General features: G+C 58.5%; 49 protein-coding genes (2 of these 49 cut by a window edge). 9 read left to right on the forward strand and 40 right to left on the reverse strand.

Translation table 11 applies throughout. The features are described 5' to 3' along the window. The 25 genes from AB1724_05410 to AB1724_05530 form a co-directional block, all read right to left on the reverse strand. Positions 1 to 929 carry the start of a hypothetical protein gene (locus AB1724_05410; protein MEW6077225.1) on the reverse strand. Its footprint begins 1,558 nt before the window's first position, so only the first 929 of its 2,487 coding nucleotides appear in the window; the start codon lies at positions 927 to 929; its stop codon lies off the left edge, out of view. 9 nt (positions 930 to 938) lie between these two features. Continuing rightward, positions 939 to 1,607, reverse strand: coding sequence for a hypothetical protein (locus tag AB1724_05415; protein MEW6077226.1), 669 nt, complete (start codon positions 1,605 to 1,607; stop codon positions 939 to 941). Between the two features lie 128 nt (positions 1,608 to 1,735). After that, positions 1,736 to 2,830, reverse strand: a complete 1,095-nt coding sequence (locus AB1724_05420) for a hypothetical protein (GenBank protein ID MEW6077227.1) — start codon at positions 2,828 to 2,830, stop codon at positions 1,736 to 1,738. Between the two features lie 238 nt (positions 2,831 to 3,068). Next, on the reverse strand, positions 3,069 to 4,247 hold the full coding sequence (locus AB1724_05425) for a CAP domain-containing protein (GenBank protein MEW6077228.1): 1,179 nt from the start codon (positions 4,245 to 4,247) through the stop codon (positions 3,069 to 3,071). Between the two features lie 495 nt (positions 4,248 to 4,742). Further along, the gene (locus AB1724_05430; protein MEW6077229.1) at positions 4,743 to 6,800 is read right to left on the reverse strand and encodes a TonB-dependent receptor plug domain-containing protein; all 2,058 of its coding nucleotides are present in this window, start codon (positions 6,798 to 6,800) and stop codon (positions 4,743 to 4,745) included. 85 nt (positions 6,801 to 6,885) lie between these two features. Beyond that, positions 6,886 to 8,238, reverse strand: coding sequence for a sigma-54 dependent transcriptional regulator (locus AB1724_05435; GenBank protein ID MEW6077230.1), 1,353 nt, complete (start codon positions 8,236 to 8,238; stop codon positions 6,886 to 6,888). 51 nt (positions 8,239 to 8,289) lie between these two features. After that, entirely contained in the window at positions 8,290 to 9,672 is a 1,383-nt protein-coding gene (locus tag AB1724_05440; protein MEW6077231.1) for a HAMP domain-containing sensor histidine kinase, read from the reverse strand. Further along, positions 9,669 to 10,643: an ABC transporter substrate binding protein gene (locus AB1724_05445; protein MEW6077232.1), complete on the reverse strand. Its 975-nt coding sequence runs from the start codon at positions 10,641 to 10,643 to the stop codon at positions 9,669 to 9,671. The genes AB1724_05440 and AB1724_05445 overlap by 4 nt, the downstream gene beginning before the upstream one ends. A gap of 303 nt (positions 10,644 to 10,946) precedes the next feature. Next, positions 10,947 to 13,412 (reverse strand): type II secretion system secretin GspD, encoded by a 2,466-nt coding sequence (gspD, locus tag AB1724_05450; GenBank protein MEW6077233.1) that lies wholly within the window; start codon positions 13,410 to 13,412, stop codon positions 10,947 to 10,949. A 5-nt stretch (positions 13,413 to 13,417) separates the two neighbouring features. After that, positions 13,418 to 14,179: a hypothetical protein gene (locus tag AB1724_05455; GenBank protein MEW6077234.1), complete on the reverse strand. Its 762-nt coding sequence runs from the start codon at positions 14,177 to 14,179 to the stop codon at positions 13,418 to 13,420. 9 nt (positions 14,180 to 14,188) lie between these two features. After that, complete coding sequence (gene gspM, locus AB1724_05460) at positions 14,189 to 14,842, reverse strand: type II secretion system protein GspM (GenBank protein MEW6077235.1); 654 nt, start codon at positions 14,840 to 14,842, stop codon at positions 14,189 to 14,191. Between the two features lie 2 nt (positions 14,843 to 14,844). Further along, a complete protein-coding gene (locus AB1724_05465; GenBank protein MEW6077236.1) occupies positions 14,845 to 16,215 on the reverse strand; it encodes a PilN domain-containing protein in 1,371 nt (456 codons plus the stop codon). Between the two features lie 82 nt (positions 16,216 to 16,297). After that, the gene (locus tag AB1724_05470; GenBank protein MEW6077237.1) at positions 16,298 to 17,314 is read right to left on the reverse strand and encodes a hypothetical protein; all 1,017 of its coding nucleotides are present in this window, start codon (positions 17,312 to 17,314) and stop codon (positions 16,298 to 16,300) included. A 28-nt stretch (positions 17,315 to 17,342) separates the two neighbouring features. Beyond that, the gene (locus AB1724_05475) at positions 17,343 to 18,029 is read right to left on the reverse strand and encodes a prepilin-type N-terminal cleavage/methylation domain-containing protein (GenBank protein MEW6077238.1); all 687 of its coding nucleotides are present in this window, start codon (positions 18,027 to 18,029) and stop codon (positions 17,343 to 17,345) included. Continuing rightward, on the reverse strand, positions 18,029 to 18,421 hold the full coding sequence (locus AB1724_05480; protein MEW6077239.1) for a type II secretion system protein: 393 nt from the start codon (positions 18,419 to 18,421) through the stop codon (positions 18,029 to 18,031). The genes AB1724_05475 and AB1724_05480 overlap by 1 nt, the downstream gene beginning before the upstream one ends. Continuing rightward, positions 18,421 to 19,005 carry a GspH/FimT family pseudopilin gene (locus tag AB1724_05485; GenBank protein ID MEW6077240.1) on the reverse strand — a complete coding sequence of 195 codons (585 nt, stop codon included), beginning with the start codon at positions 19,003 to 19,005 and terminating at the stop codon, positions 18,421 to 18,423. Before AB1724_05485 ends, AB1724_05480 begins: the two co-directional genes overlap by 1 nt. Further along, positions 18,983 to 19,405 (reverse strand): type II secretion system major pseudopilin GspG, encoded by a 423-nt coding sequence (gene gspG / locus AB1724_05490; protein MEW6077241.1) that lies wholly within the window; start codon positions 19,403 to 19,405, stop codon positions 18,983 to 18,985. The genes AB1724_05485 and gspG overlap by 23 nt, the downstream gene beginning before the upstream one ends. A gap of 14 nt (positions 19,406 to 19,419) precedes the next feature. Continuing rightward, the gene (locus AB1724_05495; protein ID MEW6077242.1) at positions 19,420 to 20,649 is read right to left on the reverse strand and encodes a type II secretion system F family protein; all 1,230 of its coding nucleotides are present in this window, start codon (positions 20,647 to 20,649) and stop codon (positions 19,420 to 19,422) included. 1 nt (position 20,650) lies between these two features. After that, positions 20,651 to 22,168, reverse strand: coding sequence for a type II secretion system ATPase GspE (gene gspE, locus AB1724_05500; protein ID MEW6077243.1), 1,518 nt, complete (start codon positions 22,166 to 22,168; stop codon positions 20,651 to 20,653). Positions 22,169 to 22,449: 281 nt separating this feature from the next. After that, a complete protein-coding gene (locus AB1724_05505; protein ID MEW6077244.1) occupies positions 22,450 to 23,412 on the reverse strand; it encodes a GDP-L-fucose synthase in 963 nt (320 codons plus the stop codon). Positions 23,413 to 23,454: 42 nt separating this feature from the next. Continuing rightward, positions 23,455 to 24,618: a GDP-mannose 4,6-dehydratase gene (gene gmd / locus AB1724_05510; GenBank protein ID MEW6077245.1), complete on the reverse strand. Its 1,164-nt coding sequence runs from the start codon at positions 24,616 to 24,618 to the stop codon at positions 23,455 to 23,457. A 51-nt stretch (positions 24,619 to 24,669) separates the two neighbouring features. Beyond that, positions 24,670 to 25,620 carry a UDP-glucuronic acid decarboxylase family protein gene (locus tag AB1724_05515; protein ID MEW6077246.1) on the reverse strand — a complete coding sequence of 317 codons (951 nt, stop codon included), beginning with the start codon at positions 25,618 to 25,620 and terminating at the stop codon, positions 24,670 to 24,672. A 189-nt stretch (positions 25,621 to 25,809) separates the two neighbouring features. After that, positions 25,810 to 27,192: a nucleotide sugar dehydrogenase gene (locus AB1724_05520; GenBank protein MEW6077247.1), complete on the reverse strand. Its 1,383-nt coding sequence runs from the start codon at positions 27,190 to 27,192 to the stop codon at positions 25,810 to 25,812. Positions 27,193 to 27,220: 28 nt separating this feature from the next. Next, positions 27,221 to 27,907, reverse strand: a complete 687-nt coding sequence (locus AB1724_05525; GenBank protein MEW6077248.1) for a hypothetical protein — start codon at positions 27,905 to 27,907, stop codon at positions 27,221 to 27,223. Positions 27,908 to 27,980: 73 nt separating this feature from the next. Then, the gene (locus tag AB1724_05530) at positions 27,981 to 28,739 is read right to left on the reverse strand and encodes a ParA family protein (protein ID MEW6077249.1); all 759 of its coding nucleotides are present in this window, start codon (positions 28,737 to 28,739) and stop codon (positions 27,981 to 27,983) included. Positions 28,740 to 28,920: 181 nt separating this feature from the next. On the opposite strand from AB1724_05530, the gene AB1724_05535 reads away from it, so the two are divergent. Together AB1724_05535 and AB1724_05540 are read left to right on the forward strand one after the other, a co-directional pair. Next, entirely contained in the window at positions 28,921 to 30,636 is a 1,716-nt protein-coding gene (locus AB1724_05535) for a glycosyltransferase family 39 protein (GenBank protein MEW6077250.1), read from the forward strand. A 196-nt stretch (positions 30,637 to 30,832) separates the two neighbouring features. Further along, positions 30,833 to 31,582: a response regulator gene (locus tag AB1724_05540; GenBank protein ID MEW6077251.1), complete on the forward strand. Its 750-nt coding sequence runs from the start codon at positions 30,833 to 30,835 to the stop codon at positions 31,580 to 31,582. A 59-nt stretch (positions 31,583 to 31,641) separates the two neighbouring features. Here AB1724_05540 and AB1724_05545 read toward each other — a convergent pair whose 3' ends face one another. Genes AB1724_05545 through AB1724_05580 form a run of 8 tightly spaced genes read right to left on the reverse strand, consistent with a single transcriptional unit; the run spans position 31,642 to position 39,168 of the window. Continuing rightward, complete coding sequence (locus AB1724_05545) at positions 31,642 to 32,481, reverse strand: prephenate dehydrogenase/arogenate dehydrogenase family protein (GenBank protein MEW6077252.1); 840 nt, start codon at positions 32,479 to 32,481, stop codon at positions 31,642 to 31,644. Continuing rightward, a complete protein-coding gene (gene aroC, locus AB1724_05550) occupies positions 32,469 to 33,530 on the reverse strand; it encodes a chorismate synthase (protein ID MEW6077253.1) in 1,062 nt (353 codons plus the stop codon). The genes AB1724_05545 and aroC overlap by 13 nt, the downstream gene beginning before the upstream one ends. Before the next feature lie 3 nt (positions 33,531 to 33,533). After that, positions 33,534 to 34,073 carry a shikimate kinase gene (locus tag AB1724_05555; GenBank protein ID MEW6077254.1) on the reverse strand — a complete coding sequence of 180 codons (540 nt, stop codon included), beginning with the start codon at positions 34,071 to 34,073 and terminating at the stop codon, positions 33,534 to 33,536. Beyond that, a complete protein-coding gene (gene aroA / locus AB1724_05560; protein ID MEW6077255.1) occupies positions 34,063 to 35,325 on the reverse strand; it encodes a 3-phosphoshikimate 1-carboxyvinyltransferase in 1,263 nt (420 codons plus the stop codon). The genes AB1724_05555 and aroA overlap by 11 nt, the downstream gene beginning before the upstream one ends. Before the next feature lie 35 nt (positions 35,326 to 35,360). After that, complete coding sequence (locus tag AB1724_05565; protein ID MEW6077256.1) at positions 35,361 to 36,185, reverse strand: shikimate dehydrogenase; 825 nt, start codon at positions 36,183 to 36,185, stop codon at positions 35,361 to 35,363. A gap of 5 nt (positions 36,186 to 36,190) precedes the next feature. Then, on the reverse strand, positions 36,191 to 37,294 hold the full coding sequence (pheA, locus tag AB1724_05570; GenBank protein MEW6077257.1) for a prephenate dehydratase: 1,104 nt from the start codon (positions 37,292 to 37,294) through the stop codon (positions 36,191 to 36,193). Positions 37,295 to 37,352: 58 nt separating this feature from the next. Further along, positions 37,353 to 38,345 carry a 3-dehydroquinate synthase II gene (locus AB1724_05575; protein MEW6077258.1) on the reverse strand — a complete coding sequence of 331 codons (993 nt, stop codon included), beginning with the start codon at positions 38,343 to 38,345 and terminating at the stop codon, positions 37,353 to 37,355. Between the two features lies 1 nt (position 38,346). Beyond that, positions 38,347 to 39,168, reverse strand: coding sequence for a 2-amino-3,7-dideoxy-D-threo-hept-6-ulosonate synthase (locus AB1724_05580; protein ID MEW6077259.1), 822 nt, complete (start codon positions 39,166 to 39,168; stop codon positions 38,347 to 38,349). 386 nt (positions 39,169 to 39,554) lie between these two features. On the opposite strand from AB1724_05580, the gene AB1724_05585 reads away from it, so the two are divergent. After that, positions 39,555 to 39,773, forward strand: coding sequence for a hypothetical protein (locus tag AB1724_05585; GenBank protein ID MEW6077260.1), 219 nt, complete (start codon positions 39,555 to 39,557; stop codon positions 39,771 to 39,773). A 10-nt stretch (positions 39,774 to 39,783) separates the two neighbouring features. Here the strand turns inward: AB1724_05585 and AB1724_05590 are convergent, their stop codons facing one another. From AB1724_05590 to AB1724_05600, 3 genes are all read right to left on the reverse strand, one after another. Beyond that, on the reverse strand, positions 39,784 to 41,637 hold the full coding sequence (locus AB1724_05590) for an AMP-binding protein (protein MEW6077261.1): 1,854 nt from the start codon (positions 41,635 to 41,637) through the stop codon (positions 39,784 to 39,786). Between the two features lie 521 nt (positions 41,638 to 42,158). After that, positions 42,159 to 43,247 (reverse strand): 4Fe-4S dicluster-binding protein, encoded by a 1,089-nt coding sequence (locus AB1724_05595; protein ID MEW6077262.1) that lies wholly within the window; start codon positions 43,245 to 43,247, stop codon positions 42,159 to 42,161. A 42-nt stretch (positions 43,248 to 43,289) separates the two neighbouring features. Continuing rightward, positions 43,290 to 45,392 carry a 6-phosphofructokinase gene (locus tag AB1724_05600; protein MEW6077263.1) on the reverse strand — a complete coding sequence of 701 codons (2,103 nt, stop codon included), beginning with the start codon at positions 45,390 to 45,392 and terminating at the stop codon, positions 43,290 to 43,292. Between the two features lie 232 nt (positions 45,393 to 45,624). On the opposite strand from AB1724_05600, the gene AB1724_05605 reads away from it, so the two are divergent. The 3 genes from AB1724_05605 to AB1724_05615 all read left to right on the forward strand — a co-directional run bounded on the left by AB1724_05605 (position 45,625) and on the right by AB1724_05615 (position 48,858). Then, positions 45,625 to 46,077 carry an Hsp20/alpha crystallin family protein gene (locus tag AB1724_05605; GenBank protein ID MEW6077264.1) on the forward strand — a complete coding sequence of 151 codons (453 nt, stop codon included), beginning with the start codon at positions 45,625 to 45,627 and terminating at the stop codon, positions 46,075 to 46,077. A gap of 39 nt (positions 46,078 to 46,116) precedes the next feature. Continuing rightward, complete coding sequence (gene lon, locus AB1724_05610) at positions 46,117 to 48,612, forward strand: endopeptidase La (protein MEW6077265.1); 2,496 nt, start codon at positions 46,117 to 46,119, stop codon at positions 48,610 to 48,612. Between the two features lie 123 nt (positions 48,613 to 48,735). Next, positions 48,736 to 48,858 (forward strand): hypothetical protein, encoded by a 123-nt coding sequence (locus AB1724_05615; GenBank protein ID MEW6077266.1) that lies wholly within the window; start codon positions 48,736 to 48,738, stop codon positions 48,856 to 48,858. Between the two features lie 28 nt (positions 48,859 to 48,886). On the opposite strand, the gene AB1724_05620 is transcribed toward AB1724_05615, so the two are convergent. After that, positions 48,887 to 49,450 (reverse strand): hypothetical protein, encoded by a 564-nt coding sequence (locus AB1724_05620; protein ID MEW6077267.1) that lies wholly within the window; start codon positions 49,448 to 49,450, stop codon positions 48,887 to 48,889. A gap of 425 nt (positions 49,451 to 49,875) precedes the next feature. Between AB1724_05620 and AB1724_05625 the strand changes: the two genes are divergently transcribed. From AB1724_05625 to AB1724_05635, 3 genes are all read left to right on the forward strand, one after another. Then, entirely contained in the window at positions 49,876 to 50,448 is a 573-nt protein-coding gene (locus tag AB1724_05625; protein MEW6077268.1) for an aminodeoxychorismate/anthranilate synthase component II, read from the forward strand. 7 nt (positions 50,449 to 50,455) lie between these two features. After that, a complete protein-coding gene (gene pabB / locus AB1724_05630; GenBank protein ID MEW6077269.1) occupies positions 50,456 to 52,681 on the forward strand; it encodes an aminodeoxychorismate synthase component I in 2,226 nt (741 codons plus the stop codon). A gap of 258 nt (positions 52,682 to 52,939) precedes the next feature. Further along, a complete protein-coding gene (locus tag AB1724_05635; GenBank protein ID MEW6077270.1) occupies positions 52,940 to 54,190 on the forward strand; it encodes an FAD-dependent oxidoreductase in 1,251 nt (416 codons plus the stop codon). A gap of 10 nt (positions 54,191 to 54,200) precedes the next feature. Here AB1724_05635 and amrB read toward each other — a convergent pair whose 3' ends face one another. From amrB to AB1724_05650, 3 genes are all read right to left on the reverse strand, one after another. Next, positions 54,201 to 55,799, reverse strand: a complete 1,599-nt coding sequence (gene amrB / locus AB1724_05640; GenBank protein MEW6077271.1) for an AmmeMemoRadiSam system protein B — start codon at positions 55,797 to 55,799, stop codon at positions 54,201 to 54,203. 84 nt (positions 55,800 to 55,883) lie between these two features. Next, positions 55,884 to 57,551, reverse strand: a complete 1,668-nt coding sequence (locus tag AB1724_05645) for a long-chain-fatty-acid--CoA ligase (GenBank protein ID MEW6077272.1) — start codon at positions 57,549 to 57,551, stop codon at positions 55,884 to 55,886. A gap of 91 nt (positions 57,552 to 57,642) precedes the next feature. Next, positions 57,643 to 57,671, reverse strand: partial view of a DUF362 domain-containing protein gene (locus AB1724_05650; protein ID MEW6077273.1) — the end only. 1,105 nt of this gene lie beyond the right edge of the window; only the last 29 of its 1,134 coding nucleotides appear in the window; the start codon falls outside the window, past its right edge — the gene reads right to left on this strand; the stop codon is at positions 57,643 to 57,645.

Raw genomic sequence — 57,671 nt, forward strand, 5'->3', positions numbered from 1 at the left:
TCATTCAGCAGAACCAGCTGGTAGGTGCCGGGAGCGATTTCCGCCGCTGCATTGCCCTGATTCTCAAGCGGGTCATCCATGGATCTGGCCAGCCGCACGATCTCCTGATAATTCAGACCCGGGAAACCGGAGCCGATGGCCATGGGATAATTGAGCAGTTCCGGATGATCGGCAACGCTGTTGCCCGTCCACTGGCCGCCGGTGATGGCCCCGGCGCCATTTAAAAACAGATCATAGGTATAAGCCGTGGATCTCACCTGGGTTCCCATGAAGTCCGGCGAGACAAAATCATCGGCGTAATACACCGTCGTCTCCACCGACTGGGTGCTGCCGCTGATACTGCTGCGCATCTCATAACGGTATACAGGATAGGACCACACCTCGGTGCCGGCCGCCAGATCGGCCACAAAGGCCTTCTGCAGATCGCCGATATAGTGCAGCAGCCAGTAGTGAAACACCTCGGGCCGGGAACCGTCGTCCGTCTCGACCAGATCGCCGTTGTGGATCAGGGTCAGCAGGCCTTTCTTGTCTCCCACCCGGAAGATGATATTCTGTTCGGAGGAGGGGAAAATATTGATATGTTCATAACAGGCCGCCCGGGCCCAGTAAGCGCAGAGCCCGTACCAGGCAGGCGCGTTGGGATCATAAAAGGCGTTCAGGTACTGGGTCAGGGCTTCGCCGCTGGTCACCCCGGTGGTCAGGAGATTGTATTTTTCAAGGGGCGCCGGCCGGCCCCGGTAATCGATGCCGGTACCGAGCCCGCCATACATGAAAGGCCACCAGTAACCGGACCAGGGCACGGATGTGGATTGAGCGGCCCCGGCGGAAACCGCGGAAAACAGGAGAATGGCTATCATCAATACCGGCGTCAGCGCAGCCCTGGCCGGGGATATTACACGTGAACCATCGCGGGACATATTCTTCATCATCTAACCACCCTAATTCAGAAGCCAGGAACGCCGTTGCGGCGTTTCTTCATAAATCCACCAGGAACCATTTGCCGGCCAGAGCTGCCGGACGGCCAGGCGGCCCCTGTCATCGTTAACCCTTACCATTACCAAATCCCCGGCAACATTCGGTGAGCCCGCTCTGATCCAGCCGTTGGTTCTGGCTTCATCAATACTGACGGTTTCAGAGGAAATCGTATAGGTACGGGTAAAAGCACTGTCTCCCGCCCGGATGATTTCCTGATACATCCGGCCGTCGTCTCTGGCATCGATCGGGATGATGTCGCAGGGAGCGGGAAATCCGGGGCAAAGCAGCAGGCCGGTGTCACTGGTCTTTTCGGCGTTCTGCGGACCCCGCCAGCGGATGAGGCCATCGGCGCCGGATGGCGGCAGAATGACTTCACAGACCGCTTGCGCTCCGGCCACGGCTTCCATGAAAAAACCAAGCGACATAGAGCCGTCCGCGGCCGATTCCGGCATCACTTTCCAGACCTGGGTCTGGGGGGGAGAAGCATCATTCATGGCCGTGTACTCGGAAGCGATACTCGCGGCGGTTCCAGTCCGGTAAAAATCCGCCGGACATTCAATCGCAATCATCGTCAGGATGACGGACAGCAAAAAGACAAATCCTGACCGCGGGAGGCTGTTGTGGTTTATCATGTCATCACCTTCATTCACATCCCCATGAAAAAAGTGGGGGGTCTGTTTCCAAACCCCCCACCATTTTTACTTAAAGACCCATCATGCGTTCCTGCTCACGCCGGAGCACACGATCGAGCGTTTACAACTTAGTCAACGACGTAACCCATGGCTTCGTCGCCATTGCCCATCATGGCAAAGCCTTCGGCAGCGCCGTAATTGCAGGCCGCGGTGATGTAGCTGCGACCGTCAACATCGGCAGAACCGGTCCAGGTGATGCTGTCGACAGAGTCAACAAACATTCCGCCGGCCGGAACGGAAACCGTGGCGGTGGCGGTATTGCCGGCCACATCATGCAGGGTCAGGACGGCGGTACCGGCGGTGGTGCCCGGGTTCACGATGGCCATGCCTCTCCAGAAGGAGGTGTTGGCGGCAAAGTAGGGGAAAGTCAGGTTGGTCGTCGGAGCCGCAGCAGCGCAGCAGACCGTGGCGACATCGATGATGCATTCGCAGATGGTGCAGCCGCCGCAGATGGTGACGCCGGTGTTGTCCAGCAGGTTGACCTTGACCTGAACCTTGGCGCCGGAAGCGACCAGGGCCGGATCGATTCTCATGGGCGGAATATCAATCCACCACCATTCGCCGGACAGCGGCGGAATGACAAAACCAATCACCGGAGCGGTCGATTCCAGAACGGTGGCCCGGGAAGCAGCAGCAACGGTGCAGGTGGGGTCAGACGGCAGAGCAGCCGGAGCAACCGGGGTGATCTCGTCGGACAGATAGTAGGTGTGAGCGCCGAAGGTGCCGAAGGTAACGCCGGTGCCATGGGCCAGCAGCGCGCAGGCGGCAGCCTGGGTAGCAGCGGTATCGACCTGGATGGCAGCCGGAGCGGAACCCAGGGTGTTGGAGAAATAAGCGCCTCTGTCACCAGCCACGCCGTTGACCAGGATGGTCATTTTGATACCCACATCCAGGCCGGCCACGAAAGCGGTCGGATCCGGCAGGCAGTCGCAGACATGCAGGATGGCTTTGCAGTTGTTGGCCGGGTTCCAGGAGCAGTATCCGTCCAGAGCGGTGTTCAGGTCATAGTCAAATTCGTTGCAGACCGCGGCAGTCTGACCGCCGGCGGGGCAGGGAACGTTTCTCAGCGGGCATTTGCAGGTAGAGCACGCATCGGCAAAAGCGCCGGTGGTGAAAACCAGAGCGGTCGCCAGCACTGCGAGTAACACAAGAATCTTCTTCATTTTTTTTCTCCTCATTGTAATTTTTTTTAACTGATGATAATCGTCAACGGTACCGACAAAACATTAACTACTTATACAATTTTCCGCTTATCCTCCTCCTTTCCCTTTACGTTTTTTTTGTTAGAATAAACTTTTTTTACGTCTATAACCAAAGATCCCCTCCTTGTCAAGCTTTTCATTTTTCAGCTTTTTTACAAGTTCGGGATCAGGTCCCCGCTGATCGTTGTTTTTGAGTCGTTTATTGCTCGTCTGCTTCTGTTTCGCTTCTTGATCCCAGGTTCAGCACCATGAGAAGAATTCGATCACCGCAGATCCCCTTCAATGCGGCTGATTCTCCATATGCAATACCTATGCCTATTTCTTTTACCGAACCGTTCAACAAGTTTCTTTCATTTTTATTGGACGGATTCAGTTCATAGGAAAACATGTTTTTAAAGACCTGCCCCATCAAATCCCGGATCCGGCCATAATCATTATTGTCCAGGTATTTCAGCCACTCGTCATCATCGCCCAGGCAGGCCCGCCAGAGCTGTTCTCTGGATTCGGCCGCCTCGTATCCGGCTTCGCGGATACGATCCTCAAAAGTCCGGCCATCCTGTGATTTATGGGAAAAGTACCCGTTTTCCATCATGTCTTCGGCATGAGACTCGGCCGCTTCCTGCAGATCCAGATTGACGGTCAGCGGGGGAAGGCCTTGATTTAACATATCTTTCCAATCCGGAAAGTCCTTCAGCACCTGAACCGGATCCAAGCCCAGGGCTTCGGCCGTGCCCAGCGGATTGACCCGGGCCTGATTGACCAGCCGCAGGAATTCGGACTGGGCGCAGGGCATGACCGCCCCGAAATCACAGGTGGCCACGTAAACATTTCTCCGGCCGCCGCCGACCCGCAACTTGCCGGTCTGGACGCTGATGCCCGCTTCCATAAGACAAGGGTCCAGAATATTACGCTTTTCCTTCCGATCCGGATTCAACTCATCCAGAAACATATACTCGAATATCAGCCGGACGGCTTCATCTGGATTGATAAAATTGGCAAAAACGATCATTCCCAGGGATTCACCCGATACGACAGCCGGATAACCGGCTTCCCGGATCCGTTCTTCATACCCCTGCCCGTCAGGAGATGTGCTGGAATAGTAGTTCCGGGAGAGCATGTCCCAGTCATGGGCGCAGGCGGTTTCCGCCAGGGCCTGGTTAAAGGTCAGTGGAGAAAGCCCATTTATCAGAACCGTTTCCAGTTCCGGGAAATCCGCCAGAACCTTGTCCGGATCCAGGCCCAGGGAGGCGGCCGTTTCCAGCGGATTCAGACGGGCCTGGTTGATCAGGGCCAGCAGAGCCTCATCCTGGGGAGTGGGCAGATCGGATTCGGCCAGAAGGCTGCCGACGGCGCATACCGCCAGAAGAGCGGTTAACATCAGAACCAGATATATTTTCTTTATCGTTGCCATAGCGTAACAACTAAAAGCAAAATCCATGCAAAGAGAAGGAATATCGCAAATCTTTTTCAGAAATTTATGGCCACCATGACGGATGTTTTATTTCAATAACTTGTTTTTATTAAACATATATTTTTTTTGTCCATACAGACAAACCGGATATGCATAATACTTTCAGATTAATGAAAAAGGCTTTTTTATCTGGATCACCCGGTCAAGCCGAGTGATAACGAGCATTTAAGCCTAATAACGATAAACCTTTATCCCGAACAATCAGATGAGGACGAAAATTAATTCAAGCAAGCCTGGCGATGAAGGATTCGCCTCCATCCAATATTGGCTAAATTTAACCAATCATGGCTATTTTCAGCCATCCACCTAAAACCATAACACCCTAAAGCCACTTAATCACTTAAAACTTAAAACTTAATCACTTAAAACTTAACCACTTAAAACTTAATCACTTCCCCCCAATCACCATCTTTTTCTCAACTCCACCCACAACGTGGCCGGTTCTCCCTCGATCAGGCTGTAGGTTCCCGGGGTGTCGTATTCCTTGTCAAACAGGTTGCGCACGGTAATTTCCAGGTCAAGCCCCGGCATACCGATATCCCGGATGGTGGTGCTGGCATCAACCAGCCAGACGCCGGGAACGGAGCGGATCTCCTGGCTACGGGGGAAAATCAGGTCGCGGGAATCAAAATACCCCAGCCGCACAAAAGCGGTCAGCCGCTCCAATGGCTTCCACGTGCCGGTCAGGTTGAAAAGAGAGTCCGGCCCGCTGTCAAAGGGATAGACCAGGTCGGTATAATGCTTTTCCACGGACCCGTCGGGACGGACAAAGGAGTAATCGTTCCAGTGATAGATTTCGTCCGGCCCGTCGTTATCCAGCAGGGTCAGGTTGGCCGCCAGGTCCAGGCTCCTGACAGGCGACACATGGCCCTCCAGCTCCACCCCCTGAATGTCCTGATGGTTGGGATCTGAAAGGCCCGCGTAGGGGTCTTCGTTGATGTGATTTTCTATCCGGCTGACGAAACCGCAGACGCTGAGCCCCGCCCGGGAAGAAGGCCGCCAGGAGAGCTGGAGATTCACGGTCTGGATTTCCTCGGTGTCGGGGCTGTCTTCCTCCAGCAACTGACGGGCAAAAGGCGTGCGGTAGGCCACCCCGTAAAGCAGTTTGGCCATCCACTGGGATTCCGGAGACCAGACGGCCCCGACGTTGTAACTCAGGCAGTCGTCGTACTCGCCATGGGCGTCGTTCCGCAGACCGGCCCAGAGGTCGAGATTGCCGAACTTCTGATTGTACTGACCGAAGAGGGACCAGAGGGCGTCGTTGTAGTCGTTTTCGGCCAGTCCCGGCACGAGATTAAAGTTGTCCTGTCCCAGGTAGTCCGGCAGATACCCGTCCCAGATCGGCGCGTCCTTGACCCGCTTGTTGCGGTAGGAAACGCCGCCGGTAAAAAGGCCCCGGCCGGACAGGAAGGAACGGTCATAGATCATCTCACCGTAGGCGGTCTGTTCCCGCTGTTCCAGGGTGTTGTCGATGATCTTGTTCTCCGGGGCAAGAGCGCTATACGAACCGGTAAAGCGAAGCGCCGAGGAGCAATCCAGGTCTTTTGTCGCCTCCATCTTGACAAAACCGAAGGGATTGCTTCGTTCCTCCTGCCAGGAGAGGTTTCCGTCCGGCTGGGATAAAACGAACTCTTTGGTGTAATCTCGGATCATGCTGGAAACGGTCAGCCAGTTTTCATAGGAAAAGTTGCCCGACGCCTCCAGGTAATGGGACTCTCCCGGCTCATTATCGCCGTACCGTTCATCCGGAGGGAAAGCCGTTGCCTCGTCCTGCCAGAAACGGATGACATTGTAATCGGTGTCGCTTTCCTTGCCCTGGCGGGCGGTGATCGACAGAAAGGCGTCCCAGGGTCCTTCGTCGTGCCCGATGTTGGCGTAAACGGCCCTCTGCCCCGAGGGGCTGCCGCCGATGAGACCGGTTTCGGCCCCTTCCAGATCCTTGCCGGTCATGGGCACCAGATTGACGATGCCGGCAAAGGCGTCCGGTCCCCAGAGCACCGAACCGGGGCCGCGGAGGATCTCGATGCGCTTGATGGGGGCCATGGATAGTTCATTATCCAGGGGGTGGATGGACTTGCTGGTATCCGATCCGGTGGGGACCGTGTCGTAAAGGAACAGGACCGAATCGGGGATTCCCCGCAGGTACGGCTGTGAACCCCACTCCTTTTGAGCCATGTAGAATCCCGGCTCCATCCCCAGGGCATGGCTCACGGTCTGGATCCCTTTTTCCGCCATCTCCTCGCGGGTGATGACGTTGGCCACGGCCGGCGCCTGCCAGGCGCTCTGCTGGCGCTTTGACGCAATGGAAAGGACCTCCAGATCCTCGCCGACAAACATCAGCAGGGTGTCATTCCGGCCGGCGCCCGGTTCTTCGTCGGCGGCCCGGGGCACACCCGGCAGCAGCAGGGCCGGCAGCAGGACAAGAATCATTACCGCCATGTTTAAAAATCGATGAATCATTGCCGTATCACACGCACCTTACCAAAATTATCGTTTCATCATACAACACATCCCGCCGGAACGGGCTATGAAATATTGGTGTTCCTCATCCTTCTTTTATCTGATTCAGCAGCACCCGGAATTTGGCCCGGGTCAGCCCGAGAAGCCGGGCCGCCGCAGTCTGGTTGTCATGGCAGACCGCCATGGCCTGCCGGACCATCTCCTTTTCAACCTCTTCCAAAGACAGTCCTTCCGGCGGAAGCCGGAATCCGGCCGGAGACGGGTTCTGTGACCGGGTGGCGTCAAGAAAGGAAAGGGTCTCGGAGGTGATCTTTTTCGTCCCCCGGGACAGGATCATGGCCCGCTCCATGGCGTTGGAAAGTTCCCGGACATTCCCCGGCCAGGAATACTCCTTGAGGACCCGCAGCGCCCCGCTGGACAATTCCGTCACGGCCTGCCCCCCTTCCAGGCGGGCCAGGAAATGCCGGGCCAGAAGAATGGCGTCATCCTTGCGTTCCCGCAGGGGCGGCAGATTGATCGGAAAGACATTGATGCGGAAAAACAGGTCCTCGCGAAATTTCCCTTTCTTGACGTTTTCCGCCAGACTCTGGTTGGTGGCGCAGACAAAACGGATATCCACCGGGATTTCCTCGTTGCCGCCCACCCGCTGGATCTTCTTCTCCTGCAGGGCGCGCAGGAGCCTGGCCTGGGCCTCCAGGGAGAGGTCGCCGATCTCATCCAGAAACAGAGTGCCCTTATGAGCGTACTCGAACTTGCCCAGGCTTTTCTGAATGGCGCCGGTAAACGACCCCTTTTCATGGCCGAACAGTTCGGACTCCACCAGGCTGGGGGAGATGGCGGCGCAGTTGAGGGTGACGAACCGTTCTTTCCGGCGCGGGCTGCAGGTATGAATGTACCGGGCCAGCAGTTCTTTGCCCGTGCCGGACTCCCCGCCGACCATGACGGCGGCGTCGGTTTCGGCCACCATCCGGGCCAGGTCCATGATCTCGCCCATCCGGGGAGAGGCGTAAACGATTTCATCGCTTCCCGCCGCCCGGCGGATTTCGTTTTTAAGATCGCGGTTCTCGGCCATGAGACGGGACAGACCGAGGGTCTTTTCCACGGTCAGCAGGATGCGCTCCTCTTCAAAGGGTTTGGTGATATAATCCACGGCTCCCTGACGCATGGCGTCCACGGCCGAATCCACCGTGGCAAAGGCGGTGATGAACACCACCGGGGGAGGAATCTCCATCTCCGTGATCTTTTTAAGCAGACTGATGCCGTCCAGCCGCGGCATCTTGATATCCGTGATGACCATGTCAAAAGGAGTGGCGGCGACCATCTCCAGCGCCTCCACGCCGTCCCCGGCCTCTTCCACATGATAACCGTATCGGCCCAGCATCATGGACAGCAGGTGACGCATCTTTTCTTCATCGTCCACAACCAGTATACGCGCCATATTTGTTTTTACCTCATTCAGTAATTTGATGATCTATTCCGCATGACTTTTTCATGAAATCACCGGGATCTCCACCCGGAACAGGGCGCCTCCCCCGGGCGGATTGTCGGCACTGATCATGCCGCCATGGGCCCTGACCGCCCGGGCGGTGTACGCCAGGCCCAGGCCGGCGCCCTTGGTCCGGGTGGTAAAAAAGGGGTTGAAAATCTTGTCGATATTTTCGGCAACGATTCCCTCCCCGTTGTCGGCGATCTCCGCCGTCCAGAGATTTCCCGCGCGGATTGCCTTCACCTCCACCCGGCAGTCGTTACCGTTGACATCATACGCATTCTTCAGAATATTGCTCACGGCCCTCATCAGCAGGTCCGAATCCGCCTGGGCAAAACAGGGCTCGGGCGGAATTTGCACGCTGATGTCGGGAACAGTGCCGGCGGCCTGAAGCTCGAACCGCTTGACGATCTCACGGAGCAGGGCGTTTAGGTCCGTGCGCTGGAAAGCGGGCGCCACCGGACGGGCAAACATCAAAAAATCTCCGATCAGTCGGTTCAACCGCGCGATCTCATCCTCAATGTAAAAAGCCAGTATATTATCCTTGGGGATGTCAAAATCTTTTCTCAACATATCCAGGGAGCTCTTGATGATGCCCAGCGGATTTTTCAGCTCGTGGGCGATCATCAGGGAAAACTCGCCCATTTCGGCCAGGGTCTTGTTCCGCCGGGCCTGCTCCGTGGCTTTTTCCAGGGACAATCGGTGCCGCTCCAGGGAATCCAGCATGACGTTGAAGGCCACCGCCAGTTCCCTGGCTTCGGGCAGATTGCCCGGCTCGGCCCGGGAATTGAAATTGCCCAGGGCCACCCTCCCGGCCGCCTTGGCCAGTTCCTTGACCGGCGCCACCAGGGAGCGGGAGATAAAATAGAAAACCAGCCCCGCCAGACAGGTCAGGCCGGCGGCGATCCAGATAAAATAGAGGACCATGGTTTCCCAGAGCTGATCGATACCGGCAGTGCTGTACCGGATCTGCACCTGGCCGATCCGTCGTTCCCGGGATTGCCCCTCGTACCCGAAAGCCCGGCTCTCCTCCCGCGTCTCCGCCAGCAATACCGGCGCTTCCATGACGGGAAATTTTTCGGAAAAAACACCGGGTGCCCGGATCATCTCCCGGCCGTTGGCGTCCAGGATCACCACGCCGACCACGTCCCTTTCCGACAGCAGGTTGACGGCCAGCCGCTCGAGCATGGCCCGGTCGTCGAGCAGGATACCCAGTTCGGCGTTGAGGGCCAGATACTTGGCCAGAAACGAAATGTGCTCCTCGAACCGTTTCTGGGCGAACTGGTGGGTGATGCTGACACCGATATAGCTTAACGTCGAGGTGGTCAGCCCGATGATCATCACGGTGGCCAGAAGGACCCTGACATGGATGCCCGGATTTTTCACGGTCCCTCCTCGATCGGCGGTGCAGCCGTTTCGGGAACGCCGAGCCCCAGTTTGTTGATCACCCGGCGGTTCCGCCAGACGCGGAAGACCGGAGACTCTTTTTCACAGGGTCTGCCGCCGAGTACGCCGGCCGCCAGCCGGCCGGTCTGCCGGCCCAGGTCTTTGTAGTCAAAGACAAAAGCCAGGGCGGCGCCGCTCTCGTAAAAAAACCGGTTATAACCGACCACCGGCACGCCCGCCAGCAGGGCCTCCTTGATAATGTACTGCACGATGCTTTCCGATATGACGGTCTGATCGGGAATCAGCCACAGGGCGTCGATATCCTGCCAGTGCTCTTTTAAAACAGCGGGGATATCCTTTTTGGACGAAACCGGCAGGGGAACAAGGCTCAAATGGAAAGAACCGGCTTCGCTGGCGGCGGTACCTGAAAAATCGCCGTTGCACTGGGGATCGAAGAGAAGACCCAGGCGTTTGACGGCGGGCAGCCCCCGGGCGATCATCTCGAGCTGCTGGCGCGCCGGTAGATCCAGGGAAACGCCGCAGGCCGTTTCCGCCTTCCGGCACACGCTGGGCGGATTGAGAATCATGGAATACATCCAGGGCGGCTTTCCCGGAGATTCCGCCTGAGACACGAGTTTCACGGCTTCCGGCCCGATAGCGATGGAAAGGGCGAATTCCGCGTCGGTCACCCGCTCCAGAAGAAGGTCGCGGCTTTTCCCCTCGATCTTGGCCAGGGAGAACACCTCAACATCCGCTTTCCCCTCCTCCGCCAGAGCCGCGTTTATGCCCTCCACGGCTTCAATATATGGCCGGATATCCTGGGAGACAAAGACCGCCGCCCTGGGCGCACCGGCATCGACCCCGCGCGGACCGATCGCCGCCGGGAAAGTCAGGCAGAGCAGAAATAAAAGCAGCCGCCCGCTGAAAACGCGCGGCGGGCAGGATTTACGGATAATAGCCGGTACTTTCAATTAAGTGGTTAAGTTTTAAGTGGTTAAGTTTTAAGTGGTTAAGTTTTAAGTGATTAAGTTTTAAGTGGTTAAGTGATTAAGTGGTTAAGTGATTTAGGTGGTTGTGTCTGTGGGGCGTAAATCAGATTTTTGGTTTGAGCTCAAGGCACATGAACAGAGATCGTAACACTCGAAAAGAGGTAATGTGAAAACACCCCGATGATGGAAAATAAGATCTAAATAAAATCCCATAATCCCATAACCACTTAATCACTTAATCACTTAAAACTTAACCACTTAATCACTTAACCACTTAAAACTTAATCACTTAAACACTGTTTTTATGTCGTCAATTTTATTTTTAAACTCGGCGCTGACGGCATCCACATCCTCCAGGCTGGTAATGACATGAGGGGTAATCATGACGATCAGTTCGGACTTCTTTTCTTCGTCCTCGGCCGTTCCCGTCAGCCAGCGGATGATCGGTATCTTGACCAGCCAGGGGACCCCGGAGGCCGCCTTTTTCTTCTGGTTGCTGATCAGCCCGCCGATGACAATGGACTGGCTGTGTCTGACCGTCAGGGTCGTCACGATCTTGCGCGTGTCAAAGGAGTAGTAGTCCTCGCCGGCCACTTTGATCAGAGAGCCCACGTTACTGACCTCCTGATTGATGTCCATGGTGACCAGACCGTATTCATTGATATGCGGGGTAACATCGAGGATAACCCCCGTATCCCGGTACTCGACACTGGTCTCCAGCACGTTGTCGCCGTCAGTCACGTAGGTGTAATTGGTACTGGGAATGGGCACCTCGGTGGTCACGTCGATTCTGGCCTGTTTGTTGTCCGAAGCCAGGACGCTGGGGGAGGAAATAATATTGAGCTTGCTGTCGTTGGCCATGGCGTTCAGCGCGGCCAGCCATTCGCTGGAAAAGCCGACGGCATACTGAAGACCGGAAGATCCGATCTTGGCCGCCAGGGAACCATTATCCGTCCAGTCGCCCTTCTTGAAGGTCCATTCGACGCCCATTTCCATCCCCTCCCCCAGGGTCACTTCGGCGATGATCACATCGATCAGGACCTGTCGCGACAGGACATCAAGTCGCTCCAGAATATTTTCGATGAGTTTGTAATCGCTGGGAATGGCTTCGATGACCAGGGCGTTTCGTATCTGGTCCTCGGTAATCCGGACATCGCCCCGCAAGGTGGACGAGGGGCCCTTTCCGGTTGAAGTCGTGGTAACCGTGGCCGCCGCCGGTTTGACCGACGTTTCCGGCCTGTCCGTGGTCTCCGCTTTTTCCGTTGTTTCCGTTTTCGACGTCTCTTTTGCCTTGCTTTTGTAACCTTTGGCAAAGGGATTGGTGGGCACGACTTCCCGCTGATCTTGTTTGATCTGCTCGCCGCTCACGCCGAATATGGCCCGCAGCGTTTCGCCCAGGTCCACGGCCATGCCGTTTTTCACCGGGTAAACATAAATCTGGGGTCTGGCCCCTTCACTGGGAATATCCAGTTGACGGATCAGGGCATCCACCCGGCCAAAGACGTCGGCACTCGAACTGACCACCAGCAGGGCATTCATCCATTCAATGGGAATGAACCGGACTTCGCCCTTGGCGCCATCGGGAGAAAGCGGTGCCACCTTGCCGAGGGTGTCGGCCATATCCGTCGCGTCAACGTTTTCCAGGGTGTAAAACCGGTATGTGGTTTTTTCAAAAATGCTGACGTCAAACACCTCCACCAGATTGAGGATTTTGTAAATATTGATCCCCTTATCCACCACCAGCAGGGTGTTGGATGCCCCTTCCGCGATAATCGCGCCATCCGGAGAGACAAAAGGAGTAATGACCTTGCTGATCTCCTCGGCGGATATGAACCGCAAGGGGATGATCTGGAGAATGATCCGTTCCTCGGGCGGGATGTCCGCGCTATCTCCCGTCGGCCTCGACGCAATCGGCATTCGCGAAGCATCCTTGAGTTTTACGATACGATAGACGTTTTGTTCCCGGACGGCCGTCAGACCGTTCACCTCCAGCATCTGGTAAAAAATGGGAAACACATCCGAAGCCTTGATATGACCGGCTGTATGAATGGTCACTTTGCCGGTGATGCCCGGATCGATAATATAGCTGATGTTCAAATGATCGGCCATGACCCGGACCACGGAAGCCAGGTCGGCGTCGTCAAAATCAAACCGGATCTGACCCGGTCGGTCGGAAGCGCCATGGCCATCCGCTGCTCCGGGCACGGTCAGGACCGGGATGTCGTCGTCCCCGGTCGCCGGCAACGCCGTTTCTGGCTGGCCGGTTCCCGGTTTGGAAACCGCCGGCTCCTGCGACGCGGGCAATGCGACAGAAGGCCGGGTAGACGCCGGCGTCGATAATTCAGCTGCCGGGGCCGTTTCAGGCGCGGGAGACTCGCCGGCCGCCTTGGCCGGGGAAGCGGTCGGTTCGGGATCTTTTCCCGTCGGCCGTTTCTTTCTTTTCACATAACCAAAGGGAGTGGATATGATCTCATACCCCTCCTCTGCCTGAAGGCCGCTCTGCTCCGCCGCGGCCGTCCTGGTTTTCTGGCGTTTCACCTCACCGAAGGCGGTGGGTATGGTTTCCGTCTCTCCCTCATCGCCGGCGGAAGTCTTCCCCGCCACGACGGTAACGGTTCCGGCCGTCTGGTCGGAAGCCGCCGGCAGCGGCGAAACAGAACTGTCCTGGCTCCGGGCAGCGGAGCCGGCGCAACCCGTGGAGGAAAAAATGAAAAAGAACATGCCACACAGAATCGCTGTCATCGGTTTCATATGCTTTATTCCACTCTTCGTTTAATGGGTCCAAACGGCGTATCGACAATTTTATATTCGCCGGGTTTTTCGCCGGATCCTGCCGGCGATCCGGGGGCGAACGCGGAAGAGGAAGAAGGTCCCTTTTCAGCCGCCGCCCGCTCGGCCGGTGCGGCCGGTGCGTCCGGTGCCGCTTCCGGCGCGGCCTTGTCCGATCCGGTCACGACCACCGTGGGCGTCGCCGGCGGCAATTCCTCGCTTTTCATGCTGACCGGTTTGTTCTCATCATACAGGAGCACGTCATACCGGTCGGCGCCGTCCTTCAGAACGATCCGGTCCCGGCCGATCTCCGCCACGCTGAAATTGCCGATGCGGTCGCCCACCCGGACCCATTTGTCTCCGGCTCTAGCGCCGGCGGCTCTGGTTCCGGATTCAGGGTCACTGACAAGGGCCTGGGTCCGGCCGTCAAGGATCACGATACCGTAAAGATAGATATTCTTCTCGGAAAGACGGGGCCGGCCCGGTCCGGCACCCGCCGCCAGGGGATCCGAACGGTCGGGTGAAAACAGGTTTTTTTCGACCACGATACTATAAGCCCCCTCCGGGGACGTCCCCCTTGCAGCCAGACTGACCTCGGGGGACGGGGCTGCCGTGTCCGCGACGGCCTCAATTTCAGGAATCATTTCGTCCGGTCCCGTCCACACCTCCAAGCTCATGATTCCCGTCAGCACAACGGCGACCGCCAGCGCGAGATTCACCAGCCATATTTTCGAAGATGCCGGAAACATTCGCCGTCCTCACTCCTTCACTTTTTTCATGATGCCGGCAACGGCCATGTCACACCGGATCATTCCGGGATCCCCGGCCCCGACGGTGTTGATCCGGATCCACTGTACGGTCAGAAAAAACCGGGGGAACGTCTCAATCCGGTACAGCATATCCTTCAGTTGCCTGGCGGTCAGCGTGGTACTGATTTGAACCGGCACGCTGATAAACACTTCCGATTCCGTTTTCCCTTCCGGGGACGGCAGCACCTGCATGCTCTTGATCTCGACGCCGCCGGCCTGGGCGATTTCACCGAGCGCGTTCTGAAGATCCGCCGCCGCCAGGGCCGGGGTCTGCCCGGTTAGCAGACCGGCTTCGGCCTGCTGCAACGATTTTTTCAGGGTAGACAGCCGGGCCTCCAGGGCGCTCCTGCCGTTGACCACCTGCCGGTACTTGGCGACCCTTTTCCTGGCGGCATCAAGCCCCCCGTCGCCGCCATCCATCCCGCCATCGGAAGGATACAGCCGGTACACCAGGCCCAGCAGAAGCAACCCCGCCCCGGCGGCAAGGATATACCGCCTTCGCCTGTCGGCCATGATCTGCGCCCAGACAGCCGCCGCCCTTTTGACGGCGGGCGATTGCAGGCCGGCCATATACCCTTTTACAACGCTGAGCGGTTTTAACATGATTATTTTACCGTAAACCCGATTCGGAACTTTTCCTTGCCGTCATTATCTTTGGTGATGGGAGACAGAAAAGACACCTCCCCCAGCCGGGGAGAGGCCGCCAGAAGCGGAATCAACGCCGAGGCTGAATTGGCGGATCCTTCCACGTCTCCCTTGCCGTCAACGATCGAAAACCTGGTGAACCAGGCGTCCGCTGGGACTTCGCCGCTCAATTGCCGCAGGATTTCCAGTACGGGCACATGGCCCCGGCGCAGGCTGTTGATCGCCTCCAGCCGGACTTCCATCGCCCTGACCTGATCCCGGGTCTGCTGAATCGTCTCGACTTCCGCGCCAAGCCGTTTGAGTTCAGCCTCCAGCCGGCCGGCAACCCGCCGCTGATGCAAAAAAAGGCTTCCGCCCCACACCAGGGTCGTCAGCGCCAGGAGACCGATCAGGCCGAACATCGCATAAAAGGCCTTCTTGCTGACTTTTTTCCTGACGCCGGGGGGAAGGAAATTGATGTTCATGGGCGTTTTCCGGACTCCCTTCAGCGCCAGGCCCCAGGCAACCGCCGGAAGATCCGGGGGCAGGCCGGTTCCGGACAGGTTCGGGGAGACGGGGCTGACATCCTGCCTTTCCCCGAGCAGTTCAGCCGGGCTGCCGCCAGTCCCGCAGCAGACCACTTCCAGAGGATCCGGATCCGGGCCCAGGGCCTTTCGCAGCAGACTTATTTCGTCATTGACCAGACCGTGCAGGCGGTTTTCCGGACGATCTGTTTTCACGTGCCGGGAGTAATTCAACAAACCGCCTTTCACCAGGCCCAGCTCAAAATATCCGTCGCTGATCGATAAAAAGGCCCGGGCATCGGTCTTTTGTCCGGCCGGCTGGCAGAGCAACGCGCCGGCCAGGGCCGTGGAACTGATCTCAACGCCCGAAATGCCCAGGCCCAGGCGGTTTTCACCGTCCAGGTACGGGTCGATCCATTCTTTTCTGACGGCGATCAGAAGCACCGTCAGGGTCCCGGATATTTTGTCTTCGGCAATGATCTGAAAATCATAATAGATATCAGCGATGTCCAGCGGCACGTACTTTTCCATTTCATAGGCCAGGGAGCCCCGCAGATTCTCTTTCACGGCCAGCGGCAGTTCGATATAGCGAAGTATCGCCCGATCCCGCTGAATACCCAGAAAAATATCGGCCGACAGGATCCCGTGAGCGTTTAAAAACCCGTTGACCAGCCGGCTGATTTCAATGGCTTTATCTTTATGCCCCTCCTTTTCGAGAAGGTAGGCGGCATGCCCGGCAAAGGAGAACCCCTTGAGCGTTCTTCTCAGGTAAACCAGCGAAACCCGGTTATTTTCGATATTGACGCCGACGCTTGCCTGCAAGTACAAAACAAAAACCCCCTGATTGACATTTTATCCGGTCAGTCACACGTTCTGCAAGAAACGCGCCCATAACGAACAGATATCACGGTTACGACCGGTATTCAAGATCATCGATCCACTGGATGATTTCGTATCCTTTTGGCAGCGACCGCCCGATTTTCACCACCGCCTGCACTCCCTGCCGGGTCCGGCTCTCCGGAAGCATTCCCGTCGAACGGATGATGTAATAGGGAGATGGCTTTAAGGTGATATAGGACGAAATAGCCGCGTAGCTATCGGAACCGACCACGGCAAAGACTTCGGGCAGGGACTGGAAATCCTTTTTCTCCCGAAAGGCGATAATGGCCCGGACCGCCTCCTCCGTCATTCCCGGAAAAGACCGCAGCATCCGGGGAGAAGCGGCATTGATGTTGATGCGGTGGAAGTCCGCCTCATATCTCCGCAGCGTTCCTTCTTCTACCCGTTTTTCCATCTCCTGGTAAACCGACACCATCTCCCGCAGCCCGCCGTAAAAAATTTCCGGGGTGACGCCTCTTACCAGCAGCAATTCCTCAATGGTGGTAAAGTCTCCATTTTTGCATTGATAGGGTTCGGGCAGGGCCAGGTAATATTCATTTTCCGCGCCATTGACATGCCGAAGCCCGTCCTTGTCCCGCCAGTCCAGGATGGAATCCACAATGATGTCACGGGTCTCCTGGCTGATCGAAAAACCATTCAGCATCATTCGCAACAGGGGCACGCCGGCCCGGTTCAGGTTGACCTTTCCGCTCTCATTCTCTTTTTCCACCTTGAACCGGCCGTTTCCGTAAGGGACCGGGGGGATATCGACATTGAACCGCCGCCGGTCACCGGCCGGTTCCCCGCCGCCGCCGGGCATCTGCTCCACTCCCCGGGTCAGGTCATCCATGACCAGTTCCCCGACGGCCCAGGACACCCCGGCCACGGCGATATAGTAGGCTTCCGTCCCCTCCTTGAAATTGCGGGTCACATTCACTTCCGTGCGGACGGCATGGCAGAACTCTCCGGCAATGACCGTGAGCAGGGCCATGACCCACAGGACCAGAAAGAGCGCGATACCGCGCTGGTTTTTTAAAAGACGTGTCATGGGGTATACCCGTTACCCGATCCGGGAATTATCTTCCCGCGGCGGCGATCATATAAATCGGCGCCCTGGATTCGCTCCCTTTCACCATGATCCGGACGGCCCGGGGTGGCGCCGTTTCAACGGCCGGATCCCAGGTTTCCTGCCACGGGGCCTCCCGATTATCGGGACGGCTTTTCAGATAAGAAAATTCGATACGTTCCGCTCCGGAAAGAAGCTCGGCATAACCGGCGCCATCCATGTTCCGGGCAGCCGCCGTTCCGCCGGCCTGAACGACTTCCGTCTCGGAAAAAACGAGGCGCTCCGCCGGTCCCCCGCTCTTGTCCCGGTCAACGGCATAGGTCACGTAAGCCAGGCCGTTCAGGCTGCCGGGAACCAGGGAAACATGAGATACAAAGGCCATGGACCTGGGGCCGCCCCGGAACAGGACCTCCTGACCATTCGGGTCCAGGACCTCCGTGGCGCAAACGGAGGCCAGCTGACGCCGGAGCAGATCCAGTACGATGCGCTGCCGCTGGCGGGCGTCCAGATCGTTCTCGCCCTTTTCCCAGGCCCGGACACCGACCCGGAAACCGCCGAACAGGATCACCACCATCATGGCCAGGATGGTCATGGAGATCATCAGTTCCAGGAGGGTAAAACCGCTCCCGGCGGGGATCTGCCGGGGAACTGGCCGCCCCTCCCTGCCGGTATGGATCATGATGCCGGCATTGCGCATCAGATCCGGCCTCCTTCCGGGGCAACCAGCTTGATGGTGCTGACGGTAAAGTGCTTTTCCTTTTCCCCTTCCTGCCATCCCACCTCAACCTTGATATCGTAAGCATAAAAAGGAACGGGGGCGTCGCCCGTATCGACGATCTCTAGGCGCCGGGCTTCCGAACGCCATTTAAAACCGTCCTCAAATTCTCCGGAAATGACGCCCTGGCTGAGCGCTTCGGCCAGCAGGATCTCGTCCATCTTTTCCCGCGCATAAAATATCCCGCGGGTGTACCGGTCCGACAGCCGGCTGGATTTCAGCCCTCCCGAGAAGAGCTGCAGAATCACCACCAGGGAAACGGCCAGGATGGACATGGCGACCAGGACTTCGATCAGGGTAAAACCTTTTTTCATCACGCCGTCACCCTGAAAAGCCGCACCGATCCGGTGATCATGTCGACGGAGACCCGGTATCGCCGGCCTTGCGTGTTGACCACCGTTATCTCGCCGCCGCTGCTGCCGCCGCCGGGAAAAAAATAGACCGGAAAAAGGCCGGTCTGGAAGCGGTCCCCCCGGAAGGTTCCCTCGGCCAGCCTGACGCCATCGGGCGGAAGATAGGTCCTGAAATCTTTCTGCCGGTCTAAAGACGCCAGCAGCTTGCGCTCCATGGTTACCCGATGGTTGACGCGGAAGTCTCCCATGGTAAGAGGGGGGTCCACAATGACCAGGCGGTTTTTGTCCAGATCAAACAGGGCGGCGTAAACCGTCTTTTCCGCCGCAGCCCGGCTTCTGGCGTACCGCAGGGACGCCGAGATGGTCCGGGCCGTTGTCTTCAGTTCCAGATTACCCAGTGGCCCGGACAATCGGGGAACGATCAGGGCGGACATCAGACTGATAATGGCCAGTACGACGATCAGCTCGAGCAGCGTAAAGCCGCCCGGATACCGGGAGCGCAGGCGTTCCGCCCCGGCGGCCTTAATTCGTCCAGCTGACCACATCTCTGTCCTCGCCTTCTCCGCCGGGCTGGCCGTCGGCCCCCAGGGAGTAAATGTCATAATCACCGTGCCGTCCGGGGGATTCATAGACATAGGAACGTCCCCAGGGATCTAAAGGGATTTCCTTGGCAAGATAGGGTCCGTCCCACCCGTCCACGCCCTCGGGCTTGACCCGGAGGGCGCCGAACCCCTGCGGGGTGGTCGGATAACGGCCGACGTCGAGCCGGTAGGTATCCAGACCCGTTTCAAAAAGCGCGATCTGGGCCTTGGCGGCTTTCAGTTTGGAAGAACCGACCTTGTTCCACATTTTCGGGCCGACCAGGGCCGCCAGCAGTCCCAGGATGACCATGACAATCAGCAGTTCAATCAGGGTAAACCCCTTTTCGTTTCTTGAAATATTCATGTATTCGCACTCCTTCAGAACGGCATGTCGTTCATGCCGAATATGGCCATCATCATCGAGATGACGATAAAGCCCACCACCACGCCCATCCCGAGAATCATGGCCGGTTCCAGCAGGCTGACCAGCCGCCGGATCGTTTCCCGGGAGGCCTTCTCGTAATTTTCCGCCACCCGCAGGAGCATCTCCCCCAGCCGGCCGGTTTCCTCGCCGACGATGATCATCTGAATCGCCAGGGGCGGGAAAGCGGCGATTTCCGTCAGCGACCGGGAAAGCTTTTCGCCTTTTTTCACCCGGGTATAAACGGCTTCAAGGGCCTCGGAAATCACCCGGTTGCGGATAATGTCCCGGACCAGGCTCAACGCCTGCAGAATGGGTACGCCGCTCTGTTCCAGCGTGCCCAGGGTGCGCGCGAACCGGGCCACCTCGATTTTTCTGACCAGCTCCCGGACAACCGGAAAGCGCATTTTCCACGAGTCCAGGCGCCGGCCGCCGGCGGGTGTTGACAGCCACCGGCGGATAAGGACGAATGCGGCCGCCGTCCCGCCCAGAATCAGCGGCCACCAGGTTTTCAGGATCGCGCCCAGGGCCAGCAGTATCCGGGTGGATAACGGTATGGCCTGGCCCATGTCGGCAAAAATGACTGAAAATTTAGGCATGACAAAGGTCAGCAGGATAATAATGGAAACGCCGCCCACCAGCAGCAGGAACAGGGGATAGATCATGGCGGACTTGATGTAGTCCCGGAAATCCTGGGAACTTTCCATAAAAGCGCCGAGCCTCATGAGCACGTCTTCCAGAACGCCGCCCGCCTCCCCGGCCCGGACCATGCTGACATAAAAGGGAGAAAACACCCGGGGATATTTTTCCAGGGCCCCGGACAGGAAACTGCCGCTCTGAACGCTTTTGAGAATATCCCGGACGATTTCCCGGAACCGGTCCCCGGCGGCGACATCGATCAATATGGCCAGGGCCCGGTCCAGCGGCACCCCGGCCGACAGCAGCGTGGAAAGGTCCTGGGTGAAGGCGACCACCTCCCGGGTGGAGACCCGGTTGATCAGAAGCGAAAGCGCGCCGGACAGGTCGGCGTTCAGGCCCAGGCGGCTTCCGCCGGCGGGGCTGATCCGGATGGGGATACACTGCATGCCCTGGATCAAGGCCACGGCGTCCTTCTCGCTGGCGGCGTCCAGGGTACCGGCGATCAGCTTTCCCCCGGCATCGGTGGCTTTATACGAATAGGCGGGCATCTTATTTCTCGAGGGTTACCTTCAATACTTCCGGGATGGTGGTGATTCCCCTTTTGACCTTGTCCCAGCCGTCCTGGCGCAGGGTCAGCATCCCCTTTTCCAGGGCCACCGTCTTGATCCGTTCGGCGGTGGCCCGGGCCATGATTTCCCGTCGGATATCGTCATCGACAAAAATATACTCGAAAATTCCGATCCGGCCCTTGAACCCGGTGTGATTGCACTGATCGCAGCCGCTCCCGGCGAAGAACGTCACCCCCCGGATCTCGTCAGGGGATACATTCATCGCTTTGAGCAGCTTGGACTCGGGTTCGATTTGCCGGCGGCAATGGGGACAGATCACCCGGACCAGGCGCTGGGCCAGGATCCCCAGCAGGGTGGAACTGAGCAGGAAATTCTCCACGCCGATATCCAGGAGCCGGGTAATGGCGCCGGCGGCGTCGTTGGTATGCAGGGTGCTGAACAGCAGGTGGCCGGTGAGGGCCGATTGGATGGCGGTCTCGGCGGTTTCGCGGTCCCGGATTTCCCCGACCAGGATGATGTCCGGGTCCTGGCGCACAATGGAGCGCAGCCCGTTGGCGAAGGTCATGCCGATCTTGGTGTTGACCTGAACCTGGTTGACCCCCCGCAGCTGGTACTCCACCGGTTCTTCCAGGGTGATGATCTTGTTCTCCGGGGAATTGACCTTGGCCAGGGTGGTGTAAAGCGTGGTCGTCTTGCCGCTGCCGGTGGGGCCGGTCACCAGGATCATCCCGTAAGGCTTGGTGATCAGCTCGATATATTGGGGAAGCAGGGTGTCGGGCAGCCCGAGTTTCTCAAGATCCAGAATCAACGATTCCCGGTCCAGCACCCGCATGACCAGGCTTTCTCCGAACATGGTGGGCAGGGTGGACACCCGGAAATCGATCTCCCGGTCGAGCACTTTGAGCTTGATTCTCCCGTCCCGGGGCAGCCGCCGTTCGGCGATATCCATTTTGGCCATGATCTTGACCCTGGAAATGATGGCGTCCTTCAGACGGTTGGGAGGGGATTCCACGTTGTGCAGTACGCCGTCGATGCGGTAGCGGACCTTGAATTCATTTTCAAAGGGCTCGAAATGGAGATCGCTGGCTCCGGCCTCGACCGCGTTGAGAATCAGCCGGTTGACCAGCCGGATGATGGGGGCTTCGGAAGCGATATCCCGGAGATGATCGGCGTCGATAATGCCCTCCGAGGTGATATCGTCGGTATCCTTGCCGGCCTCCTCGATGATCATTTCCATGGACTGGCTTCCGGAGCCGTAAAGACGCTCGATGGCCGCCAGGATATCCTCTTCATTTCCGCGGCAGGCCTCGACACGGAGGTTGCAGGCGAGCTTCAGGGTGTCGAGGGTGTAAAAATCGCCCGGATCGGCCATGGCGATTTTGAGCCGATCGCCCTCCAGTACCAGGGGAACAAATTTCGACTGCTTCATGAACAGGACCGGAAGGTTGTCAATCACCACCGGTTTCTCGGGATATTCTTTATAAGATATCGTCGTCATTTCTTTTTCTTATACCAGTTCCCAATCAAAGCGCTATTAAGCGCCCTCTAAAAATTGCTTTCGGGCTCGATTTGTGTGTTGCGCTCAAATTTCGGGCTGCGTCACCGGACCTACCTTATTAATAATAGAACACGGCACCGGACTTTTTATCATCCATGCATAAAACATGCCCGCGATAAATAAAACAACTTTTTAACGGGGGCGTGTCTTTTGTTAACCGCGCCAGAGGATTCAGCGCCTTGTCAAGGAGAATACGGGTAAAGGCCATTGATGGACAGCAGTTAAAAAACACCGGCCTCCAGACACCACCGGTAAGTCCGGGTGATGCCGTCTTTAAGAGAAATCGAGGCCTGCCACCCCAGGGCGCTCATCCGGGAAACATCCAGGAGCTTCTGAAAAGTACCATCGGGCCGGGAGGCGTCAAAGACGATATCTCCTTCAAAACCGACGATATCCCTGACCATACGGGCCAGCTCGGCGATGGTAATGTCCCGTCCCGCACCGACATTCACCAGGGGGGTAACGCCGCCGGCGGTGAGGGAGAGGTAGGCGTCGTCCGGCAGATTGAGGGTGAAAAAACAGGCGGCCGCCAGATCGTCCGCGTGCAGAAACTCGCGACGGGGTCGGCCGGTTCCCCATACCTCCACCTGATGTCTGCCGGCAACCCTGGCCTCGTGGAATTTCCGGATGAGGGCGGGCAGGGCATGACTGGTCTCCAGGTCGAAATTGTCCCGGAGTCCGTAGAGGTTGGTCGGCATGAGGGTGATATAGCGCGTGCCGTATTGACGGTTATAGGACTGGCACATTTTGATGCCGGCAATTTTGGCCACGGCGTAAGGTTCATTGGTGGCCTCCAGCGGTCCGGTCAGCAGATGATCTTCTCTCATCGGCTGGGGACATTCCCGCGGATAGATGCAGGATGAGCCCAGAAACACCAGCCGGCGCACGCCGACGGTATAAGCGGCGTGGATGATGTTGGTCTGGATGGCCAGATTGGTATAAATGAATTCGGCCGGATAGGTGTGGTTGGCCATGATACCGCCCACCCGGGCGGCCGCCATGATCACAACCTCGGGACGGGTTTTCCGGAAAAACGCCTCGGTATCGGCCTGGCGGGTCAGGTCCAGCTCGTCATGAGTCCGGACGATCAGGTTCCGGAACCCTTCGGCCTGGAACTTATCCGTGATGGCCGACCCCGCCAGACCGCGGTGCCCGGCGATGTAAATAACCGTGTCTCTGTTCATACGACCATTATCCGCAAGGCGCCCCGCCTGCAAGGCCCGGGCCTACATGCGCTCCTCGACACTGTCCGGAAGGGGATATCCGCTGGCGCGGCAAACCGCTTCCCGGCAGGCGTCCCGGAAGTCCCAGTCCACCATCTCCTCGACCAGTTCGTCAAAAGATATTTCGGGTACCCACCCCAGTTCCCGGCGAGCCTTGGCGGCATCCCCGATCAGAGAGACCACGTCGGCCGGCCGGAAATACGACGGATCGACAAAGATAATCGGTCGTCCCGGCGTCAGGCGTTTTAATTCATCCGCCCGGCCGTATTTTCCCACCAGCGGCGCGTCCGGGATCAGGCTGTCCACCACGCCCTGTTCATCAATGCCGCGGCCTTTCCAGGCCAGGCGGATGCCCGCCCGGGCAAAGGCGTTATCACAGAAATCCCGCACCGAGCGCTGTTGCCCGGTAGCCACCACGTAATCATCGGGCCGATCCTGCTGCAGCATCAGCCACTGCGCCCGGACGTAATCTCTGGCATGGCCCCAGTCCCGGAGGGAGTCCAGGTTGCCCAGGTAGAGACAATCCTGGATACCGCCGGCAATGCGAGCGGCCGCCCGGGTGATCTTTCGGGTGACGAAGGTTTCGCCCCGGATGGGGGATTCGTGGTTGAAGAGGATCCCGTTGCAGGCGAACATGCCGTAGGCCTCCCGGTAATTGACCGTGCACCAGTAGGCATACAGCTTGGCGCAGCCATAGGGTGACCGGGGATAAAAAGGCGTCTTCTCGGTCTGAGGCGTCTGCTGCACTTTCCCGTAAAGCTCCGAGGTCGAGGCCTGGTAAAACCGGACCTCCTTTTCCACGCCCAGAATCCGGGCCGCTTCCAGCAGTCGCAGGGCACCGACCCCGTCCACGTCGGCCGTGTATTCCGGCGATTCGAACGACACCTTGACGTGGCTCTGGGCACCCAGGTTATAAATTTCATCCGGCTGCACGTCCTGGATGATACGGATCAGATTGGTGGCGTCGGTCAGGTCTCCGTAGTGCATGAAAAAACGGACATCCTTTTCGTGGGGGTCATGGTACAAATGATCGACCCGGGCGGTGTTGAGCAGGGATGCCCGCCGCTTGATGCCGTGAATTTCGTACCCCTTGTTCAGCAGAAATTCCGCCAGATAGGCGCCGTCCTGCCCGGTGATTCCGGTTATCAGTGCTTTTTTCCGTTTCATTGGGTCAGGTGTCTCTTTCCATCATGAAGATGAGTCAGAAGATGGGCCGGGTCAATCCCGGAGCACGGATTCAAAGTAAGCGATGGTTTTTTTCAGACCTTCCTTCAGTGGAACCGTCGGTTCCCATCCCAGTCGCTGCCCGGCCAGGGTGATGTCCGGCCGGCGCCGCCGGGGATCATCCGCCGGCAGCGGTTTATAGACGATGGCTGATCGCGACCCGGTCAGGTCGATGACGGCCTCGGCCAGTTCCCGTACCGTCATCTCGGCGGGATTGCCCAGGTTGACCGGGCCGGTAAAATTTTCCGCGGCCATCATCCGCACCAGTCCTTCCACCAGATCATCGACATAGCAGAAGGACCGGGTCTGGGAGCCGTCTCCGTAAACGGTGATATCCCGGCCGGTCAGGGCGGCCATGATGAAATTGCTGACCACCCGGCCGTCATCCGGATGCATCCGGGGGCCGTAGGTATTGAATATGCGGACCACCCGGATATCCACGCCGTTCTGGCGGTGATAATCGAAAAAGAGGGTTTCGGCGCAGCGTTTGCCCTCGTCATAGCAGGCCCGCGGGCCGATGGGGTTGACATGCCCCCGGTAATCTTCCGTCTGGGGATGGACCTCCGGATCGCCGTAGACTTCGCTGGTGGACGCCTGGAGAATTCGGGCGCGGACCCGCTTGGCCAGGCCCAGCATATGAATGGCGCCGAGAACGTTGGTTTTGATGGTCTTGACCGGATTGTACTGGTAGTGCACCGGAGAAGCCGGGCAGGCCATATTATAAATCCGGTCCACCTCGATCACCAGCGGATTCACCAGGTCGTGCCGCAGGAGTTCGAAACCGGGGTTGTCCAGCAGATGGGCGATATTACGCCTCCGGCCGGTAAAAAAATTATCCAGGCAGACCACCTCGCTGCCGTCCGCCAGCAACCGCTCGCACAGATGGGAGCCGATAAAACCGGCCCCGCCGGTGACCAGAATCCGTTGTTTATCATAAATATTCACCCGTCCGACTCCTTCTTCCATCCGTGATCGATCCAAACAGGAAAAATTCGAGCAAACCGCCACTTTCGATGGCGAAGAGAAAAGCCCGAGATCAAGGCGCGCAAATTCCGAGGAATGCAACGTACTTGACCGTACGTGAAATTCCGAGGGATGCGGCGCAACGCCGATATCGGGTTTTTCGCTTCGCCATCAGAAATGGACCAGGGGGGGCCGCCCGGCCGTGTAAACATTAAACCCGATTTCATAAAGCCGGCGATGATCGATGACATTACGGCCATCGAAGAAAAAGGCCGGCTTTTCCATGGTCTGATATATCTTTTCGTAATCCAGCTTCTGATACAGATCCCACTCGGTCACCAGGGCAATGGCGTGGCAGCCTTCCGCGGCCCGGTATGGATCCTCGGAATAGGAGATCCAGTCCTTGCCCTCGCCGAAGGTCTTTCTGGCATTATCCAGGGCTTTCGGATCGGTAATCACCGGGCGGGCGCCTTCGGCCAGGAGCCGCTTGACCACGTCGATGGCCGGCGCTTCCCGGATATCGCCGGTGTCCGGCTTGAAGGCGAAACCGAAGATGGCGATCTTCTTTTCCGCCAGGGTACCGAACATGGCCCTGACCATGCGGTGCACAAAGCGCTCCTTCTGCCGCTCGTTTATCCCTACCACGCTCTCCCAGTAATCCGCCTCGCTGTCGGCGCCGAACTCCCGGCACAGATAGACCAGGCTCAATATGTCTTTTTTGAAACAGGAGCCGCCGAATCCCAGGCCGGCTTTCAAAAACCGGTCGCCGATGCGACCGTCCATGCCCACGGCCCGGGAGACTTCCGATACATCCGCGCCGGTGTTCTCGCAGATATTGGCGATGGTGTTGATGGAAGAAACGCGCTGGGCCAGAAAGGCGTTGGAGGCCAGCTTGGCCAGTTCGCTGCTCCAGATGTTGGAGGTCAGAATCCGGTCGCGGCTGACCCAGTTGGCGTAGACGTCGACCAGCGCGTCCCTGGCGAGGAGGCCGCTTTCGGTCTGGCGGGATCCGATCAGAACCCGGTCCGGATGCTCCAGGTTGGCGACGGCAGTGCCTTCGGCCAGAAATTCGGGATTGGACAGAACCTCAAACCGGTCTTTTCCCCCGTCAACGGACAGGATCCGCTCCATGGCCTGGGCCGTCCGGACCGGCACCGTACTCTTCTCCACCACGATTTTGGGCGTCGTGGACCACTGCCGAAGCTGACGGGCGATATTTTCCCAGTAACGAAGGTCCGCGGCCATGCCGGCACCCACGCCCGAAGTCTTGGTGGGCGTGTTGACGCTGACGAAAATAATTTCCGCCTCGGACACAGCCGCCTGAACATCCGTGGAAAAAAAAAGATTCTTCCCCCGGACGGCGGTTACAATTTCATTCAATCCCGGCTCATAGACCGGCAGACGGTCTGAATTCCAGGCCGCGATCTTGCCCTGGTCGACATCCACCACGATGACTTTGTACTGCGGGCACTTGGAAGCGATGACCGCCATGGTCGGGCCGCCGACATATCCGGCGCCGATGCAAAGAATACATTTTTCAAAATCGCGGCTCATGCACTCCTCTTTCTTGAGCTGATATCCATCAGACTTTGTTGATTTCGGCAATCATCTCCGCGATGGTCGAGGCCATGCGGGCCGAAGGGGGGTCACCGCCATCGGCGGCGCCCGGTGCCACGTTTTCTTCCGAGGAGCCGGCCGCTTTTTCGATGTCGGCAGCGGCATAGGCGCCCTCTTGTTGAGCGGCATCGTCAACCGCGCTACCGGAAGCCGCATAGGCATAATGCCCGGTTTCCGGGATGCCCTTCCCCGACTCCTGCCCGGTGGCGGCATCGGCATATTCACCGGCCTCATAAGCCGCCGCATATGATGTCTTCTCCCGGCAGGTGTAAGCGTAATGACCGTCGTCCGGGATCACCTCATCCGCGGCCTTGCCTTCAGGAGCATAGGCGTAGTAGCCGCTTTCCGGCGTTTCCGCGTCGGTTTTGCCGGCCCCTTCGCCGGCCGCCGACGGCACGATCTCCAGGCACAAGCCCTGGCGGTTGAACATCAGCGACAGGGTCACCACGGCTTCATATTCGATCTGATAAGCCACCTGATTGTCATGCACCACCAGTTCCCCGCCCCGGCAGGTCAGGCGGTCGCCGTCCAACTCCATCTGGTACTTGGCGGACAGCATTTTCCGCATGACATCCCGGTCCAGATCGCCGGAGATCATCTCCAGCAACTCTTTCTCCCGGTTTTTAATTACATCGGAATTAGTTACCCTCACCGGTCATCCCTCCCTTTTCAAAATGAGCCGACGGATCGCGTGAATCAGCCCCGTCCAAACGGTTCCATGGTGTTCAGCGACTCAGCAGTTCGGCCGTTACCTCCAGGTATCTTTCCGAAGCCGTTGACATGACATCCCGAAGTACCGCCGGCGGCTCATGATACGATCCGCTCGCCGGTGTCTCGCTCTTGGGAATCATCGTATTCAGAACAACGGTCTGGATTCCCGCCAATACCTCTTCAGAAAAAATTCCGCTGGCTTCCTGCCAGCCGTCGCAATGGGTAAACACGACTCCGGCGATGGTCAAGTCTCGACGCCGCTGTTTTTTGACGTCGGCCACCACCGGCAGCAGGGCTTCCAGCGCCGATTGCGCCCCCGGCCGGCAGGGCAATGGAATCAGAACGGACGCCGACGCGGACAGCGCGCATATCGTGAGCGGGCCCAGCGAAGAGGCGGAATCGATCAGGATGTGATCAAACTCCCCGGCTAGGGGTTCAAGTTTGCGGCTCAGCCGACCGATTTTATCCGGAACGGACAGCATGTCCTGTTCAGCCATGAACAGATCAGTCCCGGCGGGAATAACCTTGAGAAAATCAAGGGCGGTGCCCGCCGCGACGGACGCAAAATCCGCCCGATCCGATAAAAAAGCGTTCAGCCCCGGGCGGGAAACGGCATCCGGCGGAAGCAGGCAGGAAGTGGCGCCCCCCTGCGGATCACCGTCCACCAGCAGCGTCTTCTTCTCCATCAGTGCCAGGCAGGCCGCGATATTGACCGCCAGGGCGGTTTTACCGGAGCCCTGCCGTGGATTGGCAACGGTCACGATTTTTTTCATAATTACCTGTTCAGATTGTATTTTACATTTAGGATGTCTGGCAACTTATCATATTTCATCAGGCAAAGTACAGCCTTTTTTCCTCCGGATGCCGATACCCATGGCCGGGTTTTTAAGTTGCAGCCGGCGGCGGGATGGTATACGTTCAGATATCTCATGGAAAAAGGGGTCAGGCTATCTTATGTCTCACGAACCGATGACGCCCCGGGCAAAAGAAAAGCTGTATGTCCGGACCGCCCTGATCCTGATCCTCCTGCTGATGACGCTGCTGCGACTCGGCTATTCTCTCCAGGTTTGTCACTACCCCGGATTCGGCCGCTTTCTGCATCCTGACGATCAGGCCTACTATCACGCGACAGCGCTGAAGATTGCCGACGGCCATGTCCTCGGTGAAGACGGGGTCATAACCCGGGCGCCCGGTTACTTATATTTTGTGGGAGCCCTATATCATTTTCTGGCTCCGGACCCCGGTGTGGCGGCTGTGATCCAGTGGTGCCTGGGCGTACTGACCGGGCTGATGATCTACCTGCTGGCCCGACGGCTGTTCACGGAAAAAACGGCTCTGACGGCCGCCCTGTTTTACGCGCTCTATCTTCCGGCGCTTTGCTATGAAGGCGCGCTGTTAATGGCGTCCCTGCTGACCTTCCTGCTGACCGCCGGATTATATTGCCTGGTCCGGTCGGTTCAGGACGGTTCACCCAGGTATCTGATCCTGTCCGGCGCTCTTTACGGCTGGGCTTTTTTATGCCGCCCCAACAATCTTGCCCTGTTCCTTGCCGGGTTGGCGTTTCTGGGATGGAGCCGCGGCGGCAAACGGGCCATGTTCCGTTTCACGGCGCCAGCGGGAGCCCTGTACGGGCTGCTCATGATACGAAATTATCTGGCCGGCGCTGATCTTCTGGCCATAACCAGCCAGGGACGTCATGTCATGATGAACAGCCACTATCATCAGGCAGCCGGCGTTTTCTGGCGCTGGCCGGACAGCTGGAACAACCTTTTAAATCAGCACGGAAACAGCCTGTGGGGGTTTCTGTCATTTCTGGCAAAAGATATCGTTGATCACTGGCCGGACTGGATCGGTCTTCAGTTTTCCAAGCTGTATGCCTTTTTTTTTAATTACGAATTTTCCCAGTTTATTGATTTTTATGCCCAGCAGGAAGTGCTGCCCATACTGCGGCTGCCTTCCGTCTCTCTTGGTATTCTATCGCCGCTGACAATTGCGGGGCTGGTATTCCTGTGGCGGGATCGCGGAGGAAAATATCACCGGCCGCTGACGCTTTATTTTATAACCGGGGTTCTGTCCGTCGTATTCTTTTACGTTCTCAGCCGTTTCCGGATGCCCCTGATACCGCTGTTCTGTATTATCAGCGCCACCGCTCTGTGGCGGCTGCCCCGGATCTCTTCCGGCCTGGGGTGGAAAGGCCGAATCGGCCTGGCGGCCCTTCTGATCCTTCTGTTTTTCGCGCTTAACGCCGAATCCAGACGGACGGCTTATGCGGCGCGGTCCATGCCGATCGCCATTTACAACCGGGGCGTCCATTACCAGGCCGGGCAACAGTATGCCCGGGCGGCAGCGGATTTCCAGCGGGTTTATTCCAGCCTGGGAAAAGACACGGATCCTGAATTCTATTTCGCGGTAGCCATGAGCCTGGCCGATTGCCAGGAGCGACTGAAGAAGCCCGGCCGGGCCGCTGCCGTCTGGCACGATCTGATCATGAAATTCCCGGATCGTGAACAACCGTATTGTCTGTTAGGCCGTTATTACGCGGAACGGGGTCGATATGATCAGGCGCTGCTTTTTCTCAATCAGGCCCTCGAACTCCGTCCTGACGACAAGGTGCGTCGTGCCGTGGAAAAAATCCGGCAACATGCTGCCGCCATTGAAAAGGCCCACTGATAAACCCGGATTGGAATGAGGAGCAGGGTAGAATCGGGAGAATCCGGTCCGGTGACGGATGTAACGCTTTCAACATATGCGGCCGCTAAAGCGCTTGTCTCTTGACACCCCATGCGCGATTCATTATAAATAGCCAAACACGCCCGAAAACATAATCATGAGCCATCATGCTCTATATATTAAGGTATGACAACCGGTGAAAAAAGTTCTCATCGTCGACGATGATGCGGTTTCCAGAGGTCTGTTATCCCGGGTCATGAAACCCTATGCTCAGGATTTTGAGATACTGACCGCGCAGAACGGCGAAGAGGCCGCCTATCTGATGACCGAACACACCATCGACCTGATCATCAGCGATCTGGAAATGCCTGTCATGGATGGCCTGCAGTTACTGGAGTACATGGACAAGAACTACCCGGGGACGCCGGTGTTCATCATGACCGCCTTCGGATCGAAAGAAATCGAGGAGAAGGTCATGGCGCTGGGCGCCTTTAAATATCTTGAAAAACCGCTCAACATGGATATCCTGACGGACGCGGTCTTCGAGCAGCTCAACGCCGGCGCCGAAGGACGGATTTCCGGCATCAGCCTTTCCTCCTTCCTGCAGCTGCTGGAAATGGAAAAGAAAACGGCCACCATCAAAATCACCTCCGGGGACAAGACCGGCAACCTGTACTTCCGGGAAGGCAATCTCATCAACGCCGCCACCGGCCAGCTGATGGGATTGAAAGCCGCCCTTGAGCTGCTGACCTGGGACAAGATCATCATCGAGGTCGAGGGGGTCTGCCGCAAACGGGACAACGTTATCAAGCAGCCGCTGATGAACATGCTCATGTCCGCCATGCAGATGAAAGACGAGAAGGAATCGGAGAAGAAGGTCGCCAAGACGCCGCTGCGTCCCCTGACGGATTTTTCCGCCCGCCGCGACAAACGGCAATTAAAATAAGGCACGGCGTGCCGTGCCCCCTGCGGCTCGTTTCCCCCGGCGGCCCGCCGGTCGCCCCCCTACTTCTGATACATGACGCTCAGCGCCCGGGTCGTTTCCGTCAGGGCCTGGTCGCAGAATTCCTTACCGAAAAAAGCGCCGATGGACTTCATGTAGGACAGGGTTCGCTCCATATCCTTCCCGGCAAACGCCCGGCGGGTTTCCTCCATGGCGTCGGAAAAGCGCCTCACCATCTCAGGGGCATGCCGGTTATCCCTGACCAGTTCCGCGTACAGGGTGATATCCTGGGAAAAAAGACGGCCGATCAGATCGACGTTGATCCGGAAAATGGGCGTCGCGAAGAGGAAGGCCTCCTGCGGCGTCACCTCCAGGTGCTGTAGCATCCGGCCCAGGGAAAGGGTCAGAAAATGCATCAGGCTCTGGGCCATGGCCATCTTGCGGTCATGCTCGGCCGGATCCATGCGGGTAACCACGCCGCCGCCGGCCGCAAACAGTCCCTCAAGCCAGGGCAGCCAGCCGTGAAGATCCCGGGCCGGACAGACAATGACATTCAGCCCCTGAAGAGAAGGGGTATTGGGCGCGAACATGGGGTGGGTGCCGATGACATCGGCCCGGGTGGCTGCGGCCATACGGGCGACGATGGCCTCCTTCTGGGAGCAGAAGTCCACCAGCAACTGGTCCTCCCGCAGGGCGGGGCCGATGGATTCGATAATCTCCAGGGCCGGGTTAAGCGGGGTGCTGATGGCCACCACCCGGCACTGCCTGGCCAGGTCATGGTAAGTCAGGGCCGTTTTTCTGCCGGCGATGAGCACCCGGTGTCCGCAATCCGTGAAATATTTTTCAAACCAGCGGCCCATGCCGCCGGTGCCGCCGATGATCCCGATCGTCACACTGTCCATTGAATCGCTTTCTGTCTGAGAAGATGATCCGCCAGAACCAGGCAGAGCATGGCCTCACAAACCACGTTAATGCGGGGAATGGCGGCGATATCGTGCCGGCCCTTCACGGAAATCACGGCGGGGTTGCCGTCCCGGTCGATGGTTCGCTGTTCCCTGGCGATGGAGGGAATAGGCTTGACCGCCACCCGCGCCACGATCTCGTCGCCATTGGAAATGCCGGCCAGAATACCGCCGGCATTATTGGAGGCGAACCCGTCCGGCATGATTTCGTCATTGTTTTCCGATCCCAGGCGGGCGGCGGCCGAAAAACCGGCACCGATCTCCACGCCCTTGACGGCGCCGATGCTCATCAGGGCCTTGGCGATATCAGCGTCCAGCTTATCGAAAACCGGTTCCCCCAGGCCGGCGGGGACACCGGCGGCCTTTACCGCCACTATGCCTCCCAGGGAGTCTCCCCGCGCCCGGACCTCGGCTACACGTGCTTCCATCTTCAGGGCGGCTGCGGAATCCGGGCAGCAGAAAAGGTTTTGACCGGCCTCCGCCAGATCAACCGTGGCCGCGGCAATACCGCCCAGTTCCTGCGTATAGGAACAGACCGTTATTCCCGCCCGTTCCAGAACCGCCCGGGCCACGGCGCCGCCAGCTACCCGGGCCAGGGTCTCCCGGGCCGAAGCCCGGCCGCCGCCCCGCCAGTCCCTGACGCCGTACTTGCGGGTATACGTTATATCCCCGTGACCCGGCCGGAAAAGACCGGCATAGGGAGCATAAGCCGAAGAATCGGCGTCCCGGTTTTCAGCCATGATCAGGATCGGCGTTCCGGTGGTGACGCCTTCGAAAATGCCCGACAGGATGACGGCCCGGTCCTCCTCCCGGCGTTTCGTGCTGGTTCCGACCCCGCCCGGCCGGCGGCGATCCAGCATGGCCTGAATCACGGTTTGGTCCAGAGGGATGCCCGGCGGGCAGCCGTCGACCACCACGCCCATGGCCGGACCGTGAGACTCCCCCCAGGTGGTAACGCGAAACAGCCTTCCCCACGTATTGCCAGACATGATCTATCCTTTCCCGGCGACCTCGTCGATAATGCGCCGGCAGACATCCTCCACCGGCAGCCCGTCGGTGTCAACGCAAAAATCCATGGCCCGCCGGTATAACGGCATCCGCTCCGCCAGTGTTTTGGCGATTTCGTCCCGCAGCGGCAGGGCGGTCAGCCCCGGGCGGGAGACGGCGGTGACGGGGTCCGCCGCCATGCGGCGGGCGATGGTCTCTTCCGAGGCCGTCAGCCAGACCACCAGGCCGCGTGCTTTCATGACCGCCACGTTCTCGGATTTGAGGACAACACCGCCCCCGGTGGCGATCACCTGGTCACCGCCCCGGGCGATGGTTTTCAGGATAGCGGTCTCCTGCCGGCGGAATTCATCCCAACCATACGCGGCCACATACTCGGAAATGATGCCGTGCCGGGCGGTAAACCAGTCATCGGCGTCCACGAATCGCTTTCCGGTCAGTTCCGCCAGCCGCATCCCCACACTCGTCTTGCCGGTGCAGCGGTATCCGATGAGAAAAATATTGGTCTCTTCCGGTTTACGGTCCATAGAGTGTCTCAAATACCCGCCAGAAATCAGGAAAGGATTTCTCCACGCAGGTCTCGTCTTCAATAATCACTCCCGGCGTGACCAGTCCGGCCACGGCAAAACTCATGGCCATGCGGTGGTCATTGGCCGGATCGATGCGCGCTCCCGTCGGACGCCCGCCCATAACAGTCAGGCCGACATGGTCGTCCATGGCGACGATCCCCATCCGGGCCAGATTTCCGGCCACCACCGCCAGCCGGTCGCTTTCCTTGGCTTTCAGGTGGGCCACGTTCCGGATGACCGTCGTGCCCCGGGCGAAGGCCGCCACCACCGCCAGGGTCGGCACCACGTCGGGCATGTCCGCCATGTCCACTTCCACGGATACCAGCCGGCCGCCGGTCACGCTGATGCCGTCGGATTCATGGTCGACCCGGCAACCCATGGCCTCGAGCACTTCCAGGAAGCGGATATCCCCCTGCCCTGAAGCCCTCGACATGCCCAGCACCTTGACGGTGGCGCCGGTGACGGCGGCCGCGGCCCAGAAGTAGCTGGCCTGGGAGGCATCCGCCTCCACGACATACCGGCCGGCATGATAACACTGGCCGCCGACCACGCGGAAACGGGCGTACCGGTTTCTGTCCAGTTCCACCCCGAATCTTTCCATGATGCTGACCGTCAGGTCGATGTAAGGTTTGGAAACCGGCCCTTCCACCACGGATATATCCAGTCCTTCCTTAATATAGGGGCCGATCAGGAGAAGGGCCGACAGAAACTGGCTGCTTAGCCCGCATTTGAGGTCAATATGCCCGCCGGTGATGTCCCGGCCGTCAACGGACAGGGGCGGGAACCCTTTCTGGTTCAGGCTGCGGGCGGAAACACCGATCCGGTTTAAGCCGTCCAGCAGGTCGCCGATGGGCCGCTGCTGCATCCGCTCGGTACCGGTGAGGATGTAAGGTCCCTCACCCAGTGCCGCCACCGCGGTCAGCAGCCGCATGGAAGTGCCGGAGTTGCCCAGAAAGAGGGGATCATGACAGGCCGTCAGCCGGCCGCCGGTGCCGTACACCGTCGTCGTGCCGTTACTCTCATCGAAGCGGACCCCCATCTGCGTCAGGGCCTGCCGGGTCAGGTGCGTATCTTCGCTGTGCAGGCAGTTTTCCAATTCGCAGACGCCGTCGGAAAGAGCCGCGGCGATCAGGCAGCGGTGGGTATAGCTCTTTGAGCCCGGCACGGTTACCGCGCAGTTTCTGATCTTACTCGTTTTTATTTCAATCATGGCGCTCTGCCCTGTTTTTATCGATTAGGCGTCCATTATTCTTCATCGGTCTGTAATGCCACCAGTACCGCCTGTCGCATGACCTCCACCGGCGCCGGCCGGCCGGTCCAGGCTTCAAACTGGGCGGCGCCCTGATAAACGAACATGGCCAGCCCGTCGATGGTTTCACAACCGCATTCGGCGGCTTCCTTGAGCAGCCGGGTTTTCAAGGGGTTATAAACAATATCCATGACCACCCCGCCCGGTCTGAACCACTCCCGTGGAACCGGCGATACATCGCTGTCCGGCGCCATTCCCACCGGCGAGGTATTGATCAGGACATCCCACTCGCAGGATCCGGCTTCGGCCACGGCCAGGGCGTCGCCGCCGAAGTCCCGGGCCAGGGGTTTGGCCCCGGCCACGGTCAGGTCGGCGATCAGCAGCCGGCCGCCCTCGCGGGCCACGCCGTAAGCCACGGCCCGGGCCGCGCCGCCGGCCCCGATCACCAGGACGGTGCGACCGCGGACAACGGTCTTTTCCAGCAGCGCCCGGATCGCCCCCTGCCAGTCCGTATTATGACCGACCAGGCGGCCGTCGCGGTTGACGACGGTGTTGACGGCGCCGATGCGGCGGGCCTCCTCATCCACCTCGTCCAGGTGGGCCATGGCGGACACCTTGTGGGGAATGGTGATGCTGGCGCCGCCGATGCCCAGGGCGCGGATACCGCCGACAGCGCCGGCAATATCCTTCACCCGGAAAGCGACATAGGCGTCGTTGATGCCGGCGGCGGCAAAGGCGGCATTGTGCATGACCGGGCTCCGGCTGTGGGCCACCGGATCCCCCAGAACGCAGTAAACCGTCGATTTGGCGTTAATGGCCATCTTGCTTATCCTCCCATCGTCGCCACGGGATAAGAGCCGAGCACTTTGAGGAACTGACAGCTGTCCTTCATGCGGGCCAGGGTCCCTTTTACAGGCTCCTCCTCGGCATGTCCCAGAAGATCGACGAAGAAAACATAACTCCAGTTCTCGTATTTGGCCGGCCGGGATTCCAGCTTGATCATGTTGACTCCCGCTTCGGCGATGGGGCCAAGGGCCTTGAACAGGGCGCCGGGCACATGGGCCGTGACGAACATGAGCGACGTCTTGTCGTTGCCGGTGACCGGCACGCGCTCGTTGCCGATCACCAGAAAACGGGTAGTGTTGCGGGCGACATCCTGGATCCGGGAGGCCACCACCTGCAACCCGTATATCCGTCCGGCTTCCCCGCCGGCGATGGCGCCGGCCCGGTCGGCGGTCAGGGCCATTTTGGCGGCCTGGGCGTTGCTGCTGCACTCCACCAGGTCCGCCTCCGGCAGGTGCTTGCCGAGCCAGCGGCGGCATTGCGCGAAGGTCTGTGGATGGGAATAGATCGTGCGGATGTCCTCCATCCGGCCCGAACGCGACAGCAGATCGTGGGAAATGACCAGGTAGATCTCTCCGCATATCTTCAGGTCGGCCTCCTGGAACAGGTCCAGGGTATGGTTCACCGCCCCTTCGATGGAGTTCTCCACCGGCACGACGCCATAGCGGCTGGCGCCCTTTTCCACCTCGTCGAACACGTCCTTGATGCTCGGCTGGGGAACCAGCCGGTCGTATGTTTCAAAATACTCAAGAGCGGCAAAATGGGTGAAGGTCGCCTCCGGTCCCAGATAGGAAATCACCCGGGGTTCCTGGAGCTGCCGGGAGGCGGCGATGATTTCGGAAAAAATCCGCTTCAGGCCGTCATTGGCAAGCGGCCCGGGGTTCCGGGCGGCCAGGGCCCGTAGCATTTGATCCTCCCGGGCCTTGTCCACGATGGCGTGGCCGGCCGCAGCCTTGTACTCGCCGATCCGCCGGGCCAGGGACAGCCTTTCGTTGAGCTGGTCCAGAATCCTGGCGTCAATGGCATCGATATCCCGGCGGACGGCTGCAATCCGCTGCCGGGTTTCATCCTCTTTATTCGGGTTCATGATCGTTTTCCGTTCGCGTTACCCTGGTTGACGGTACCCGGGGGAAGCCACCCGGCGTCTATTTTTCCGTTATGGTTTCTTCAATCCGGTAACCGAAATGCCGGCCCCCCGCCTCCATGGACACCAGCACCCCGTCACCGGGTTTCAAGGTCACCACCGATACCGGTTTGCCGTCCGGAGCGGTCAGACGGATGGTCTCGGCGTTCTGCACGATGGTGGTAATGGCACTGCCCTCGCAGACCGCCTTGACCAGCATGAGTGGCCGCTTTTCGATCTTCAGCCGACCCACCACGGCATCGGTCGTGTTGCCCTGGTAGTCGGTGATGAAAATCCGGTCTCCGGCGGCCAGTTCCGACAGGTAGCGCGTCTTTCCGCCCGGCACCCGGGTATAGGCGTGGACCGGACCGGCGTTGACGCGAAACGGCCGCGGCGCGACGTAAGGATTGACGACACTTTCCGAATGGACCAGGAAAAGGGCCCGGTTGCTGTTGCCCACCAGCATGCCCTGGCCTTCGGTCATGGCGGTGCAGGTGTCCACGCAGACCCGGTCGCCCATGCCGACGGCGATGATATCCGTTATTTCCGCCGCCTGAAGCGGCGTCCGTTCAGGCGCCCCGCGGACCTCCTCCAGGGCCTTCTTCAGTTCGGCCGGATCGGGTACATCCAGCAGTAGGCGGCTGACCCCCTTCTCCAGAATGCCCATCGCGGTACGGGCTTCCGCGGCGCTGGCCACCCGCGTGATGACATCGGCCCCCCTGGCGATGAGATTTTCCAGGGGAATGATGGTCCAGTCCCGGCACTGCAGAATCACTTTTTTATCCCGGCAGAGCCGAAGGATCTCCTCTTCATCGGCGCCGGAAGTGATTTCAAACACGACTACCTCCTCGCCGAGTTTCAGGTCCCCGTCTTCGGCGATGGTGTCAATCCGGCCCAGTTCCTTGACCTTATGGGAATATCCCGGCGGCACCAGAATACCGTCAGCCCCCCCCTCCAGCGCGGTCGTCACCATTTTCTTGTTCCAGGGATCGACCTTTACCCAGATTGTCCGCATGCTATTTCCCCTTCCCGCGGCTTGGTTGTTTGAGCATTTTCAAAGCCCGTTCCACGCTGGCGCCGTCATTGACCACGGCCGCGATGGCGGCCACCATCCGAGCCGGATGGGCATGCTGGAAAACGTTCCGGCCGATAGACACACCGGCGCCGCCGGCGTCGACCGACCCCCGGACCATCTCCAGGATAGCCCGGTCCGAGTCCATCTTGGGTCCGCCGGCGATGACCACCGGCACGGCGCACCCGGCCACCACCTCGCGGAAGGTGGCGACGCTGCCGGTGTAGGAGACCTTGACGATATCGGCACCGAGTTCGTCGCCCACCCGGGCGGCGTGTTTGATAAAGGAAACATCGTATTCGTTTTTGATCTTCTCTCCCCGGGGATAGATCATGGCCAGCAGCGGCATGCCCCACTCCCGGGCGTCCGAGCTGATCCGGCCGAAATCGTGGAGCATCTGTTTCTCGTCCCGGTCGCCGATGTTGACGTGAATGGAAACACCGTCGGCGCCCAGTTTGACCGCTTCCTCAACCGTACACACCAGTGTCTTGGCGTTGGGCGTCGGCGACAGGCTGGTCGAAGCCGACAGGTGGATAATCAGCCCGATGTCCCGTCCCCGGCCGCGATGCCCCTTGCCGACCAGGCCTTTATGTTCCACCACGGCATTGGCGCCGCCTTCGGCCACCAGGCCGACGGCGGTCCGGATGTCGATCACCCCGGCGATGGGCCCCACGGACACGCCGTGATCCATGGGGACGATGACCGTTCGGCCGGTGTCCCGATTCATTAATCGTTCCAGCCTGATTTTTTTGCCCAGAATCGTCATTTTTTTCCCTCCTGTTTTTTCGTAAACGCCGGGACCGGACGCCCGCGAAACAAAAAAGCCGCGGGCTTGTTTTCGATCCGCCCGCGGCTTTGTTTACTTTTTGTTGTTAATCGGACTCAGCGCACCACAGGCAGACCGGTATTAAAGTAGTAATACCAGAAGTAGCAAAAATAAAATCTGTCTGCCCGGAGGAACGCGTTCATGCTGCTTTCAATCAGATTTTTACTATTTATTCATACAAACTTTTTTCTGCTCCTATCCGACCGGCGTGGAAAAGTCAAGCGTTTTTTACATTTTAAAAACTTTTTATCCGGCCGGGAACCGGATATAATATATAGAAGAACATAAGGCCCATAAGGGTATGCCAATCAGACAGGAGGTATGTTATGCGCGGCGCCTTTTTAGTGCTCACCCTCATCGCCCTGCTGATCGTGGGGCTGCTGGTGATCAAAAACATGGAAAGCGACAGGAGCGATAACGAAGTCCAGCAGGTGGAGTCACTTCAGAAAGCCAGGGAAACCGCCCGGCAGGTCGATGACCAGACCAGAGACATTCAGCGGCGCGCCCGGGAAGCCACCCGGGGGCTGCAGCAGCAGGGCCAATGAAGCCGGGGGATCAACCCCGCTGCTTGACATCCTTCCAGAACGGCTCTTCCAGTTTCCGTTTGATGAGCTTGCCGTCGATATGGCGGGGCAGTTCGTCATAGACAACAAACTCCTTGGGAATCTTGAAGCCTTTCAACCCCCGCTGCCGGCAGAACTCCCTGATCTCGTCAGCGGTGGCGGTTTCCCCCTCTTGCAGCTGGATACAGGCCAGAGGGACTTCGCCCAGGTCCGGATCCGGCGCCCGGATGACGGCCACGTCGGCGATCTTGGGATGGTTGACCAGAACATTTTCGATTTCCAGAGGGAAAATATTGACGCCTCCGGATATGATCATCTCCTTGATCCGGCCGGTCAGATAGAGGAAACCGTCCGCGTCCACATAACCGATCAGCTTGTCGTTATACCACTCCACCCCGTTGACGATCTTGTGGTTGTCCTTGAGCTTCTCCTCCGACCCGGGGTATCGCAGGGACATGGTCCCGACGGTTCTGCCCAGCACGAGCCCTTCCTGGCCGGGACCGCAGACGACGTCGTTGATGTCGTCGTAGATCAGGATATCCCCGCAGCGGGCCTTGCCCACGCTGTTGACCCGCTCGGGTTTTTCCAGATAATCCTCCGGCAGCAGCAGGGTGATGACCGCGCTCTCGGAGCTGCCGTAATATTCGTGAAAAACCGGCTGCCGGGCGCCCTGTTTCATGAATAGATCGTTAATGGCGGTTTTCACGTCAGGCGGGCAGGGCGCGGCTGCTGAAAACAGGGCCCGCATGGAGCTCAAATCATAACGGCCCTTGACCTCCTCCGGCAGGGCCAGAATTCGCTGGAGGATGGTGGGCACCGCGAAGGCCCAGGAGATGCGTTCCTTTTCGATCATGCGCAGGTATTTTTCCGGATCGAACTTTCTCATCAGCACGGCAGTGGCCCCGAGCAGCAGGCAGGGGGCGTACCCGGCCGCGGTGCCGGCGTGGTAGAGGGGAGTGACGATGAGGGAACGGATGTTGCCGTATACCGGGTCCTTGATGGAGGCGCAGCCGTAATAATGAAAATAGCTGTACTGCATGATCATGTACTTCAGATAATCGGCCAGGCTGCTCCGGGGCGCCTCCACCTTATCGCTGAGCAGGTAGCTGAAGCTGTCATAGAGATTGGAGCTCTTGGGGATGCCGGTCGTCCCGCCGGTATAGGGGTTGATGGCCACGATAAAACTGGTCTTCTCGGGCACGTCGGCCGGGCTGCCGCTGATGACCGCCTCGTAACTTTCCACGCCCGGCGGCGGCGTCCCTCCGCCGACCATGATAAACCGCTCCACGCTGACCAGATCGTTCTTGATGGCCATGATGCGGTCGGCAAAGGCGCTGTCGAATATGAACACTTTGGGGGCGCGCAGCTTGATGGTTTCGCGCAGTTCCTGGCCGTCCAGATGCCAGTTGACCGGCGGAAACGGAGTCCCGATCAGGCAGGCGGCGTAAAAGCACTCGAAAAACTCGGCGCAGTTGTAAAGCATGCAGCCGACGCGGTCCCCGGGCTTGGCGCCGTATGACTGAAAGGCGTTGGCCAGGCTCAGGACCCGGTCGTGCATCTGCGCGAAGGTGAAGCGCCGGTCGCCGTCCACAATGGCCTCACGGTCACCGAGAACCTCCCAGGCGGAAAGAAAGGCGTTGGCCGTTAAATCGCCCAGACGGAATTGGGCAAGGTCCGAAAATGTTTTACGGAATCCGCCTCTGGCCGCCGCCTTGCCGGTCATCTTCAACAGGTTGACCACGCCCAATTGTTTTCTGATGGTTTTATTGAAACCCCAGAACGCCTCCATGCCCACCACCCCGGCCATGGCCCCGACCATACTTTTCAAAGACTTGTCAGCGCCCATCCTCTTCCCCCTGTCTTCCGATAAACTTCTTCTCCACGACTACACCCGGCACAACACCGGGTGTAATGGATTTCTTGTTTTTATTTTTAAGCCGGTATCGACGAACCGGGCATCCGGTTTTTTCTTCCCCGTCATAAGGAAGCGCCCGGGTGTGACTTTGCCAGCGACGTTGATTGTTTGCGGGAATAAATTCATCAAAAGCCGAAGCGCGGAAATTTCAAATTATTTGAGGCCGACAGGCCGAGTTTTTGAAATTTCAGCGAAGGCGTTTGATGAATCCCGCAAACGATCAGGAGCAAGAAGTCACTCCGGGCGCTGCGAATCCCGATCTTTAAAACCGACGCCCCCTTGAAAAATGAACACAGCCGCTAAAAAGGGCTGAAGGGACTTCGCGTTAAAAAATTGCCCGTTGTCCGAGGGCGAAGCCCGAGTTCGAGCAATTTAGCGAAGGGCATTCAGCCCGCCCGAAATGATCGTGGAGCGAACAAAACGATCTTTTTACGGCGCCATCATGGGCGTTGTTATTTAACAAACTGGCTGTAATCCACGCCCCTGGACTGGGCCCGCTTCTCAAACCACTGGTCTTCGTTCTGCGGCGGCAGTTCCCGTTCGGCCGGCGCCTTGGCCACCAGCGTGATGGCCTCGGTGGGGCAGGTGGTAACGCACAGGCCGCAGCCGATGCATTGTTTCTCGATCACCCGGTATTCGCCGTCCTTCTCCTCCACCGCCCCGACCTGGCACCGCTCATCAGCGCAGACACCGCACTGGATACAGGCGTCCTGATCAATGAGGGCGTAATAGTTGGACTTGATCATGGGCGACGGATCCAGCTTCCATTCGTTGATCGAACGCAGCAGGCCGCAGCAGCAGCCGCAGCAGTTGCAGATGAAATCCTGACCGTCGACCACGTTCCGGGACAGATGCACCAGTCCGGCCTCCTCGGCCTTGCGCAGGACATCATAGGCTTCGGCCTTGGTGATCTTCCGGCCCCAGGGATGATCGTCGAACACGCCGGGAACCGGCGCCACGGCCAGACAAACCTCCAGGGGCTTTGTGCAGCCCCGGTCCAGCATCCGCTGCTCTTTCTTGCAGATACAGTCGTTGACCGCGAAATCCTGTCCGTTTTCGATAATATGAGAGACCCGGTCGTAGGTCAGGGCTTCCTGTGAATCGGCCAGCTTTTCCTCGATGGGGATGGTCCGCATGAGGGCCGGGCCGTTCTGGAAAAACTGGGCGCCGAAATGGGGCATGTAGGCTTCGCACAACTCCACAAACTCCCGGTCCATGCGGTCGATCTGGAATTCATACAGGCCGAAGACCCAGGGCATCATTTTATAGATTCTCGTGCCGCCGAGGCTGACACCGAAGACCAGTCCCCGCCGCCACATGGCGTCCAGTTGCTTCGCCAGGGCTTCCACCGGCCGGCCTGTCCGTTTGGCGATCTGATCCACGTTTTCAAAATTCAGTTTCAGCTGGCAGAACAGCTCCGCCTCATCCGGTTCGAACATTTTCTTCAGAATTTTAATCTCCACGCCGCTTTCCGTTCTCGGATAACCGTTCGGCAGCGTGTCCAGCACTTCGGCCAGCTTTTCGTAAATCGCGTCGCTCATCTTGGATTTTCCTCTCTTGTATGGATATTTCCCACGGCGCCGTCACGAAGAAAGAGACGAATCCGCCAGGGAGTTCAGCAGCAGGGTCAGCGGCCGGTCCTCTTCATGCTGGCCGTCCAGGGATACGGGGGCGGGTGTCCGGAAACAGTCCTCGCCGGGCTCGGCCGCCAGCCAGTGTTCCCGCAGGGCCTTGACCGCCAGGAAAGCCGGCGAGCCCGTATCCACCACGCTCTTTTCCAGCACCAGGGACAGTTTCCCCTTTCTCTCCTCCAGGCGCATGAGCGGGGCAATGGGAATACCGATGGGTTCCCAGTGGTCAAAGCCCTTTTCCAGATTTTTGATGGCCGCCATCTGCCCGGTGGCGCCGTTGGCGACCAGTGAAAAGACGGTCAGGCCCAGGTTATAGGTATAGGTGCAGTCAAACCGGGTCGGATTATTGCCCCGGCCGTCATAACCGTAAAAATGGTCCTGGGTCTTGAAACTGGGCACCGACTGGTTGTAAATCGTCTCGATGGCCGTTGGGACCTTGTCGTTTTCCTGAATGACGCCGCCCCGGACCAGTTCACTGGTCAGCGTCTTCTTGGACATGATGCCCTTTTTGAACAGCAGGTAATCCGACTTCCAGTTCTTGAACAGCAAGGGGCCGAAATACTCGGCGTCCAGCCCGTCGCGGGTCAGAGTTTCCTCAAAATGCTGCCGGCGGATGCCGATCCGGTACTCGCCGTTTTCCTTGAGGATCTTGAGGTAGTCCTTGACCAGGCCCATGATGACCTTTTCCGTGTCCACCTGGGAAAAGGGAAAGTTCCCGTGGCTGTCCCGTTCCATAAGCAGCCCTTCCTGGAAAAAAGGCGGCAGGTCGTTGAAAAGGTCGTCGTCGCGGGTATTCCAGGTGGTGTAGTCCTTCTGCTCCCGGAACCGCCTTTCCAGACGCCGCAGGTAGTCAAGCTTGTCCTCCAGTTTCGGGAAATCGTCGTGAAACTGGGTATCATGGGTGGCGTTGTATTCCCCGAGAATGGCATTGAGCTTGATGATGAACACCTGGATCTCGTTGATGAATTCCAGCAGGCCCTCGGGGATCACGATGACGCCGTAATTCTTGCCCACCGCTGCCCGCCGGACGATGGCGTCACAGATCAAACGGGACAGGTGACGCAGGGTCATGCCGAAGGCGCTGTAATCGACCGTCCCTTCCTTATCGGCTTTTTCCAGGCGCCGGTGATCCACGTAACCGGCCAGATCCTCCCCGATAAAGGTCAGGTTGGGATGGGTCTGCAGGGCCACCTCCAGGGCCAGGTGGCTGGCCACCCGCCCCATCACCTTGCAGATATGCCAGTATTTGACGTCCGAACTGCTGTCCGTGCAGAGGTTGCCGATCTGGGTGGCAAAGGACCGGGCGGCGGAATGAAATCCGAACGACATGGCGCACAGCACCTGCCCCTCATCATCCCTGACCTGGATATCCCCGTCAATGGTCTTGGGCACGCCGATGACCTGGACGCCGTCCTTGAGCAGTTCCTGGGCGAGAAAGGCGGCGTTGGTATTGGAGTCGTCCCCGCCCACGATGACCAGCGCGTTCAATGCCAGTTCCCGGCAGGTTGCCCTGGCCAGGTACATTTTCTTGGGGGTGTCGATCTTGGTGCGGCCGGTCTTGATCATGGAAAACCCGCCGAGATTACGGTAGGCGTCCACCATCTCCGCCGTGATCTCGACGTAATCCCCCTCGATGACGCCGTCCGGGCCGAGGATGAAACCGAAGACCCGCGTTTCGGGGTTGACTTTTTTGGCCGCGTCAAAAAGGCCGGCAATGACATTATGGCCGCCCGGAGCCGGTCCGCCGGAAAACACAATACCGATATTGCGCCGGGCGGTGTAGCGATTCTTGAAATCTTCCGACGGTGAATTCTGGCGCGTAATTTTCAAAACGGTGTTGCCGATGATGTCCGGCAATTGCCGTTCGGCTTCGCGGTCGATCGTAAACTTGAAGCCCGGCATGGTCTGGACCGTTGTACACGATCCGTCGAACACCGGACACACGTCCGGAGCAAAATGGCGGCGGGCCGCCATTTCCGCGCTGACGTCGCAGACGACCTGGCTGACCTTCTTCTGCTTCAGAAAATTCTCAATATTGACATTTTCACGGGTCATTGGGGCCTCCGCTCTTACCCTGACAGGTTATGGAAATAATTATATGGATGAAAAATTAATAGAAAATAATGTCCGGAACGTTGTTAATTTACTCGCCGGCCTTATTTTATGTCAAGCAATATCGTCGGCTCAAACGCGAATGAAACCGCGGCCTTTGAAACGCGTTCGGATTATTGTATACTATCATGAAAGGCACCATATGCGAGACATATCGTAACCACAGGAGAAGGAAATGGATTACATCAAGATTCGCTTGAGCGCGGACCTCGACCAGGCCGGTAAAGGGTTGCGGAGAACGCTGGACGACATCTTCGGCGGCGCCAGCCCTATTTTTTACCAGTTGAGCAGAACCTGGAAACCCCAGATGGACCTGTTTGAAACCGCCGATGAGATCAAAATCATCGCCACCGTGGCCGGCGTGGAAAAGGAGTCCATGGAAATCGAAATCAATGAACGGGCGGTACGAATTTCCGGCGACCGCCGTCCGCCCTCTTCGGTTTCGGAAGCGACCTTCTGCCTGGCGGAGATCCAGTACGGAAAGTTTGAGCGCATCCTGTTTCTGCCCAAGCCCATAGACACGGAGCGGGTTTCCGCCTCTCTTTCCGCCGGAATTCTTCAAATCACCATGGTCAAGCAGCGGGCCCGCAAGTCGCTGAAAGTCACCATTCGAGACGAAGATGAATAAACGGCACCGAACGGCAACCCCGCTGACAGTGGAGGAATAATGAACGACCAGAGCACCAAGGAGACCAACGGGAACACTTCGGAAAAATACCCCGATAAGATCCCGCTCATACCGATTGCCGACGGCATCCTCTTCCCCCGGATGGTGATCCCGATCGTCGTCGGGCAGAAGGAATATGTCAAAATGATTGACGGCGTCATGGCCGGCAACCGCATGATCGGCCTGGTGGCGGCAAAAGTACAGGAACGAAAGGAGCGATACCACGCCGAAGATCTTCATGACATCGGCACGCTTTCCCTGATTCTGAAAATGGCCAAGGATGAAGAGGACAAAATTCACCTCATGATCCAGGGACTGAGCCGGATCAGAATCAAGCGGATCACCAGCGACGCGCCCTTCATGGAAGCCCTTATTGAAGCCATACCGGACCCGGAGAATAAAGACACGGAAACCGAAGGGCTGATGGCCAACCTGACCAAGATATTCCAGGACATCGTGCGCATCTCCCCGGTCATCCCCAACGAACTCGGTCCCATGTCCGCCACCATCGAGGACCCGGGCACGCTGGCGGACATGATCACCTCCACCATCAACTGTTCCCTGGAGGAAAAGCAGAACGTCCTGGCTTCCCTGGACATCAAGGATCGGTTGCGGAAAACAACCCGGCTGGCCAACCATCAGGTGGAAGTGCTCAAACTGGGCGACAAGATCCAGTCCCAGGTCAAGGAAGACATGAACCAGCAGCAGAAGGAATTTTATCTGCGCAAGCAGCTGAAGGCCATCAAGGACGAACTGGGCGAAAAAGACGACACCAGCGTTGAGGTTGATGAATACAGGAAGAAAATCGAAGCCAGGAAAATGCCCGAGGAGGCGCACAAGGCCGCCATGCGCGAACTGGACCGGTTCTCCCGCATGCACCCCTCCTCCTCCGAATACACGGTTTCGTCCACCTACCTGGACTGGCTGACGGAGCTTCCCTGGAACGAAAGTTCGGAGGATAAGCTGGACATCAAGGCGGCCCGGGCCATCCTGGACAAGGACCATTTCGGCCTGGAAAAACCCAAGAAGCGTATCCTCGAATATCTGGCCGTGAGAAAGCTGAACCCCGGCTCAAAAGGGCCCATCCTCTGCTTTGCCGGACCTCCGGGAACCGGCAAGACCTCCCTGGGCCGGTCCATCGCCCGCGCCCTGGGCCGGGAATTCGTGCGGATTTCCCTGGGCGGGGTCCGGGATGAAGCCGAAATCCGCGGTCACCGCCGCACCTATGTCGGCGCCCTGCCGGGCCGGATCATCCAGGAAATGCGCAAATCCGGCAAAAACAACCCGGTCTTCATGATGGACGAAATCGACAAGGTCGGCGCCGATTTCAAGGGTGACCCCTCCTCGGCCCTGCTGGAGGTTCTCGACCCGGAACAAAACTATTCCTTTGCCGATCACTACCTGGACGTCTCCTTCGACCTGTCCAAGGTCATGTTCATCGGCACTGCCAACATCATCGACACCATCCCGCCGGCCCTGAGGGACCGCATGGAAATCATCGATCTGCGAGGATACACCCTGGAAGAAAAAATAAAGATCGCCACCCACTACCTCATTCCCCGGCAGCGCAAAGAAAACGGCTTGACCGCCGGCCAGATCTCCTTTTCTAAAAACGCCATCCACCGCATCATCTCGGATTATACCAGGGAGGCCGGGCTGCGGAACGCGGAAAGGGAGATCGCCTCGGTCTGCCGGGGGGTGGCCGCGAAAATCGCCGAAGGCGTCCCGGTTTCTCCGTCCATTAAAGTCGAGCATCTGCGGGAGTATCTGGGACCAGTCCGATATACCTCGGAAGCCGGCGAAAATTCCCTGTCGCCCGGTGTCGTCATGGGCCTGGCCTGGACACCGGTGGGCGGAGAAATCCTCTTTATTGAAGCCACCGCCATGAAAGGCAAAAAAGGGATGACCCTGACCGGCCAGCTGGGTGATGTCATGAAAGAGTCGGCTATGGCGGCCTTGAGCTTTATCCGGGCCAACGCGAAAAAATACGGTATTGACGAGGAGTTTTACGAAAAATCAGACTTTCATATTCATGTCCCCTCCGGCGCCATTCCCAAGGACGGACCGTCGGCCGGCGTCACCATCCTGACGGCCCTGGTGTCGCTGCTGACCGGGCAGCGGGTAAAAGAAAAACTGGCCATGACCGGCGAGATCACCCTGCGGGGCAAGGTCATGCCCATCGGTGGGGTCAAGGAAAAGGTCATCGCGGCCCACCGGGCCGGCATCAAGGAGGTCGTCCTGCCGGCCGGCAATGAAAAGGACACCGAGGAAATCCCGGCCAAGGTCAAGAAAGACCTGGCCTTTCATTATGCCGCCACCATGGATGACGTCCTGAACTTCGCCTTACCGAAAAAAGGATCGGCAAAAAAGAAGAAAGCCCCGGCAAAAAAAGCCCCGGCAAAAAAAGCCCCGGGGAAAAAGGCGCCGAAGAAGACGATCCCGGCAAAAAAACGTCCGGACGGACGGGCAAAAAAAAATAATGTTGCCCGGGATTGATCAACCTGAAAGAAGCGGACTTTTAAAGAGGCTTCCGGATTTGACAAAAATCCGGCGCATCAATAATATTTAAGGGTATCTCTAAAAATTGCCCTTACAAAAAATCAATCGGGAGGAGCGGGTATGTCTAAAGCAGCGGATGTCAAAAAAGACGTGAAGAAGAAAGCGCAGAAAACCACCAAGGAAAAAAAACAGGCCAAACTGGAAAAAAAGAAGGAAAAGGAGAAAGCCAGGCAGATGCCTTAAAGGCCGGTCCGGCTTGGCATCGCCCTTTTTATTTCCATTCGATCTTGATCTCGAAAAAATCGCCTTTTTGGGCCACCTTCGAGGATACGTTTCTGCCGCCGGTAAGTCCGGCCAGTTCGTATAAAGCCCCGGCGACCGTGTGGGCGATGACGCCGGCGACTTCACTGCCTTTCACTTCTGGATTGGCGTTGGTATACAGAAACGACAGCCAGCCATGACCGTTTTTGATCCGTCCGGTTTCAGCGCTGGAATAGGCGCCGCCGAAAAACGCCTTACGGCGGATCAGAAACCGTTCCATGCTGGCGCCCGGATCTCCCGGGACAATGATAAACTTGTATACCTGGGCCAGGTTGTGCGCGGCAATTTTCCCGAAATCAAAGCAGACATTAAGATCGGATTGAGCGACCACTTTGAAAACAGCGTAGGACAGCCGGTAGAAAAAATCACCGGGATACCACTGGGTGGCCAGAATTTCGCTGTTGATAATGTCCCAGTCTTCCGGCTTCAGGTAATCGTTCCAGGCAAGCTGCGGTTCCTTGCGCACGATCTTGACCAGATCCGTCAAGACCGTCCCCTTGACCGTGATCTCCATATTCCCTCCTCCCTGGCGATTTCTTTTTAAGTCCGGCCCCGGGAACATCCGTTCGGACTCTGCCCCATTAAAACCGCCAGCCATTCATGTAAACTACACATACCGGACAGTTTGCCGGAAAAACGCTGTTTCCGGGGTCGACGGAAGCCCCCACTTCCATCACCCCAATTTTAACCACCCCACGAACAAAACAAATATCGCGATTCATCAATTGATGTCAATGATTATGTTGCCTGTTCCGTTATTTCTGTTGCAATGCCTCCCGGCAAATGATATGACGCCAGGCATATTTTGATAGTGTCAGGAGTTATGAAACAGGCTTAAGCCACCCAGACTCTGATGTCTGCGGTGGCTTTTTTATTTTGGGGACACCATACTTAATTCCACCGAATTAAAGATGGCGCCCCCGGCTTAGGGAATTAAGTATGGTGTCCCCAAAACTATTGATGATCGACAACTACGATTCCTTCACCTACAACCTGGTCCAGTTGTTCCTGGGATTTGATCTGGACATAACGGTGCGGCGGAACGACCGCGTCACCATTGAAGAAATCGAACTGATGCAACCGGATTACCTGGTTATCAGTCCGGGACCAAAGGCGCCGCAACAGGCCGGCCTGTCCGTTGACATCATCCGCGCCTTTTGCGGCCGGATGCCGATCCTGGGCGTCTGCCTGGGCATGCAGTGCATCAACGAAGCCTTCGGCGGCCGCACGGTCCGGGCGCCCCTGCCGGTCCACGGCAAGACCGACGCCGTCTTCCATGACGGCGGCCCTATTTTCGCCGGCATCCCCTCGCCCTTTACCGCGGCCCGCTATCATTCCCTGGCCGTGGAGCCGGACAGCAACCGGCTGGCCGTGTCCGCGGAAACCGCCGACCATGTCGCCATGGCGATCCATCATCCGGATTATCCCCTGTTCGGGGTCCAGTTTCACCCGGAGAGTTTTCTCACGGAACACGGCGCACGCCTGGCGGAAAACTTTCTGGCCGCGGGATAAAAATATAATGGAACAATTGCTACAAGCCCTTCCGAGACCGGTCGGCGTCATCTCGAGGGCCGTATCCATCGACCGGCCGTTTCTTGATTTCGCCGCTCCCTATGCGGCCCTTCCGGGAACAGTGCTGCTGGCCAGCGGCGGTCCTTCGGACTGCGCTCGCTATCATATCCTGGCCGCCCGCCCATGGCTAACGATAACGGCCAAAAACGGTGCGGTCACCCTGCGGACGGAAAAGCAAACCGCGACCTTTGATCTGCACCCTTTAGCAGCCGTCAAACAGATCCTGTCCCGATTCCGCCAGGATGACCCGCGACTGCCCGGTCCCGTGGCTGCCGGACTTTTCGGCTACCTGGCTTATGATTTCAAGGACAGCCTGGAAACCCTGCCCCGGACATCCGTCGACGACCTGGGCCTGCCGGATATGTATCTGACGGCGCCGCGACTGATCCTGATTCATGACCGCCAGACTTCGGAAACGACGGCCCACATTCCCTGCTTCTCTGCAATTGCACATAACACGATGCCTGACGACTTGTTGATGCCCCCTCCCTTGGCGGCGGAAACCTCCGGCTATACCGTCGGCCGGCCGGAGTCCGACTTCACCGAAACCGGTTACCGGGAAGCGGTAAAAAAATGTATCGACTACATCGCCGCCGGCGATGTCTACCAGGTCAATCTTTCCCAGCGGTTTTCAGCCGCTTTTTCCGGCGACCCTTACCGGCTGTTTCTCGACCTGTTCGCGAAAAACCCGGCCGCCTTTTTCGCCTTTATCCATGCCGGCGACCATCATATCGTTTCCACCTCACCGGAGCTGTTTATCCGGCAGAGGGGCCGGCAACTTGAAACCCGGCCCATCAAGGGCACCCGGCCCCGGGGCAGGACGCCGGATGAAGACCGGGCCAACAGCGCCGCCCTTCTCTCCAGCTCCAAGGACACGGCCGAACTGTCCATGATCGTCGACCTGCTGCGTAACGACCTGGGCCGGGTCTGCCGGGGCGGCAGCGTGCGGGTCACCGGGCATAAGCAACTGGAAGCCTACGACAATGTTTTCCACCTGGTGTCCACGGTAGAGGGTGAACTGCGCGATGACGCCGACGGGGCCGACATCATCGCCGCCACGTTTCCCGGCGGCTCTATCACGGGATGCCCCAAGATCCGGGCCATGGAAATTATCGACGAACTGGAACCCTGCCGCCGGCACGTCTATACAGGCTCCATCGGTTACATCGGCTTTCACGATTCCATGGACCTGTCCATCGCCATCCGCACGGCCATTATCCGCGGTAATCGACTTTACTATTCCGCCGGCGGCGGCATTGTATTTGACTCCGACCCGGCCGACGAATACCGCGAGACCCTGGCCAAGGCAGCCACGGTACTGAACATCCTGGACAAAGGGACAGACGCAAAAGACGACCGGCCCTGGCGCTGGATCAACGGCCGGCTGTCGCGGGAGGAGACCGTTCCCATGGCCGTGTCCTCGCCGGGATTCCAGTATGGTGCCGGCCTGTTTGAAACCATCCGCGTTGACAACGGCCGGCCGCGGTTGCTGGCCGAGCACCTGGAACGGTTTACGGCCTCCTGGCAGGCCCTGTTTTCAACACCGCCGCCGGACATCACCTGGCCGGCGGTCATCGATCAGGTGCTGAAGGAAAACCGTTTAACCGAAGGGCCGGCGGCCATAAAAATAATGGCCGTCCTCGGCGCCCGGGAACAGCCGCCCTATGATCACACCCTGGTGGTGACGGCGCGGCCTTATGTCCATCGCCTGATTGCGCTGGAAAAAGATGGCCTGGACCTGGGCGTTTATCCCCATCCCCGACTGACAGCCACGGCCGACCATAAAACCATGAACTACCTTTATTATTACCTAGCCGGGAAATGGGCCGCGGCCGCGGGAAAAGACGAAGCCATCATCTTAAACCCCGACGGCACCGTCTCGGAGACCAACACGGCCAGCATTCTGCTGGTCAGCGGACGTACCGTGACCGTCCCGCTCTCGCCCTGCGTCCTGCCCGGCGTCACGCAGAGGGCGGCCCTGAATTTTCTAACCGGCCAGGGGTATGACGTCCGGCAGGCGGCGGTAACGCCGGCGGAATGCCTTGAAGCCGGAGCCGTGCTGCTGACCAACGCCCTCATGGGCGCCGTGCCTGTCTCAAGCATCGACGGGAAAAAAACCGGAATGCCCACCGGGCTTTGTCGTGAAATCAACCATCACCTGGGATGTGAATAAAAAGGCCCTCCCTCCACACCTTCGGGCCGATGCTTCGATCTATCCGTATCACTGACAGGCCTTCTCCCCGTGGATGATACGACACGGGAATGCGCTGTGACTGGAAATCATGACATTGTCTTGCGCCATCAAATCGGATATCAGCCGCCGCCGGGCTGCCGTGGTTGACACACCAGAACCGCCTTGCTATTGATATAAAAAAATGTCGTCAACAGGGGATTTCATAAGGATAAACCAGTACCGGCGGGAGAAACAGTCATGGAGAAAGTTGCGATCATCGGCGGCGGCGTGGCCGGCCTTACGGCGGGATACCTTTTACACGACCTTTACGATATCACCCTGTTTGAAAAGGACAATCGCCTCGGCGGCAATGTCTACACGTTGAAAACATCAAACGGCGAGGAACTCGACGCCACCGTCTTCTTCTATTCGAAAAGAGAGTACCCCCACTTCTGCAAGTTGTTAAAGAAGCTCGGCATCAAATTCCCGACCCTGCCGCTGGAAGGAGCCAGCCAGTCGTTCTTCAATATTAAAACGAAACGCAGTTATTTTATGAGCTGCGACATCACCACCCCCCGGAACACTTTCAGCCTGAAAAACATCAAGGGCGTTTTCCACCAGGCCATCGTTGTCAGAAACTACAACAAGGGCATTCGGATGTACCGCGAGGGAAAGATGAAGGGGCTAACACTCAGGCAGGCCCTGCCGCTGCTGCCGTCGCTCAAGGACGATGTGCTCAAGCTGGCGATTTTCCCGATCTGCATCATGACCTCCATGTCCTGGGACGACCTGATGGGGGCGCCCGCCGAGTTCGTGTTCGCCAAAATCGAAAAGCAGTTCGGAAGCTTCAGGAGCTTCGTCTCCTGGCGGCTGTTTCCCTGCAAGACCCGCGAATACGTCGAAAAACTGGCCGCGCCCCTGGGCGACAGGATCAAGTTGAACGCGAAAATCCAGACGGTCCGGCGGGACGAAAACGGCGTGACGGTGAGCATGGAGGACGGCACAGCGCATGCCTTCGACAAGGTCATTTTCGCCTGCCCCGCCGACCGCGCCCTGGCCATGATCGAAAATCCCACCGGAGACGAAAAGCGGTTGCTGGGGGCGTGGCGGTACAATGACGGCCTGGTGGTGGTCCACCGCGATAAAAACCACTATCCGCCCGAGGACCTCTGGGCCATGTACAGCTATCTTTACACCGACGACAACGGGAAAATAGACACGTCCATCAACGCCCACTACCGGTTCCAGCGGGGTGTCCCCAGAGACAGCATGTTCATGGGAACGCAGTACCCCAATGTGGAAATCGACAAGAACCTGATCGAGTTTCAGAAAGTGTTCCGGACACCGATTTACGACCATGCCTCGACCGCGACGATCAAGGAACTGCCCTCGCTGAACGGCAAAATGAGAACCTATTTCTGCGGCTCCCATTTCGGTTTCGGGCTCCACGAAGACGCGGTCAAGTCGGCGGTGAACGTCAGCCGGATGCTGGGCGCCCGGTGGGATTAACGCCGGGATATCATTCCGTCTCGCCGAAAACCTGGGCGGTATAGACCTGAAACCGCGCCCCCTGTTTCCAGCCGTCCGCCGGCAGTCCCGCCTTCATGGCGAGGTGAGACAGCATGGCGGCCAGATCCCAGCCCTGTTCGGGCGCAACCTGCGGCAGAAAGGTGGCCCGGCGATTTCCTTTTTCAAGGATCACGCCGTCCCTGCCCACGACGATGTCGTTGCAGGAATCCACGTAACGCGGCATGGAAAGAACGGAAATTTCAATGGCTATTGCCGGCAGCTCTTCCGGCCGCACCTCGGGAAAACGCGGGTCCTGGGTGGCGGAGACGGCCGCCTGCCTGGCCACGATCTCCGCCAGCGGGGTATTGGGTTCGAACCAGCCCATGCAGCCGCGCAGCGCCCCGTTGATGGTCAGCGTCACAAAAACCCCGCGTTTGGATTGAAGCTGCGGATTCTCTGAATCGGGCGTGTATGTCTTGCCCGTGCGGATATAGGTTTCCAGGGATTTTCTGGCAATGGCCAGAAGTTCTTTCTGAGACGCTTCGGTGAGATCACCGCCGTAATGGGGTTTCATGCTTTTTTCCTCCGGCGGCGCCGACACGGCCGCCTCTTTCGGATTGACGTTTATCAGTGTGTTTTTACCCTTCTTGTCAACCAGCGCCACGGCCATATAGCCGACGACGCCGTTGCCGGTCGGGCCGAACGTATCCTGCGACGTGGCATATTTGAGAACGAGGGCCTCGTCAGCGCCGAGGGCCCCGGCCGCGCGCAAAACGACCTGCACGGCGCCGAACCCGCAAAGCTTGCGGCCGGACGAATCGCCTTGCATCATTTGCGCGATACCGTCCGCGTCAAACGCGGTCACGCGGCTGATGGTTTCGGCGTCAATGCGGTTGGCTTCATCCTGGGGCCAGAAATGCGACATGTCGGAACTGGCCACAAGCAGGACGTTTTTGCCTTTCAGCGCCCTGGCGAGCGCGTCCGAAAGGATATTGATATTCTCCGGCGTCTGACTGCCGAACAGGATGGGAACGAGCGTGAACCCGGAAAGCGTCATCTGGAGGAAAGGCAGCTGGTTGTCGAGGGAATGTTCACCGACGAAAATGGCCGGATCGTATTTGATGACGGGGTTTTCGGCCATGATCGCGGCGGCCAGATCCGCGTCAACCGGGATATCACCGAGCGGCGTGCGGAACGTGCCGGCCTGATGGACCGCGATTTCCGGCGCAAACTCATGATGGGAAAACCCGACCACGACGACCGAATCAAAATGCAGCCCTTCCAGTTGTTTATAGGCATGCGCGGCGACCGGTCCGGAAAAGGGATAACCCGCATGCGGCGCGATCAGCGCGACAATACGGTCCGTTATCTGTCCGCCTTCGGCCTTATCGAGAAAGCCTTTAACCATGTTGCGCAATTTTGCCGGATCGTCAGGATACCACCGGCCCGCGCTGGTGCAGGTAAAAACCGGCTCTTTCGGCCCGGACGCCGGTGGCGCGTTTGCGGCGGGCGGGCTGTTCTTTTCCGCGTTTTCCGCCCTGGCGCAGGCGCCGGTAGAAAATATCAGGCACATAACCGCGCACATCACGGCAACGATTTTTATTTTCATCCGGCTCCCTCCTGTTTTCGCCTTCCCCGGTTTTTAAGGCTCATGGGGAAACGATCCGTTCTGGCGTTCCGGCCGTTACCGCGCCTATTTCCGATAGTGCTCGCGGTAGTCTTCCCGGACAACTTTCTTATTCATCTTGCCGACGCTGGTTTTAGGGATCTGGTCAACCACCAGGACCTCGTCGGGCAACTGCCATTTGGCGAATGATCGGGCCAAATGGTCCTTGATGTCTTCGGGCGAAACCCGGTTCTTTTCCTCCGGCCGCAGGACCACCAGCGCCAGGGGTCTTTCTTCCCACCTGGGATGGGCGATACCCACCACCACCGCCTCCAGGACAGCCGGGTGGGACATGATCTCGTTTTCCATGTCCACGGAACTGATCCATTCACCGCCGCTCTTGATGACGTCCTTGAGACGGTCGGTGATCTTGAGGTAGCCGTCGGCGTCGATGGTGCCGACATCACCGCTGCGCCAGTAGCCGTCGGCAGTGAACTGGGCTTCCGATCCCGGGGCGTCGTGGTATCGCCCCGTGATCCAGGGCCCCCGCATGAGCACCTCACCCGGCGTTTTACCGTCGTGGGATATTTCCAGGCCGGCGGCGTCCACCACCTTTACATCCAGGCCCACCACGGGCAGGCCCTGCTTCTTTTTCAGTTCCCACTTTTGGGTTTCATCCAGCCGGGCTTCCAGCCAGGGCATGATGCGGTTGACGGTCACCAGGGGCGTGGTCTCGGTGGCACCGTAGGCGTGAATGATTTCCACCCCGGTCAGATCCCAGAATCCCTTCATCATGGACACCGGCGGTTCGCTGGCGCCGGACAGAAAGCGCGCCCCTTTCAGTTCCGGTTTCCGGTCCAGCTTCCGGATGTACTCCAGCAGCGGCATGAAGATGGCCGGGGCCCCGGCGCTGACCGTGACCTTCTGCTCCACGATCAGCCGGCAGAGTCCCTCCAGTGTATCCAGGGTGTACATGCCGGGGAAGACCAGCCGCGCGCCCGCCATGGTGGCCGCCTGGCTGAGGCCCCAGCCCAGGGCGTGGAACATGGGGACGATCTGGCAGTACGTGTCCCGGGGGGAGATCTCCGTGTTGACGCCGATGGCGCAGGAGTGCAGGTAAACGTCCCGGTGGGAGTAGTAAACCCCTTTGGGTCTGCCGGTGGTGCCGGTGGTGTAGCAGGCCGCGTAGGCCGAAGTCTCGTCCATGTGGGGCCAGGCAAAATCCGGAGACGATCCGGCGATCAGGTCCTCGTATGAATAGAGGTTCTTCAGGTCGGTCTTTACTTCCGCCAGTTTTTTGCCGGGCATGGTGATGACGACAAAGGCCTTGATGTTCCGGCACAGGGGCGCCACGGCGTGGGCGATGGGCAGCAGGGTCTCGTCCACGATGATAAAGTCGGCCTGGCTGTGATCGATCACATAGGCCAGATCCGGGGGCGACAGACGAAGATTGAGCAGCAGCATGACCGCGCCTGTTCCGGGCAGGCCGAAATAAATTTCATAATTTTCATGACTGTTCCAGGCCAGGACGCCGACCCGGTCGCCCACCCGGACGCCGATATGGCGCAGACCGTTGGCCAGCCGCTTCATGCGCTCATATGCCTCGGCGTAGGTATACCGGTAAAGGCCGCCGTCCAGCCGCCGGCTGACGATCTCCTGCCCGCCGAAGACGCGGGCCGCGTGTTTGACGATGCTGGTGACGTTGAGCTGGTAGTTGTCCTGACTGGTCGCGGGAAAGCCTTTGACAATTTCCATGAAGGTCTCCTTTCTCAGATGCGTAACATTCGCTGCGTTCCGCCTGCCGGCAGCCCTAACCCTCGCACTTCGTTTTTCTCATGGCATCCGGTTAATACATCGACCGCCGCAGCAACCGGA

The organism is Thermodesulfobacteriota bacterium (genome assembly GCA_040753795.1).
GTDB lineage: Bacteria > Desulfobacterota > Desulfobacteria > Desulfobacterales > Desulfosudaceae > JBFMDX01.

Coding starts and splice junctions, on each gene's coding strand:
- gspE (MEW6077243.1), bottom strand. CDS start 22,168: ATGACGACGATATCTTATAAAGAATATCCCGAGAAACCGGTGGTGATT.
- aroC (MEW6077253.1), bottom strand. CDS start 33,530: ATGTCTGGCAATACGTGGGGAAGGCTGTTTCGCGTTACCACCTGGGGG.
- AB1724_05420 (MEW6077227.1), bottom strand. CDS start 2,830: ATGAAGAAGATTCTTGTGTTACTCGCAGTGCTGGCGACCGCTCTGGTT.
- AB1724_05470 (MEW6077237.1), bottom strand. CDS start 17,314: ATGACACGTCTTTTAAAAAACCAGCGCGGTATCGCGCTCTTTCTGGTC.
- gspM (MEW6077235.1), bottom strand. CDS start 14,842: ATGTTAAAACCGCTCAGCGTTGTAAAAGGGTATATGGCCGGCCTGCAA.
- AB1724_05605 (MEW6077264.1), top strand. CDS start 45,625: ATGGATTACATCAAGATTCGCTTGAGCGCGGACCTCGACCAGGCCGGT.
- AB1724_05555 (MEW6077254.1), bottom strand. CDS start 34,073: ATGGACCGTAAACCGGAAGAGACCAATATTTTTCTCATCGGATACCGC.
- AB1724_05625 (MEW6077268.1), top strand. CDS start 49,876: ATGGTGTCCCCAAAACTATTGATGATCGACAACTACGATTCCTTCACC.
- AB1724_05485 (MEW6077240.1), bottom strand. CDS start 19,005: ATGTGGTCAGCTGGACGAATTAAGGCCGCCGGGGCGGAACGCCTGCGC.
- gspD (MEW6077233.1), bottom strand. CDS start 13,412: ATGAAACCGATGACAGCGATTCTGTGTGGCATGTTCTTTTTCATTTTT.
- AB1724_05620 (MEW6077267.1), bottom strand. CDS start 49,450: ATGGAGATCACGGTCAAGGGGACGGTCTTGACGGATCTGGTCAAGATC.
- AB1724_05435 (MEW6077230.1), bottom strand. CDS start 8,238: ATGGCGCGTATACTGGTTGTGGACGATGAAGAAAAGATGCGTCACCTG.
- gspG (MEW6077241.1), bottom strand. CDS start 19,405: ATGAATATTTCAAGAAACGAAAAGGGGTTTACCCTGATTGAACTGCTG.
- AB1724_05565 (MEW6077256.1), bottom strand. CDS start 36,185: ATGGCCATTAACGCCAAATCGACGGTTTACTGCGTTCTGGGGGATCCG.
- pabB (MEW6077269.1), top strand. CDS start 50,456: ATGGAACAATTGCTACAAGCCCTTCCGAGACCGGTCGGCGTCATCTCG.
- AB1724_05600 (MEW6077263.1), bottom strand. CDS start 45,392: ATGACCCGTGAAAATGTCAATATTGAGAATTTTCTGAAGCAGAAGAAG.
- AB1724_05595 (MEW6077262.1), bottom strand. CDS start 43,247: ATGAGCGACGCGATTTACGAAAAGCTGGCCGAAGTGCTGGACACGCTG.
- AB1724_05455 (MEW6077234.1), bottom strand. CDS start 14,179: ATGTTTCCGGCATCTTCGAAAATATGGCTGGTGAATCTCGCGCTGGCG.
- aroA (MEW6077255.1), bottom strand. CDS start 35,325: ATGATTGAAATAAAAACGAGTAAGATCAGAAACTGCGCGGTAACCGTG.
- AB1724_05645 (MEW6077272.1), bottom strand. CDS start 57,551: ATGGAAATTGTCAAAGGCTTTCCCGCGACCAGTCAGGACAACTACCAG.
- AB1724_05585 (MEW6077260.1), top strand. CDS start 39,555: ATGCGCGGCGCCTTTTTAGTGCTCACCCTCATCGCCCTGCTGATCGTG.
- AB1724_05475 (MEW6077238.1), bottom strand. CDS start 18,029: ATGCGCAATGCCGGCATCATGATCCATACCGGCAGGGAGGGGCGGCCA.
- AB1724_05615 (MEW6077266.1), top strand. CDS start 48,736: ATGTCTAAAGCAGCGGATGTCAAAAAAGACGTGAAGAAGAAAGCGCAG.
- pheA (MEW6077257.1), bottom strand. CDS start 37,294: ATGAACCCGAATAAAGAGGATGAAACCCGGCAGCGGATTGCAGCCGTC.
- AB1724_05430 (MEW6077229.1), bottom strand. CDS start 6,800: ATGATTCATCGATTTTTAAACATGGCGGTAATGATTCTTGTCCTGCTG.
- gmd (MEW6077245.1), bottom strand. CDS start 24,618: ATGAAACGGAAAAAAGCACTGATAACCGGAATCACCGGGCAGGACGGC.
- AB1724_05495 (MEW6077242.1), bottom strand. CDS start 20,649: ATGCCCGCCTATTCGTATAAAGCCACCGATGCCGGGGGAAAGCTGATC.
- amrB (MEW6077271.1), bottom strand. CDS start 55,799: ATGAAAATAAAAATCGTTGCCGTGATGTGCGCGGTTATGTGCCTGATA.
- AB1724_05480 (MEW6077239.1), bottom strand. CDS start 18,421: ATGAAAAAAGGTTTTACCCTGATCGAAGTCCTGGTCGCCATGTCCATC.
- AB1724_05520 (MEW6077247.1), bottom strand. CDS start 27,192: ATGAGCCGCGATTTTGAAAAATGTATTCTTTGCATCGGCGCCGGATAT.
- AB1724_05545 (MEW6077252.1), bottom strand. CDS start 32,481: ATGGACAGTGTGACGATCGGGATCATCGGCGGCACCGGCGGCATGGGC.
- lon (MEW6077265.1), top strand. CDS start 46,117: ATGAACGACCAGAGCACCAAGGAGACCAACGGGAACACTTCGGAAAAA.
- AB1724_05575 (MEW6077258.1), bottom strand. CDS start 38,345: ATGCGGACAATCTGGGTAAAGGTCGATCCCTGGAACAAGAAAATGGTG.
- AB1724_05530 (MEW6077249.1), bottom strand. CDS start 28,739: ATGAAAAAAATCGTGACCGTTGCCAATCCACGGCAGGGCTCCGGTAAA.
- AB1724_05590 (MEW6077261.1), bottom strand. CDS start 41,637: ATGGGCGCTGACAAGTCTTTGAAAAGTATGGTCGGGGCCATGGCCGGG.
- AB1724_05535 (MEW6077250.1), top strand. CDS start 28,921: ATGTCTCACGAACCGATGACGCCCCGGGCAAAAGAAAAGCTGTATGTC.
- AB1724_05635 (MEW6077270.1), top strand. CDS start 52,940: ATGGAGAAAGTTGCGATCATCGGCGGCGGCGTGGCCGGCCTTACGGCG.
- AB1724_05580 (MEW6077259.1), bottom strand. CDS start 39,168: ATGACGATTCTGGGCAAAAAAATCAGGCTGGAACGATTAATGAATCGG.
- AB1724_05425 (MEW6077228.1), bottom strand. CDS start 4,247: ATGTTAACCGCTCTTCTGGCGGTATGCGCCGTCGGCAGCCTTCTGGCC.
- AB1724_05415 (MEW6077226.1), bottom strand. CDS start 1,607: ATGATAAACCACAACAGCCTCCCGCGGTCAGGATTTGTCTTTTTGCTG.
- AB1724_05505 (MEW6077244.1), bottom strand. CDS start 23,412: ATGAACAGAGACACGGTTATTTACATCGCCGGGCACCGCGGTCTGGCG.